Annotated in this window: 59 protein-coding genes, 1 pseudogene and 1 other annotated feature (2 of these 61 running past the window's edge); of the genes and pseudogenes, 13 read left to right on the top strand and 47 right to left on the bottom strand. The window is 27.6% G+C overall.

Features of this window, described 5'->3' with window-relative positions; translation table 11 throughout:
• From CNEONATNEC86_RS05610 to CNEONATNEC86_RS05595, 4 genes are all read right to left on the bottom strand, one after another.
• Positions 1 to 62, bottom strand: the 5' end (the start) of a protein-coding gene (locus tag CNEONATNEC86_RS05610) for an ABC transporter ATP-binding protein (RefSeq protein ID WP_125148355.1). It extends 706 nt beyond the left edge of the window; 62 of the gene's 768 nt are visible here — the first part of the coding sequence; it begins with the start codon at positions 60 to 62; its stop codon lies beyond the left edge, outside the window.
• Between the two features lie 679 nt (positions 63 to 741).
• On the bottom strand, positions 742 to 2,451 hold the full coding sequence (locus CNEONATNEC86_RS05605) for a methyl-accepting chemotaxis protein (protein WP_159135657.1): 1,710 nt from the start codon (positions 2,449 to 2,451) through the stop codon (positions 742 to 744).
• A gap of 359 nt (positions 2,452 to 2,810) precedes the next feature.
• Positions 2,811 to 3,800 carry a sensor histidine kinase gene (locus tag CNEONATNEC86_RS05600; RefSeq protein WP_058294268.1) on the bottom strand — a complete coding sequence of 330 codons (990 nt, stop codon included), beginning with the start codon at positions 3,798 to 3,800 and terminating at the stop codon, positions 2,811 to 2,813.
• Entirely contained in the window at positions 3,797 to 4,468 is a 672-nt protein-coding gene (locus CNEONATNEC86_RS05595; RefSeq protein ID WP_058294267.1) for a response regulator transcription factor, read from the bottom strand. The genes CNEONATNEC86_RS05600 and CNEONATNEC86_RS05595 overlap by 4 nt, the downstream gene beginning before the upstream one ends.
• Positions 4,469 to 4,668: 200 nt before the next feature.
• On the opposite strand from CNEONATNEC86_RS05595, the gene CNEONATNEC86_RS05590 reads away from it, so the two are divergent.
• A complete protein-coding gene (locus tag CNEONATNEC86_RS05590) occupies positions 4,669 to 4,962 on the top strand; it encodes a hypothetical protein (protein ID WP_159135656.1) in 294 nt (97 codons plus the stop codon).
• Positions 4,963 to 5,015: 53 nt separating this feature from the next.
• Here the strand turns inward: CNEONATNEC86_RS05590 and CNEONATNEC86_RS05585 are convergent, their stop codons facing one another.
• Positions 5,016 to 5,666: a LysR family transcriptional regulator substrate-binding protein gene (locus tag CNEONATNEC86_RS05585; RefSeq protein WP_316373478.1), complete on the bottom strand. Its 651-nt coding sequence runs from the start codon at positions 5,664 to 5,666 to the stop codon at positions 5,016 to 5,018.
• 48 nt (positions 5,667 to 5,714) lie between these two features.
• A pseudogene (locus CNEONATNEC86_RS21910) lies at positions 5,715 to 5,813 on the bottom strand (LysR family transcriptional regulator); the annotation flags it as partial.
• Positions 5,814 to 6,116: 303 nt separating this feature from the next.
• Between CNEONATNEC86_RS21910 and CNEONATNEC86_RS22005 the strand changes: the two are divergent.
• Positions 6,117 to 6,434, top strand: a complete 318-nt coding sequence (locus CNEONATNEC86_RS22005) for an amino acid permease (RefSeq protein ID WP_159136062.1) — start codon at positions 6,117 to 6,119, stop codon at positions 6,432 to 6,434.
• Between the two features lie 509 nt (positions 6,435 to 6,943).
• Here CNEONATNEC86_RS22005 and CNEONATNEC86_RS05575 read toward each other — a convergent pair.
• From CNEONATNEC86_RS05575 to CNEONATNEC86_RS05540, 8 genes are all read right to left on the bottom strand, one after another.
• The gene (locus CNEONATNEC86_RS05575) at positions 6,944 to 8,284 is read right to left on the bottom strand and encodes an MATE family efflux transporter (RefSeq protein WP_125148360.1); all 1,341 of its coding nucleotides are present in this window, start codon (positions 8,282 to 8,284) and stop codon (positions 6,944 to 6,946) included.
• A 109-nt stretch (positions 8,285 to 8,393) separates the two neighbouring features.
• Positions 8,394 to 9,176 carry an ABC transporter ATP-binding protein gene (locus CNEONATNEC86_RS05570; protein ID WP_159135655.1) on the bottom strand — a complete coding sequence of 261 codons (783 nt, stop codon included), beginning with the start codon at positions 9,174 to 9,176 and terminating at the stop codon, positions 8,394 to 8,396.
• Between the two features lie 27 nt (positions 9,177 to 9,203).
• Complete coding sequence (locus tag CNEONATNEC86_RS05565; protein ID WP_125148362.1) at positions 9,204 to 10,211, bottom strand: FecCD family ABC transporter permease; 1,008 nt, start codon at positions 10,209 to 10,211, stop codon at positions 9,204 to 9,206.
• Positions 10,211 to 11,227 (bottom strand): FecCD family ABC transporter permease, encoded by a 1,017-nt coding sequence (locus CNEONATNEC86_RS05560; RefSeq protein ID WP_159115802.1) that lies wholly within the window; start codon positions 11,225 to 11,227, stop codon positions 10,211 to 10,213. Before CNEONATNEC86_RS05560 ends, CNEONATNEC86_RS05565 begins: the two co-directional genes overlap by 1 nt.
• Before the next feature lie 121 nt (positions 11,228 to 11,348).
• Positions 11,349 to 12,290, bottom strand: a complete 942-nt coding sequence (locus CNEONATNEC86_RS05555) for an iron-hydroxamate ABC transporter substrate-binding protein (protein ID WP_125148364.1) — start codon at positions 12,288 to 12,290, stop codon at positions 11,349 to 11,351.
• Positions 12,291 to 12,504: 214 nt separating this feature from the next.
• Positions 12,505 to 13,218, bottom strand: coding sequence for a hypothetical protein (locus CNEONATNEC86_RS05550; RefSeq protein ID WP_159115800.1), 714 nt, complete (start codon positions 13,216 to 13,218; stop codon positions 12,505 to 12,507).
• Positions 13,219 to 13,358: 140 nt separating this feature from the next.
• Complete coding sequence (locus CNEONATNEC86_RS05545) at positions 13,359 to 14,189, bottom strand: alpha/beta fold hydrolase (protein WP_159115799.1); 831 nt, start codon at positions 14,187 to 14,189, stop codon at positions 13,359 to 13,361.
• Between the two features lie 159 nt (positions 14,190 to 14,348).
• Positions 14,349 to 15,041 (bottom strand): DUF5680 domain-containing protein, encoded by a 693-nt coding sequence (locus CNEONATNEC86_RS05540; protein WP_159135654.1) that lies wholly within the window; start codon positions 15,039 to 15,041, stop codon positions 14,349 to 14,351.
• Positions 15,042 to 15,412: 371 nt separating this feature from the next.
• Here CNEONATNEC86_RS05540 and CNEONATNEC86_RS05535 point away from each other — a divergent pair, with 371 nt between their 5' ends.
• Positions 15,413 to 16,069, top strand: coding sequence for an alpha/beta fold hydrolase (locus tag CNEONATNEC86_RS05535; RefSeq protein WP_058294256.1), 657 nt, complete (start codon positions 15,413 to 15,415; stop codon positions 16,067 to 16,069).
• Positions 16,070 to 16,089: 20 nt separating this feature from the next.
• Positions 16,090 to 16,596 (top strand): hypothetical protein, encoded by a 507-nt coding sequence (locus CNEONATNEC86_RS05530; RefSeq protein ID WP_058294255.1) that lies wholly within the window; start codon positions 16,090 to 16,092, stop codon positions 16,594 to 16,596.
• Positions 16,597 to 16,651: 55 nt separating this feature from the next.
• Here CNEONATNEC86_RS05530 and CNEONATNEC86_RS05525 read toward each other — a convergent pair whose 3' ends face one another.
• From CNEONATNEC86_RS05525 to CNEONATNEC86_RS05515, 3 genes are all read right to left on the bottom strand, one after another.
• Entirely contained in the window at positions 16,652 to 17,077 is a 426-nt protein-coding gene (locus tag CNEONATNEC86_RS05525) for a hypothetical protein (RefSeq protein WP_125149218.1), read from the bottom strand.
• Between the two features lie 454 nt (positions 17,078 to 17,531).
• Complete coding sequence (locus CNEONATNEC86_RS05520) at positions 17,532 to 18,032, bottom strand: phosphatase PAP2 family protein (RefSeq protein ID WP_159135653.1); 501 nt, start codon at positions 18,030 to 18,032, stop codon at positions 17,532 to 17,534.
• Positions 18,033 to 18,158: 126 nt separating this feature from the next.
• A complete protein-coding gene (locus CNEONATNEC86_RS05515) occupies positions 18,159 to 20,348 on the bottom strand; it encodes a YhgE/Pip domain-containing protein (protein WP_159135652.1) in 2,190 nt (729 codons plus the stop codon).
• A gap of 221 nt (positions 20,349 to 20,569) precedes the next feature.
• On the opposite strand from CNEONATNEC86_RS05515, the gene CNEONATNEC86_RS05510 reads away from it, so the two are divergent.
• Positions 20,570 to 21,058 (top strand): GNAT family N-acetyltransferase, encoded by a 489-nt coding sequence (locus CNEONATNEC86_RS05510; RefSeq protein WP_125149221.1) that lies wholly within the window; start codon positions 20,570 to 20,572, stop codon positions 21,056 to 21,058.
• 95 nt (positions 21,059 to 21,153) lie between these two features.
• On the opposite strand, the gene CNEONATNEC86_RS05505 is transcribed toward CNEONATNEC86_RS05510, so the two are convergent.
• From CNEONATNEC86_RS05505 to CNEONATNEC86_RS05485, 5 genes are all read right to left on the bottom strand, one after another.
• Entirely contained in the window at positions 21,154 to 21,888 is a 735-nt protein-coding gene (locus tag CNEONATNEC86_RS05505) for a heparan-alpha-glucosaminide N-acetyltransferase (RefSeq protein ID WP_230132091.1), read from the bottom strand.
• Between the two features lie 1,207 nt (positions 21,889 to 23,095).
• A complete protein-coding gene (locus CNEONATNEC86_RS05500; protein ID WP_159135651.1) occupies positions 23,096 to 23,416 on the bottom strand; it encodes an AzlD domain-containing protein in 321 nt (106 codons plus the stop codon).
• 18 nt (positions 23,417 to 23,434) lie between these two features.
• The gene (locus CNEONATNEC86_RS05495) at positions 23,435 to 24,154 is read right to left on the bottom strand and encodes an AzlC family ABC transporter permease (RefSeq protein WP_230131966.1); all 720 of its coding nucleotides are present in this window, start codon (positions 24,152 to 24,154) and stop codon (positions 23,435 to 23,437) included.
• Between the two features lie 36 nt (positions 24,155 to 24,190).
• The gene (locus tag CNEONATNEC86_RS05490) at positions 24,191 to 24,775 is read right to left on the bottom strand and encodes a hydrolase (RefSeq protein ID WP_125149223.1); all 585 of its coding nucleotides are present in this window, start codon (positions 24,773 to 24,775) and stop codon (positions 24,191 to 24,193) included.
• A gap of 167 nt (positions 24,776 to 24,942) precedes the next feature.
• Positions 24,943 to 26,379, bottom strand: coding sequence for a M20 family metallopeptidase (locus tag CNEONATNEC86_RS05485; protein ID WP_200848506.1), 1,437 nt, complete (start codon positions 26,377 to 26,379; stop codon positions 24,943 to 24,945).
• A 234-nt stretch (positions 26,380 to 26,613) separates the two neighbouring features.
• Between CNEONATNEC86_RS05485 and CNEONATNEC86_RS05480 the strand changes: the two genes are divergently transcribed.
• The 4 genes from CNEONATNEC86_RS05480 to CNEONATNEC86_RS05465 all read left to right on the top strand — a co-directional run bounded on the left by CNEONATNEC86_RS05480 (position 26,614) and on the right by CNEONATNEC86_RS05465 (position 29,792).
• On the top strand, positions 26,614 to 27,423 hold the full coding sequence (locus CNEONATNEC86_RS05480; RefSeq protein WP_159135650.1) for an MBL fold metallo-hydrolase: 810 nt from the start codon (positions 26,614 to 26,616) through the stop codon (positions 27,421 to 27,423).
• Between the two features lie 147 nt (positions 27,424 to 27,570).
• Complete coding sequence (locus CNEONATNEC86_RS05475; RefSeq protein ID WP_159135649.1) at positions 27,571 to 27,888, top strand: ArsR/SmtB family transcription factor; 318 nt, start codon at positions 27,571 to 27,573, stop codon at positions 27,886 to 27,888.
• A 142-nt stretch (positions 27,889 to 28,030) separates the two neighbouring features.
• Positions 28,031 to 28,435, top strand: a complete 405-nt coding sequence (locus tag CNEONATNEC86_RS05470) for an arsenate reductase ArsC (RefSeq protein ID WP_159135648.1) — start codon at positions 28,031 to 28,033, stop codon at positions 28,433 to 28,435.
• A gap of 31 nt (positions 28,436 to 28,466) precedes the next feature.
• Entirely contained in the window at positions 28,467 to 29,792 is a 1,326-nt protein-coding gene (locus tag CNEONATNEC86_RS05465; RefSeq protein ID WP_159135647.1) for an MATE family efflux transporter, read from the top strand.
• A 393-nt stretch (positions 29,793 to 30,185) separates the two neighbouring features.
• Here the strand turns inward: CNEONATNEC86_RS05465 and CNEONATNEC86_RS05460 are convergent, their stop codons facing one another.
• From CNEONATNEC86_RS05460 to CNEONATNEC86_RS05420, 10 genes are all read right to left on the bottom strand, one after another.
• Positions 30,186 to 30,773 (bottom strand): hypothetical protein, encoded by a 588-nt coding sequence (locus tag CNEONATNEC86_RS05460; RefSeq protein WP_159135646.1) that lies wholly within the window; start codon positions 30,771 to 30,773, stop codon positions 30,186 to 30,188.
• Between the two features lie 334 nt (positions 30,774 to 31,107).
• Positions 31,108 to 31,275: a hypothetical protein gene (locus tag CNEONATNEC86_RS21190; protein WP_172437842.1), complete on the bottom strand. Its 168-nt coding sequence runs from the start codon at positions 31,273 to 31,275 to the stop codon at positions 31,108 to 31,110.
• 89 nt (positions 31,276 to 31,364) lie between these two features.
• Positions 31,365 to 31,520 (bottom strand): zinc-ribbon domain-containing protein, encoded by a 156-nt coding sequence (locus tag CNEONATNEC86_RS05455; protein ID WP_058294240.1) that lies wholly within the window; start codon positions 31,518 to 31,520, stop codon positions 31,365 to 31,367.
• Between the two features lie 152 nt (positions 31,521 to 31,672).
• The gene (gene gpmA / locus CNEONATNEC86_RS05450; protein ID WP_159135645.1) at positions 31,673 to 32,437 is read right to left on the bottom strand and encodes a 2,3-diphosphoglycerate-dependent phosphoglycerate mutase; all 765 of its coding nucleotides are present in this window, start codon (positions 32,435 to 32,437) and stop codon (positions 31,673 to 31,675) included.
• 97 nt (positions 32,438 to 32,534) lie between these two features.
• Positions 32,535 to 32,891 carry a heavy-metal-associated domain-containing protein gene (locus tag CNEONATNEC86_RS05445; protein ID WP_058294238.1) on the bottom strand — a complete coding sequence of 119 codons (357 nt, stop codon included), beginning with the start codon at positions 32,889 to 32,891 and terminating at the stop codon, positions 32,535 to 32,537.
• Between the two features lie 174 nt (positions 32,892 to 33,065).
• Positions 33,066 to 33,227: a FeoB-associated Cys-rich membrane protein gene (locus tag CNEONATNEC86_RS05440; RefSeq protein ID WP_083498726.1), complete on the bottom strand. Its 162-nt coding sequence runs from the start codon at positions 33,225 to 33,227 to the stop codon at positions 33,066 to 33,068.
• Positions 33,228 to 33,428: 201 nt separating this feature from the next.
• Positions 33,429 to 35,579 carry a ferrous iron transport protein B gene (feoB, locus tag CNEONATNEC86_RS05435; protein ID WP_159135644.1) on the bottom strand — a complete coding sequence of 717 codons (2,151 nt, stop codon included), beginning with the start codon at positions 35,577 to 35,579 and terminating at the stop codon, positions 33,429 to 33,431.
• A gap of 134 nt (positions 35,580 to 35,713) precedes the next feature.
• Positions 35,714 to 35,935, bottom strand: coding sequence for a FeoA family protein (locus CNEONATNEC86_RS05430; protein ID WP_058294236.1), 222 nt, complete (start codon positions 35,933 to 35,935; stop codon positions 35,714 to 35,716).
• Between the two features lie 114 nt (positions 35,936 to 36,049).
• Positions 36,050 to 36,259, bottom strand: a complete 210-nt coding sequence (locus tag CNEONATNEC86_RS05425) for a FeoA family protein (RefSeq protein WP_058294235.1) — start codon at positions 36,257 to 36,259, stop codon at positions 36,050 to 36,052.
• Positions 36,260 to 36,517: 258 nt separating this feature from the next.
• Entirely contained in the window at positions 36,518 to 37,801 is a 1,284-nt protein-coding gene (locus CNEONATNEC86_RS05420; protein WP_159115792.1) for a chloride channel protein, read from the bottom strand.
• Between the two features lie 175 nt (positions 37,802 to 37,976).
• Here CNEONATNEC86_RS05420 and CNEONATNEC86_RS05415 point away from each other — a divergent pair, with 175 nt between their 5' ends.
• Positions 37,977 to 38,348, top strand: a complete 372-nt coding sequence (locus tag CNEONATNEC86_RS05415; protein ID WP_058294233.1) for a hypothetical protein — start codon at positions 37,977 to 37,979, stop codon at positions 38,346 to 38,348.
• Positions 38,341 to 38,958 carry a sensor histidine kinase gene (locus CNEONATNEC86_RS05410; protein ID WP_159135643.1) on the top strand — a complete coding sequence of 206 codons (618 nt, stop codon included), beginning with the start codon at positions 38,341 to 38,343 and terminating at the stop codon, positions 38,956 to 38,958. The genes CNEONATNEC86_RS05415 and CNEONATNEC86_RS05410 overlap by 8 nt, the downstream gene beginning before the upstream one ends.
• A 170-nt stretch (positions 38,959 to 39,128) precedes the next feature.
• Here the strand turns inward: CNEONATNEC86_RS05410 and CNEONATNEC86_RS05405 are convergent, their stop codons facing one another.
• The 9 genes from CNEONATNEC86_RS05405 to CNEONATNEC86_RS05365 form a co-directional block, all read right to left on the bottom strand.
• Positions 39,129 to 39,773, bottom strand: a complete 645-nt coding sequence (locus tag CNEONATNEC86_RS05405) for a Crp/Fnr family transcriptional regulator (protein WP_159135642.1) — start codon at positions 39,771 to 39,773, stop codon at positions 39,129 to 39,131.
• A gap of 617 nt (positions 39,774 to 40,390) precedes the next feature.
• Entirely contained in the window at positions 40,391 to 42,091 is a 1,701-nt protein-coding gene (locus CNEONATNEC86_RS05400) for an FAD-dependent oxidoreductase (RefSeq protein WP_159115788.1), read from the bottom strand.
• A gap of 88 nt (positions 42,092 to 42,179) precedes the next feature.
• Positions 42,180 to 42,500, bottom strand: coding sequence for a rhodanese-like domain-containing protein (locus CNEONATNEC86_RS05395; protein WP_159135641.1), 321 nt, complete (start codon positions 42,498 to 42,500; stop codon positions 42,180 to 42,182).
• Positions 42,501 to 42,753: 253 nt separating this feature from the next.
• The gene (gene trpS, locus CNEONATNEC86_RS05390) at positions 42,754 to 43,767 is read right to left on the bottom strand and encodes a tryptophan--tRNA ligase (protein WP_058294228.1); all 1,014 of its coding nucleotides are present in this window, start codon (positions 43,765 to 43,767) and stop codon (positions 42,754 to 42,756) included.
• Positions 43,768 to 43,832: 65 nt separating this feature from the next.
• Positions 43,833 to 44,063 (bottom strand) — a binding site (T-box leader).
• A gap of 66 nt (positions 44,064 to 44,129) precedes the next feature.
• Entirely contained in the window at positions 44,130 to 44,372 is a 243-nt protein-coding gene (locus tag CNEONATNEC86_RS05385) for a TIGR04540 family protein (RefSeq protein ID WP_058294227.1), read from the bottom strand.
• 211 nt (positions 44,373 to 44,583) lie between these two features.
• Positions 44,584 to 45,018, bottom strand: a complete 435-nt coding sequence (locus tag CNEONATNEC86_RS05380; protein WP_058294226.1) for a universal stress protein — start codon at positions 45,016 to 45,018, stop codon at positions 44,584 to 44,586.
• Positions 45,019 to 45,185: 167 nt separating this feature from the next.
• Positions 45,186 to 46,022, bottom strand: coding sequence for a deoxyribonuclease IV (locus CNEONATNEC86_RS05375; RefSeq protein WP_058294225.1), 837 nt, complete (start codon positions 46,020 to 46,022; stop codon positions 45,186 to 45,188).
• Positions 46,023 to 46,160: 138 nt separating this feature from the next.
• Positions 46,161 to 47,063 carry a 3'-5' exoribonuclease YhaM family protein gene (locus tag CNEONATNEC86_RS05370; protein WP_058294224.1) on the bottom strand — a complete coding sequence of 301 codons (903 nt, stop codon included), beginning with the start codon at positions 47,061 to 47,063 and terminating at the stop codon, positions 46,161 to 46,163.
• Positions 47,064 to 47,420: 357 nt separating this feature from the next.
• Entirely contained in the window at positions 47,421 to 47,987 is a 567-nt protein-coding gene (locus CNEONATNEC86_RS05365; RefSeq protein ID WP_058294223.1) for a P-loop nucleotide/nucleoside kinase family protein, read from the bottom strand.
• A 772-nt stretch (positions 47,988 to 48,759) separates the two neighbouring features.
• Between CNEONATNEC86_RS05365 and CNEONATNEC86_RS05360 the strand changes: the two genes are divergently transcribed.
• A complete protein-coding gene (locus CNEONATNEC86_RS05360) occupies positions 48,760 to 49,716 on the top strand; it encodes a methyl-accepting chemotaxis protein (RefSeq protein ID WP_058294222.1) in 957 nt (318 codons plus the stop codon).
• Between the two features lie 150 nt (positions 49,717 to 49,866).
• On the opposite strand, the gene CNEONATNEC86_RS05355 is transcribed toward CNEONATNEC86_RS05360, so the two are convergent.
• Entirely contained in the window at positions 49,867 to 50,421 is a 555-nt protein-coding gene (locus CNEONATNEC86_RS05355; RefSeq protein ID WP_058294221.1) for a helix-turn-helix domain-containing protein, read from the bottom strand.
• Positions 50,422 to 50,589: 168 nt separating this feature from the next.
• Here CNEONATNEC86_RS05355 and CNEONATNEC86_RS05350 point away from each other — a divergent pair, with 168 nt between their 5' ends.
• Entirely contained in the window at positions 50,590 to 51,531 is a 942-nt protein-coding gene (locus tag CNEONATNEC86_RS05350) for a DMT family transporter (protein ID WP_125149241.1), read from the top strand.
• Between the two features lie 163 nt (positions 51,532 to 51,694).
• On the opposite strand, the gene CNEONATNEC86_RS05345 is transcribed toward CNEONATNEC86_RS05350, so the two are convergent.
• The 5 genes from CNEONATNEC86_RS05345 to CNEONATNEC86_RS05325 all read right to left on the bottom strand — a co-directional run.
• Positions 51,695 to 53,623 (bottom strand): ABC transporter ATP-binding protein, encoded by a 1,929-nt coding sequence (locus tag CNEONATNEC86_RS05345; protein ID WP_159115781.1) that lies wholly within the window; start codon positions 53,621 to 53,623, stop codon positions 51,695 to 51,697.
• Positions 53,610 to 55,346 carry an ABC transporter ATP-binding protein gene (locus tag CNEONATNEC86_RS05340; RefSeq protein WP_159115780.1) on the bottom strand — a complete coding sequence of 579 codons (1,737 nt, stop codon included), beginning with the start codon at positions 55,344 to 55,346 and terminating at the stop codon, positions 53,610 to 53,612. The genes CNEONATNEC86_RS05345 and CNEONATNEC86_RS05340 overlap by 14 nt, the downstream gene beginning before the upstream one ends.
• A 119-nt stretch (positions 55,347 to 55,465) precedes the next feature.
• Entirely contained in the window at positions 55,466 to 55,897 is a 432-nt protein-coding gene (locus tag CNEONATNEC86_RS05335; RefSeq protein WP_058294217.1) for a MarR family winged helix-turn-helix transcriptional regulator, read from the bottom strand.
• Between the two features lie 283 nt (positions 55,898 to 56,180).
• Positions 56,181 to 57,170, bottom strand: a complete 990-nt coding sequence (locus tag CNEONATNEC86_RS05330; protein ID WP_159135640.1) for a Gfo/Idh/MocA family protein — start codon at positions 57,168 to 57,170, stop codon at positions 56,181 to 56,183.
• A 172-nt stretch (positions 57,171 to 57,342) separates the two neighbouring features.
• Positions 57,343 to 57,671, bottom strand: partial view of a pentapeptide repeat-containing protein gene (locus CNEONATNEC86_RS05325; protein WP_159135639.1) — the 3' portion only. Its footprint extends 316 nt past the window's final position; the window shows 329 of its 645 coding nt (coding positions 317-645); its start codon lies off the right edge, out of view; the stop codon is at positions 57,343 to 57,345.

Genomic DNA, 57,671 nt, shown 5'->3' with positions numbered 1-57,671 from the left:
GTTACATTATCTTTATTTCCATAATACTTTTCTATATTAACTACATTTAAAATACTTTCCATTTTTTAATTCCTCCTAATTTTGAAAATTACTTTTGTAAAAGCATTCTTAATAAGGAATAACTAATTTTTTTCTTTCTCATAACAATCATCCCTCATATTTATTTCTAACTTATAAGTTTATTTTAAACAATTTAATAGATTTTTCATATTGAAGTATCTTTCATTAACCTTACATTTTTGAAAGATAAAAAAAATATCTGTATTATAGAAGATAAATATATTGTGTGGAATCAGAATTTAGTGGATAACAACCGAAATCCAATACCTAAAAATATAGTTTTCTATCAATTATAGTAATTTATGAAGATGCTTATAAAAGTTATGTAATTCCCAATAAATAAGCAAATTCTTAAGAACCTATATTCTGATATCTATAAATTGATATCCTTTAAAAAATGGTAAAATATTAACTTTTTGAATCTTTAACATCTATAAATAACTATTCCTTAAATTAAAAATGTATTTATGTATAGCAATAATAATACCGATACTATGAATTTAGATGAGACAAAGAAATAAAGCTCTTATGTTGGCGGTGTCTTGCATTCAAAAATGAAGCTAAGAATTCAAACATGCAAGGTCTGCATGTTTGAATTCTTAGCTTCATTTTTGTAGCAAGCGAGCCATACATAAGAGCTTTATTTCGGTTGTTTCATTCTAAACTTTGTGCGTCCCTTATTTAAATTGTGAAAATATTAATCTCATTTGATAATTTGTCACTAATTTCATTTACTTTATTTGCTGATTCATATGCATCATTCATTATTTTGTTAAGCTCTGCTGATATTCCAGCAGTTTCCTCTGTACTAGCTGCATTCTCTTCTGCTATAGAAGTAAGAATTTGTATATCTTCAACAATTTCTTTTCTAGAATTATCTAAAGTTCCTACATTATCGCTTATCTCTTTAACACTTTGATTTGTTATGTTAATTCCTTCATTAAACACATTGAAAGTATCTTTAGTCTTATGTACATTATTATTCTGAACTTCTATAATGTCTTCAACTTTTTTCATAGTCTCTACAGTATCATTAGAATTTATTATAAGATCTTTTATTATCATTTCTATTTTCTTAGCTGATTCAGTTGACTGATTAGCTAATTCTTGAATTTGACTAGCTACAACTGCAAATCCCTTACCATGTTCTCCAGCTCTAGCTGCTTCTATATTCGCATTTAAAGCTAACAATGTAGTTTCTGATGCTATTTCTGTAATTAATTCTGTTGCTTTCTTTATATGTTCAACTGAATTATTAGTATTTTGTGTTTTTGCAGAAATTGTATTAATTGCATTTTTAGTTCTTTCATTTGCATCACTTAAATTATCTAGAATATCTAAAACTTCATTTCTTAGTCTACTCATATTTTCACAATTCTTATATAGTTCCTTAACATTTATAACACTCTTTTCTACCATTTCACCAATCACCATAACACTCTCTGCTGCTGATTGGGTATTTTCAGCTTGATTAGTAGAACTCTGTGCAACTTCTTCTACAGTCTTTTCAACTTCTTTTGTCATGTTGCTTGACTTATTAGATTTTTCCCTCAAATCTGATGCAAAATCTATTAATGTACTAGTTGTGTCTGTTATGTTCTGCACTATACCTTTTATGGAATTCCTAACATCTTCTGTTGCTCGTGCAATATCACCAATCTCATCTTTTCTCTTTAAATCTTTACTATCTAATTTCGAATTTAGTATTCCTTTTGAAACTAATTCCAGATTGACTACGCTTCTTCTAAGACTTTTTATAATCATACTCATAGAAATTAAAATTAGAAGTATTGCAATTATAATAACGATAGAAGTGCTTGTAACATTTCCTATTATTACTGTTAATATAGAAGAATCCATATCAGCTTTTGGTATTCCTGCAAAAAACATCCCCACTACCGCTTGAGTACTTGGTTGTTTTATAGGTATATAATATCCATAATATTCTTTATCTCCAATAAGAGTATGTGTACTAAAATATTCCTCATTATTAGTCAAAACAGCTATAATTGCTTCATCCTCAGCTTCAAAGCCTAGTAATCTGTTGCCTCTATCATCTTTCATTGTGGTTGATACTATATCTTTTCCATAAAAAAATGTATATTCTATATTAGTATTTTGCTTTAAATAGTCTATTTCTTCACTATAATTAGAAACTACAAATTTATACCCTTTACCTAATTTACCATTTGATAATACTGTATAATCTTCTTTATTAATCATATCATATGTTTTTAATGCTGAATGTGCTGCTACTTTTAATTGCTGCTTGGACATATCTTGTATCGTATTTCTAACATTTAATGAAGTGAAGCCCCCTAAAGATATGCCTAATACTGCTAATGGTATCAATGCTAGTAATAAAATTTTTCCTTTTAATTTAAGTTTCATATTGCCCCCTCCTGTACTGCTCAATAAAATTCTGTTCATAAATATAACAAAATTTTACTTCTAATTAATAAAAATATAGTGCTTTAAGGTCAATTTTTATCTAAACCTTAAAACACCCTTGTTTTGTAATAAATACCTAATTTATTATATCTTTCTATTTACTATTTTTCAAGTTTTTTATAATTTTTTTTGTAAAATATTAAAATTTTTGCTATAAACTTAATAATAACAGAGTTCCTTCTTCTATATTATAAAAAATATCATATGTTCATTATTTTCTAAATTACAAAATAAATTGTAATCCTTTTTTCTTCATTCTGCATATTTTTTTACTGCTCCTCTACCTTAATATTCAAGCATCAAAAGTTAATTATCGCTCTTGTCCCATTATTAACTTCTGACTTTAAGTTAATCTCTATATTTAATTTAGTGCAGAGTTTTTTACAAAGATATAATCCTATTCCAGTAGATTTTCCATGCACACGCCCATTTTCTCCAGTGAAGCCCTTATCAAAGACTCTGTTAATATCACTTTTAGGTATTCCAATACCATTATCTTCTATTATCAAAGAAATTTTATTATTTTCATTTTCTAATGAATATATATTTATATAACCTCTTTCTTTTTTACTATATTTAATGGAATTTATAATTATCTGATTTATGATAAACTTAATCCATTTTTGATCACTAGTTACTTTTATATCTATGTTTTCAATATTTACTGCTATTTTTTTATTGATAAAATCCCTTCTATTATCCCTAATACATTCATTAATTATATTTTCAAGATTAAATTCTCTTACAATATAATCATTGCTTACATCTGTGCTTCTTGAATAATATAACGCCTGTGTTATATACTGATCTACTTTACTTATTTCATCAATTAAAGCTATTTTTTCTTTTATATAGCTATTTTCTAATATAAGCTTAGCCGATGCTATAGGTGTTTTAATTTCATGAACCCATGTTTCTATATAATCCCTATATTCACTTTGAAGATGTTTATAGAAATTAACTTCTTCATGCATATTTCGATTTGCTTCTTTTAACGCATTATAAAAGATTTCACCTTCATAATAATTAGGCTTCTTTATTACTTCAGCCAACAAATATTTTTTATCCAATTTTTCAGTTATGCTGATTATTTCTCCATAAAATCTTCTTTCTTTTATGTATTCTAATACCATATAAACTATTAGAGGTACAAACCAAATCATAAATATTAAAAATAATATAATTTCTGGCGTACTAGCTACTTTTAAAAGAGCTACTAATAAAAAATAAATAACTAAATTTATTATTAAATATGGAATTTTTGATACAATATAATTTTTTATTTTCATAGCAAAATATATCCTAGCCCTCTCTTAGTCTCTATTGCATTTTTAAAGCCTATATCATCTAGCTTTTTTCTAAGCCTTGTTATATTAACAGATAAAGTGTTATCATCAATAAAAAGATCTGAACTCCATAAATAATCCATTAACTCTTCCCTACTCATTATTTTCCCTTTATTCTTCATTAAGCATGCTAAAATTTTAAGTTCGTTTTTGCTTAAATCTGTAGTATTATTATTAAAAGTTATTTCTCCTTTGCTAATATTTAACTTCAATCCATTATGCTCAATGAAATCCTGTTCTAAAACTTGCGCTTTCGTTCTTCTAAGAACAGCACCTATTCTTGCAAGTAATACCTGAGTGTTATATGGTTTTGTTATAAAATCATCTGCTCCAAAATTAATACTCATAATTTCATCCATATCACTATCTCTACTTGTTACAATAATTATCGGTATATCTTTAATTCTTCTTATTTCTCTACACACATAGTATCCATCATAATATGGAAGATTTATATCTAATAAAATCAAATCAGGGTTACTCTCTACTGATAAATTAATAATATTTTTAAAGTCATCTATTCCATAAGCCTCATACCCATACTTTGATAAAAAATCTATTAATTCTTTTTTTATATTTTCATTATCTTCTATAATTAACATTTTCAGCATTATAATCCTCCTAGTTTTATATATGGGTAATTATATAATATTTTTTATTTATTGTATATTTATCACCACATAATTCTTAATATAATTATAAAATTTCTTTTTCTAAATATTTAAAATAAATACTTTTAATATTTAGCACCTTTGAAAAAAATCTGAATACATATTTAATGAGAGATAAAAGTTATTCTAAATAAAGGACGGTGTTAATTATTAATACTAATAATATTGTGGAATTTATTAATTCAGAAGCAAAAAATTATCTAAAATTTCTTAATAATTTCGAAAACGTATTAGATGAAATCAATCCGCAATTAGAATATAAATTTAGAATTTCTACTGATAAGCCATATATAATATGTTCAATTAAACAGCTTGGATTATCAAAAAAAATTACTTTTTATGATATGAAAATAATTATGGATCAAAAAAATTGTAATGAAAAAGAAGCTATACTTCAATTATTACAAAGTATTTTGGATAAAAATAATGCTTAGCACCTTAGGAATGTTAGCAGATATAATTTCTACTAACATTCTACATAATCAACTTATTCAATCATGCCTAAAAAAGCATTCATTGCAGATGTTATATATTTTTTCTTATTATAAAGAACCTGAGTATACATTTTGAATTCACACCCTTCAACGGTTAATTCTACTAACTCTTTATTTTTTAATTCTTCTTCTACTGTCATTTTAGGAAGCAATGTAATTCCTATATTACTTTTAACAAATCTCTTAATTGCCTCTATGCTACCTGATTCTAAAACTAAATTTGTATTTATAGATTTCTTTTGGAAGATTTCTTCAAAGTCCTTTCTATAACTACATCCCTTCTCTGTTAGAATTAAAGACTCATTTTGTATATCCTCTAAAGTAACCTTACTCTTTTTCATTAATTTATTTGATGGTGAACATAATATTACCATATGTTCATATTTATCCATACACGAAATAAATTGTTCATCATCAATTTTCCTATCTAAAATAAAAATAATATCAACAATATTCTTCTTTAGCATTTTTCTAAGTTCTGAGCATATTCCCACTTTCAGTTCAATATTAACATCCGGATATCTTTCATGATACGCTTCAAGTATCTTAGGTAACCTAATTGTACAAAGTGACTCAACAACCCCAATCTTTAATGTTCCTTTTGGAATGCTTTCATTTCTTATAACTTCCTTACCTTCATTCACCAAATCAATTATCTCATTTGCATATTTAAGAAAAGTTTCACCACTATTTGTCAGCTTTATTTTTCTCCCAGTTCTTTCAATTAGCTTTACTCCTAGTTCTTGTTCTAAAAGCTGCATTTGTGTTGCAATTGTTGATTGTGCATATCCTAAGTTTTCTGCTTCTTTTGATTAGCTGTTAAGTGCTGCAATCTTAGAAAATGTTATTAAATTTCTAATTTCCATATTGTTTTACTCCAAATTCCTCACTATTTATTTTTATATCAATAAAATCGAACTATTTATTCAAATAATTCAATTTTGTCAAACTATAAATTCATATCACATTTTGTAAGCATCGTGTATATATCTTTATCCTTTGTAACCATTGGAACAAATACTTATAATGATACACATTCATTTACTTTTTTAAGTTCACTTATTTCATTGTCATTTTGAAAAACTTCTGGATATATAATTGCTTTTTTAACTATTCTTATAACATTTTGCTCTATTCACTCGTGTATTTCTGGCTTTTCTAGAGTTATATATAATGCTGCACGTTCAGGAATATTTCCAAGGGCACTATCTAAAATACATGAAAAGTATAATACTCCTATAAATGCTCTTTTATTTTTAGGCTGCGGCTTTACCATTGTCCTATTATTCTTTTCATTTATATCACCAGATTTAAATTTAATACTAAAATTTCCTGGCTCAGTATTTTCATTTTCTTATATAATTGCAATTGCATGTGGATTAAAATTATTTGATAAATACAGTCTTACTTAGATACTTTCTTCATCAAGTCTTATTGTCTGCTGTATACTTTTTGTTCTTGGAGGACTATTTTCTTTATTTCCAATTATTCTAAGTGGAGTTGGATATATTTATATAAGTACTAAAAAATAAGCTAAGAAGTAAAAACTAAAAGTGAATAGTTAGAAATAACTACAATAAATGAAACACACTACTCATATAAAGTCGCAGATGTGAGCTTTAATTTATAACATCTGAAAAAATGACTGACGCAATTTAATGCGTCAGTCATTTTTTATTATGGTACACTCATACTAAGATAAAATAAATATGAAAAGTTTCCAATTACAAATATCATCTTTTGGGCATATAATGCTTGGTGAGGTATCAGCCTATCAGTATAGCCCATCACCCTCTACTGATGAAGATGTTTCCTTAAGGAGAGAGCCCAAATCTTGTATTTGGTGCGAATCGCTTACTCAACGAACGTATGTGAGTCGAGTTTCCTTTAGTACCTTAACTACCATAAAATAAGCAAATTCTTAAGTTCTAAAATTCTTAAATTCTCCAGCCAAAAATACAACTATAATAATTGCACTAATTATATCTGCAATTGGCTGAACAAACCATACTCCTGTTAAATTAAATGCTTTTGGCAATACAAGTATTAATGGAATTAGCAAAATGCATTGTCTTAAAAGACTTAAAACCATTGAATGCTTAGCCTTTCCTATTGCTTGAAAGTAACTTGGTCCAATAATTACAATTCCTAAAATAGGCAGTGTCATAAGATATATTCTTATTCCATAAACGGCTATGTTCATAAGACTTTCATCTCTATTAAATATAGAAATCATAATTCTCGGAGTCAGTTCTACTAATAAAAATCCTATTATAAGAATCACTGTAGCTGCAAATACTGATAGAAGTAAAGCCTTCCTACATCTATCTAGCTTTTTTGCTCCATAATTATAACCTATTATTGTCTGAACACCTTGTGTTATACCAAACACTGGCATCATAAACATAAGTCCAATTGTACTTATAGCAGTCATAGCTCCTATTGCTAAATCTCCACCATATATTTTAAACATATTATTGAAAAGAACATTTACAACACCAGCAGAAATTTCAACTGCAAAAGGTGCTGCACCTACAATAAATATTCTTTTTATTATTTTTAAATTTAATTTCATATTAACTTTTCTAAGCTTTAAATTAGATTTCTTTTTAAAAAAGTAATATAATATCCAGCTGAAGATTATATAATTGCAAAGCACAGTTGCAATTGCTGCACCTTTTATTCCTAAATCAAATACAAAAATAAAGATTGGGTCTAAAATTAAATTTAGGACACATCCTACAATCATTGTCTTAGCTGCCATTTTAGGATTTCCATCTGCCCTGATTGCAGTATTTAAAACAAATCCAGTTACACTGCATATTGTTCCTAAGAATATTATTCCTATATATTCTTTAGCATAAATCAATGTATTTTCGCTTGCACCAAATGCATATAATATTTCATCTAAAAATATCAGGCCAAATATCATAATTATAATAGAAAAGATTATAGATACAGTAAATGCATTTCCTAAGAACAATTCACCTTCTTCTCTATTTCCTTCTCCAAGCTTAATTGACATATTTGTTGCTGCGCCCATTCCAATAAATACACCAAAAGCAACTATTAATGTAAATACAGGCATAGTTATTCCAAGACCTGCTATTGCTAATGGTCCAACGTTTGGAATAGCTCCAATAAAAGCTCTGTCTGCAATATTATAAAGAGATGTAATCATCATACTCATTATTGCCGGAACAGAATATTTTATAAGGAGCTTTCCTATACTTTCTTTTCCTAATTCATTTTCCTTTTCCATTATCTCTCCCACTTTATCTTTTGTTTCTCTATTACAATTTATTTTTCAATCATTACATATGGACTCACTTACAAATTTTATTTAATGCTACAGCCACATTCTTTCATTTTTAAATCTTATCGTATGTTATTAAAACTGGTCTGTTATGTCTTGGATCAGTTACAATCTCTCCATCAATATTGAAAAGCTCTTTAAGATTTTCTTTTGTCATAACTTCCTCTGGGGTACCTTCACATACTATTCTGCCTTTTTTTATTCCAACCATATGATCTGCAAATCTCGCTGCATTATTAAGTTCGTGAATTACCATAACTATTGTTCTCTTCTGAGTCTTATTTAACTTTTGTAGTAATTTCAAAATATCTAATTGATGTGCTAAATCTAAATATGTAGTCGGCTCATCTAATACAACAATATCAGTCTTTTGCGCTAATGCCATAGCAATCCATGCTCTTTGCCTTTGTCCTCCTGATAATGCTTCTATTGGTCTTTCTTTAAATTCTAATATGCCAGTTTCTTTTAATGCCCATTCAATTATTTCTTTATCTTCTTTTTTTAAGCTTCCAAACTTATTTTGATGAGGAAATCTCCCATAAGCAACCAACTCTTCAACACTAAGTCCCTTAGGTGCTACTGGGCTTTGCGGAAGTACTGCCATAGCTTTAGCAAGTTCATTTGAGCTTTGCTTTGAAACTTCTAAATCATTTATGTAAATTTCTCCACTTTTTGCTTTAAGTATTCTTGCTATTGTCTTTAATATTGTTGATTTTCCACATCCATTTGCACCAATTATAGTCGTAATTTTCCCTTTTGGAATATTTAAATTTAAGTCTTTAACAATATCTATATTTCCGTATGATATATTTAAATCTTTTGTTTTTATACAATACATAAAATCATCCTCTTTAAAATCTAAAAATTATTCATTCATCATAAGATAAATAAAATATGGCACACCAATAATTGCTACAACTATACCAACAGGAACTTCTATTGGTGCAAGTAAATTTCTTGATATTGTATCACCAATTAATAAAATAAGTGTACCAATCAAAGCCGCTGTTGGTATAAGTCTATTATGTTTAGGTCCAACTAGCCTTCTAGCTATGTGTGGTGAAATAAGACCTAAAAATCCTATACTTCCTGCAACAGAAGTTGCTACTCCTGCAAGACCAACTGCATATATTATTAATTTTCTTCTTTCTTTTTCAACATTCACACCAAGACCAATTGATAGTTCATCACCTAAATTTAATACATCTAAATATCTGCTTTTATATATTGTGAGTATCATGAATATTATTATAAAAGGCGCTATAGCTATTACATACTTCCAGCTTACTCCCCATATGCTTCCTTGTATCCACGCCATTACCCTGTTAAATTCCTGAGTAGTGAATCTTAATTGAAATATGGTAAGAAGCGAAGTAAATGCTATGTTTATACCTATTCCTGTTAGTATTAATCTTGATGATGATATTCCATTTTTCCACGCTAAAATATATACAATAAATGCTCCAAACCCTGCTCCTAAAAGTGCTACAATAGGCATTGTGAATATTGTTAAATTGGTTATTCCTTCATATACATTACCATTTGTTAAATATATATATACTACTACAAATAATGCTGCACCTGAATTAATACCTATTATTCCCGAATCAGCTAAATCATTCTTTGTAACTCCTTGAAGTATTGTTCCTGATACTGCAAGTGCACTTCCTACAAATAAAGCTATTATTATTCTTGGAAGTCTTAAATTGAAAATAACTATATTTTGGCTCTTACTGCCCTGACCAATTAGTGTTTTTATAACATCACCAAGGCTGATTGAATAAGAACCTAAATTTAAGCTTATTACAAACACTGTAAATATAAGAATTGCTAAAATACCACATATGAAGAATACTTTTTTGTTCTTATTCATTAATCATTCCCTCCTTTTCTAACAAGATAAATAAATATTGGAACTCCTATAAGTGCTGTCAATGAACCGATTGGAGTTTCATATGGAGGATTAATTATTCTTGCTATAATATCACTGTAAACTAAAAGTACCGCACCTAAAATAAGTGATGATGGAATAATGTATTTATAATCAGAACCTACTATTCCTCTTGCTATTTGTGGAACAATAAGACCTACAAAAACTATATTTCCTGCAGCAGCTACACTTGCTCCAGTTAAAATAATCACTATTATTATGCATATAAATCTTATTAAATTAGTTCTCTGGCCAAGACCTATTGCAACTTCTTCACCTAAGCTTAAAATTGTTATCTTTGGAGCCATAATAAATGCACCTATCATACCTATGCCTCCAAATACAAATAACATTATCGCACCTTGCCATTTTGTGCTGGCTAATCCTCCTGCTATCCAAAAGCTTAATTCCTGTGATAAGTTAAAATACATTGCACTTCCCATAGCAAGTGAAATAAATAATGTACCCAGTGCTGTACCTGCAAGTGCAAGCTTTACAGGATCTGATTTTCTTCCCCTTTTAGAACTAAAAAAATAAACTAAAAGCCCGCTGATACTTGCGCCTATAAAAGCAAAGAACATAATAGCAGTGCTTCTTATTGATATTTCAGGTACTATCTTTTGAATTATGAATGCTATAGCAATAGAAAATGTAGCCCCTTGAGTTATACCCATAACTGATGGCTCTGCTATAGGATTTCTAGTTATGCCCTGCATTATTGCCCCTGATACTGATAAAAATCCTCCAACCATTACAGCAGCCAATGCTCTAGGTATTCTTACATCTCTTATTATGTTACTCTCAAGAGTATTATCATTTACAAATATGCTTCTTATTATTGTGTTGAAGTCTATAGATTTTGTTCCTATATATAGAGATATTCCCATACCAATAGCAAGTAAAATCAAACTTATTAAAATTAATAGAAAAGTTTTCACTTTTTTACTTTTTAAGGCCATATTTTACCTCCTTAATTTTCACAATATATTTATTTATTAATAATCTCATTTACGCAAAAAAGGGCTGTCTCAAAATCTAACATAAAATGTCTCAATTTTGATACATCCTTTTTATAATTTATTACTTCATTAATTCATTTTTTAAAGATTCTAATAAAAGTAATCTTCCAATTGGATTATAAGATTGACTAAAGTATGGGCTTGCATTTAATATTGTTACATTTCCTTCTTTAACAGCTCTTATATTTTGCCATACTGAATTTTCTTCAAGTTCAGCTTTGTCTGCATCTGTCGCTATAAGTACAATATGATCTGCATCTATCTCAGCTAATCCTTCAATGCTTAACATTGGAAGAGTTATTCCATCTTGTACCGGTAAGTTCTCAGGTCTTGCAAGGCCCATGTCTTCATTTATTATAGTTCCTATTCCTGCATCACTAAATACCATAAATTGTCCTGAGCTTGAAAGTACTGGTAAGTAGCTTTCTTCTCCATTATTAGCCGCAACTTCTTCTCCAAGCTTTTTAGCAGTTTCATCGTAATTTGAAAGCCATTCTGTAGCTTTATCTTCTTTGTTAAACATTTTTGCTATATCAGTTAATCTATCTCTCCAGTCATTACCATAATCTTTTATCATAACAGTTGGAGCTATTTCTTTTAATTGATCGTAAATTTGTGATTGTCTTTCACTCATTATTATTAAATCAGGATTACATGCAAGTATTGCTTCCATATCCATTGTTTCCATCATTGAGTGTCCAACTACTTTAGCACTTCCTAATTGATCTTTAACATAACTTGCAACCTCTGTTGTACTATATGAATCAATATTAGCTGTTCCAACTGGCGTATACCCTAATATTAATAATTCTTCACTGCTTCCTGAGATATCAACTATTCTTTCAGGGTTTGCTGGAATTTCAACATTTCCTTTTAATGATTCTACAACCATTGTTTTATTTCCCGAATTATTTGCTTCCCCATCATTAGATGAACATCCAGTGATTATCCCAATCATAGCTACAGTAAGTATTCCTGCAACTATCTTCTTTATTTTCTTCATTTGTATCCTCCTATGTATAGCAATATATGTTTCAATCAATCATATATTGATAAAAATTCTCATTTATGCTTTTTCATTATATCAATTTGAGAATAATAGTCAATAACTTTATTCAATTTTATCTTTATGTAAATTATACAGTTACTGTACATATATATTACACAAAGAAAAAACAGGAATATATTCAAATTAATACATTCCTGTTTTTATTTTATTATTTTGCTAAATATAATCCTTTTCCTTGCTCAGTATCCTTAACCATATCATTAGATATGATTGCAACTCCCGAAACATTATCAATACTATTTAGAGTATCTGATTCATTAACATCTGAATAATCATAACCATCATATTTTAAAACCACATATTCTTTTTCTGCTCCTCCGCCACTTCTTTCTACAATAATATCTCTATATCCATTTGTTTTTTCATTACTGATAATTATAGGATTGTGTATCAATGTAAATTCATCAAACTCTTCTAATCTTCCATTTACTTCTGTAAAGATTATTGCAGTGTCTCCACCAGTTCCACTTGTATATGTTCCTACTAGTTCAACAAATATTTCATTTACACCGTCATCATTTAAATCAACGTAATTGTAATAATATCTTGTTTGTTTAGCAGCTTCTTCATCTAAATCTAATTCATTAATTATAGCCTTTACTAGATTTGGATTATCTACATTTTCTGAAAGCTTACCTGTTATATTATCGTTATCAATTAGTATAATATTACTTTGACTATCTTTATTTTCACTATTGTTTGTAGTTGAATTATTTTCTATATTTTCTTCATCTTTAACATTTGTATTTTCTGTATTTGGATTAACATTAGAATCTGAGTTTGAACTACAACCATATATAGCTATTATTGAGCATATTAATAATGATATTGCAATTATTCCTTTTATAAATTTACTCTTCATTTGTTACTAGCTCCTTTAAAATTTATTCTATGATATTAAGTATTTACAAAAGTCTTTAATAATATTAATTACAATTGACTGTATCCATTTTTCGGTATTAATTGCAATTAGCAAAACTGCTTAAAATTAATATATTATCTTTATTTAATATTTTCAATAAAATCTTTCAACTTTTTGTTCCATTTTTCTGGATACTCATAAAACATTAAATGTCCCCCCATAATATAAGTCTCCGTTCCAGGGAAGTTCTCATTCATAAAAGTTTCTGCAATATCTGACCAGTGCTCAGCAATAAACATAATTGATGGTAAAGTCTCTGATATTTCCTTAGCAACTTCAAAATAATTTGATAAGACAGCATTACAGAACAAACTACTGCAGATATAATATGGTGTCTTTGCAGATATATCTAATAAATATTCTAATTCTTCTTCCTCAACATTCCTTTGTATCATTACAGCAGTTATATATTCACTAAAAAAATCTCTAACTCCTTTTGGTGAAATTAAAATTTCAGATGCCGCAGTTCTAAGCTCATCTAAGCTTCCTTCAACCCAGCAACTAGGATCTATCGACAATGGAACTGGAGACATATCAATAGTTACAACTGCTTTAACTCTTTTCTTTCCAAACTGTGAAATATATGACCAAACCTCTAAATTCCCAGTAGACCATCCAACTAAAATCAAATCTTTTAAATCCAATATTTCTATTAATTTAGCTAAATCCTTCCCATGTGTTGCATAATCATTACCATGAACTGTTTTGGTAGATGTCCCTTGCCCCCTAGGATCTATAGCAATTACTCTATTAGTTTTCGAAAAGTAATCAATTTGAGACTCAAAAATTTCACTACTAAAAGTTAATCCTGGAATAAATAATATCGGCTGACCGGCCCCTTTCTCAACATAATGTAACTCTACTAAAGGCGCAACTTGAACATAATTACTTTCTAATCTTTCTACAGACATAATTTCTACCTCCCATAATAATACAATTGATTAAAAAAGAAGTTTCAATTCAATCTAAATATCTATGAACTAAAACCTCTTTATCTTTTCTCTATAATATACTATTATACCATAATTTAGTCTTTAAATTACTAATAAAATATTAAAATACTAATAATCTTATTCAATGATTACCCCGCCATGAAACTTGCATTCATAAATTTTGACATCATTTTTATAAATAACTTCTTCACCATCAAACCATTCAAAATTCCCAGCAAAACTGCATTCATATTTAAACTCACCATTTTCATATGACAACGGTCCACGATATGGATATTCTTCATTAACAATTCTTAATGCTTCTTTTAAAAACCACCCTTCAAATCCTTCTTCCACAATTCTTCCTGCATAGTTCATTGACCATAGTGTTATATTATCATTCCATATAGCTTCTTCCCCAACAAATTTTTCTCCACCCAAATAAGTATCAATGTATATTAAATTGCCTTCACAATATTTCAAGTCATGTGAATTAGGCCTGCATGGAATGCATTCTTTTGCATTTCCTGATGCATAAGTCTCTCTTTTAGCTCTACATAAAGACTCTACTATTTTTTTATCCATTTTATATTCTCCAATCTTAGTTATATTCTTTTTAAGATTGCAATCATTATTTTTTTCTTTTAAAAGACTATCAATTGAAATATTAAAGTAATTACTTATTTCTATTAATTTATCAATATCAGGATAAGATTTTCCAAGCTCCCATTTTGCAATAGCTTGTCTTGAAACATTCATGATTTCTGCTAGCTTTTCTTGTGATAATTTATTTAATTTTCTTAAAGTTCTTATCTTTTCCGGAAAACTCATGATATTTACCTTCTAATAATACTATATCCCTAATTAATCGCTCTTTCTATAAACTATTTGTACTTATTTTTGTAAACTATAGGTTGCAAATTTTAATATGAACTATCTTTTATTTTGTATATTTCTATAAATTTTATAAAGTTTCTTTTAAACTGCCACTCTATAAAATTATAATTTAAAATATAATAAGATTTCTTTGCTATGGATTGATATAATAAAAAAGAATATATAGATCCTTTTGAATAAAAAGAAAATGATTGAGATATAAAAACATTACTAAAAAATTGTATTATTATTATAGAGAAAAGAAATTAAATACTTAAAAAGAAAGAGATTATACATTATAAAAACAAAAAGAAGGGAGCATAGTTATGATACTTAAAATTAATAATATAGATTTATTCTATGAAAAATTCGGATCTGGAACTCCAATTATTCTTGTTCATGGTAATGGTGAAAATCATAATATATTTGATAAAATCATACCTCTGCTTAGTGAATTATTTACTGTCTATGCAATTGATTTACGTGGTCATGGAAAAAGCAGCATAATTAATGAATATAACTATCAAGATATGGCAGATGATATAGTATGCTTTGTAAAAGAATTGCAGTTAAAAAATCCTATTTATTATGGATTTAGCGATGGTGGTATTATTGGTCTGCTTATTGCTTCTCAGCATCAAGAGCTTTTATCTCATCTTATTGTAAGTGGTGCAAATACATGTCCACATGGATTAAAGAATAAATGGTATTACTTATTTAAATTAATGTATTTTTTTAAACGAGATAAAAAAATGAAAATGATGCTTACACAGCCTAATATATCAAAAGAGGAATTAGAAAAAATAACCATTCCAACTCTTGTCCTTGCTGGAAGTAATGATATGATTAGTGAAAATAATACTAGAGAAATTGCACACTGTATAAAAAATAGTACTTTAAATATTTTAGACGGTGAAACTCATAGCAGCTATGTAGTTCACTCTCCAAAATTGTTTGATTTAATAACATCTTTTTACAGTTAATAAATTATAGGAGAAGAAACATGAAAAATTCATTGATTCCAATTAGCACTATAGACTTTAATAATACAATCAATATAAAATTTAATAATATTTTAGATGGTTTTGATTTTTTCAAAAATTTCACTATTGATGGTAACGTTACTTGCGGTGAAGAAAAAATCATAACATTCATCGAGAAGATTTTTGAAGAAAACATTGATGATACTTATATTGATTTTTATATAAATAGAATATCATCTGAAGATAAAAGTAATCTAATGAATCTTATATCAGACAATGATAAAAATACTTTAAGAGAATTCATGAATATTACACATGATGGAGTATATTTTAAACTTATTGACAAAAATCTAATTCCTTTTTTTGTCCGTTTAAATACCAAAGAAGTATTTTTTGTTACCTTCTATTTTAATAATAGACCAATAACAGTATGGGGAAATTACAATATGAAATTTCCTTGTTTTGTTAATAATGATGAAGACCTAGAATACTATTTACAATTAGCATCTAAATTAAATTTAGCTTAATTAAATTCAAATATTACAGATAAATTAAGAGCATTTATACCAAGCATAAATGCTCTTACACCTTATATTTTTTTAACTCTACTATAGGAATATCTTGTCCATCTTTATTCTTAAGTTCAATATCATACTTCTCAATAAGATTTTTTACTATTTTTGTACCAACAAGTGCACATAACATGAGATATTCTGCTACAACTGCTATGTTTATTCCCTCTGCTGCTGCAAATACTGTTACTGTTGTGGCTGAAAATGCTAAAGAAATTCCTGAACTTTCTGCTGATGTAACAAGACTGGCTATAATTGTAGCACCAGCTCCTGATGCAAAAGCAATTAATGATGCCAACTTTGGCTGAGACAATTTTTGTATCTTTTCAGCTTTTTCAAATTTCTCAGCTAATTTTCCTTCTAATATTATTTCATCATATCCTTTTTCAACTGCTTCTTTCAAATCATTTCTATTTCTTACTATTAAGGTGTTCATATATATCACTTCCTTAAAATATATCATTTTCTAAAAAATATTTTTATATTATACATTATACATTATATTATACCAATAAAATATAATTTAATTTTTACTTAAATACTTTTGCTTACTTACCTTATTATAATACTCCTCAATTTTAGGAGGCATTGTTTTCCATCCATATAAGTATACATCCGGTATTTTAGGAACCCAATCCTCATTCGTATCTATTGTATTTTTAGATCTGTTTTTAATATCAAACTTTATATCTTTAATTATAATATCTGACTTTTCATTATATAATCTTCATATAATCTTCTTGAAACAACTTTTCCACTTCTATCAATTATTTGAGTTGCTCCTATTATTTCTCTAACATCTTCTTTATCACCATTAGGAAAAGTTCCCCCTTGAAATTTTGCATTATAACTAGCATGAATTACTGGAACAATTTATTTATTTTTTTAATTTAAACTGAAATGAAGAATCCTACAACTCCAAATAAAATACTAATAACAGCACCACCTATTACATCTGTGGGATAGTGAACTCCTGCTAGTACTCTAGTCGCCCCAACTATTATTGCTATAAACATCACAATAAATCCATATGTATGATTTAAATATAAACATGCCATAGCAATTATAAAAGCACTTGCTGTATGCCTGCTTGGAAAAGATTGTCCTTTTCCTTTTTCATAATCTACTAATGGTTCATAATCATATGTATCATACGGTCTAGGTTTATTTAATATTTTTCTAAATATAGAAACAAAAATTAAATTTAATGCTGGTATAATCAAAAACAATATTAATCTTTTATCATTTTTTAAATATAAAAAAATACTTGTACACATATATAACATTATAATGAGTATTTGTGAATACTTGCACAATATTTTTATGCCTTCACTTCTAAATTTACTTTTTCTAAAAAAATGTGTTATTTCTCTATATTGATTTTCTGTCATCTTTTCAATTCCTTTACTATATAACAAATTCATTTATAACTAATTAATTATTATATCATAAAAAGATATTCATAAGAACTTTCTTAATTTACCTCAAGAATACTTCTTATAAATATCTTATAAATATTATTCCCCTAAATGACTTTCTTCAAATTTTTCAGTAAAGTTACTTATAATTTTACTTAGCGGCTTTTTTAGAAATATTCCTATTAGTGCTGATCCAATTATAATAGAAATTATTACAACTATATCCTTTATAAGTACTTCTCTTACAATTCCTCCAATACTCTCCCTCATTAAAGAAATGGTATATGTAAATGGTAAAAATGGATGTATTCTTTGAAAGAATTTTGGTGTAAGCTCTATAGGGAAAGTTCCTCCTGATCCTCCTATTTGGAATACTAATAAAACTATTCCAACTACTTTTCCTGCATTTCCAAGCACTGAACATGCAGTATATATAATAAAAGCAAATGTTATACTTGTTAATATTGAAACTAAAACAAATAAGAATTGATTTAAACAATATACTTTTAGTATATATAAGTCACCTATTGAAACTATAAGCGCCTGAATTATACCTATACTTACAAATAATAATAACTTCCCAAAATAACTCTCTATTACCGTATATTTAGTAATCATCTCTTTTTTAGAACTATCAGCTTCTTCGGTATTTATTTCATGTGGATTAACTGCCAATATAGAAACTAATAAAAGTTCTCCTACCCATAATGATAAAATTGTATAAAATGGCGTCATAGCACTTCCATAGTTTCCCATAGGAAATAGCTGTTTTTCTACTAAATTTACCGGATTAGCCAAAAAGTCACTTCTAGCCTGAACATCACTTTTTAATAAATCCAAAAGTTCACTTATTCCTTTGTCATTATTGGCTTTTTCCATTTTATCAATTAATTCATTTAACATTTCTTCTGCCTTTGGTAAATTCTTCCTAACATTATCTATTACTGAAACAGCTTTTTCTGAACCTTCTCCGGCTGTATTTAATAAATTACTTATTTGTGGAAGTTTACTTTCTGCTTCATCTAATGCATTTATAATATTATCTGTTGTACTATATGTAGAATCAAATATATCATTTATTTTAGTTAAAATATCACTGTCATATTTAAAATATAAATCTGATAGTAAAGAATTCATATTATCAGAAAAGTCCTTAATATTATTTAATAATGTTAAATCTGGCTTACCACCTGCTAATATATCATCTTTTATGTTTTGAAGTGTATTTTGAAAATTATTTATTGTAGTGTTAATATTTTTTAGATTAGTTATTACGTCATTTAATTTAGGATTTATCTTATTTAGCGCTTCTAGAATTTTTAAAATAGATTTTATTAGACTATCTAAATTATTAGTTTTGCTTATAAGATTATCAATCATTTCTGGCGCTTTATCACTTCCATTATTTATTGCATCTATAACTACACTTGTATAGTTTGAAATATCTTTACTTATATCACTTGCTATTCTTATATTTTCTTTAATTGTTGGTGATATTTCATTTAAACTATTTCTTGATGTAGATACAAATTCTTTAACACTATTTCCAAGCTCACTACTGCTATTTATAGTATCTTGCAACAATGGTATATCACTTTGAAATTTTTCTGATAAATCATTAATATTAGTAGCACCATCATAAGCTAAATCTACAATATCATTTATATCTGAAAATCTTTCCTGAACATCTTTTAGTATATTATATACATTTGTAATCTTTGGCTTAACATTTTCAATTTCAATTGATGCATTTTTAGTTGCTGTAAACAGTGCATTTGATACAGTTTCAACTAAGGCTTTACTTATATTTTCCTGAACTCCAGTTGCACCTTTACTAGTCAATTTAGGCGCTATTGCATTAATTTTTTCATTGACAGTATAAATTATTTCTCCTTTTTTAATATCACTTGTTATTAAGGAAGTCATATCACTTGAAAATTCACTTGGTATAACAATAGTTGCATAAAGATTTCCATTTCTTAGCTTATCATTTGCTTCTTCTTCACTTATAAAATTCCATCCTAATAAATCATTATTCTTAAGCTCATCTATTATTGTATTTCCTAAATTTATCGATGTACCATTAAGCTCTGCTCCTGCATCATTATTTACAACTCCAATTTGAATCTGACTAGTAGCCTCTTTTGAATAAGGATCCCATGAAGCTGCTATATTGAACCAGGCATACATTGAAGGAAGTATACATAATGCTATTATTGTAATAAATGCTGCATAGTTTGTTACAATATTTTTTATATCTTGTTTATAAATCTTAATTATATTATTCAAAATTCTTCCTCCTACACATAAATTCTTTCCCTCTTATGTTTCCTTGATTTTATATGTAATATTCTTCATATGAATTTTTATAAAATTTTATTTTTTTCATAATTATTTTCAATTTGTTTTTTTTAATATATATATTTTATTAATTATGCTATAATTGATGTAAAATAATAAAAACATTTCAATTCCACTATATTTAATATTTATATCTTTTGGAGGATTTTATGAACAACTATACAATTAAAATAGCATCACTTAATGATTTTGAAAATTGTGCAAAAATTATAAGGCAAGGATTTTCTTCTATTGCAAGAAAATTTGATTTGACAACAGCAAATTGTCCAAGCAATGATGCTTTTATTACAACTGATGAATTAATAAAAAATAAAGATATGGGAAACTTAATGTATGCCCTATATGATAATCACAAAATGGTTGGCTTTATGGAATTAGAAAAGAAAAATGAATTTAATTATGAACTTGGAAAGTTCACAGTTCTTTATGAAGCAAGACACTTAGGATATGGAAAAGCCTTATTAAACTTTGCAAAAAATAAAGTTAAAGAACTTGGAGGGGAAAAACTTATTATTAGCGTTATTGAAAATAACGATATTCTTAAAGATTGGTATAGAGCTAATGGATTTATACATACTGATACAAAAAAAGTTAAACATCTTCCTTTTTCTGTTGATCTTATGGAGAGTAATTTATAATTTACATATTATTTAGTATCCTATAAAAATTCTTTTAAATAATGAAAATAGCATAATATGATAAAATTAAACTATCATATCATGCTATTTCTATTTTAAAAATAAGAATAAGCTAATAATCCCAAATAAATCACAGGCTGATGTAATAAATAAATTCGTAATGAATTTTTCCCAGCAAACTCAATCCATCCTATTCCTTTTTTATATAAAATCTTATATTTATGATCCCTATTTTTTATAATCTTGTATAAGAAATATCCTAATATAAATAAAAATATCCATGGAAATAAAGAAAAGTAATCTGTAGAATAAAAATTAGGTTCTTTAAATCCTAAATAAGTCATAAATCTACTGCTATACAATGAGCTTGGTATTTTCATAATATTCCATGATTCAAATCCTAAATATCCATTATTAATATTTCTAAATACACCAAAAAGCAATGAACAAGAAAATATTCCTATAACAGGTGATACATTTTTCAATATTTTATCTAATATGATCATAAGAAGCATACATGAACCAATCATTGTAAGTACTCCAAATATAATTTTCTGTTCTGGCATAAAAATTGTAGTTATCAAAGAAATAGCCATCCCCATACCAAATACCTGAAGTCCTCGTTTTAATTTATTTTTTCCCATTGACCAACAAAATCCTGATAGCAATATGAAAGTCCAACATATGCTTTGCTGCCATATATATACAAATATAGATTCATGCCATGTCCAATTATTATCTAATATATATACAGCATCCCAAATTAGATGATAGATTATCATGCTGATTAAATTTATACCACGAATATTATCCAAAATATGATATCTCACTTAAAGCCCCCTTGTTTTTTAATTATAACATTTCAAATTTTATATACTTTTCATTTCTATTATTAAGTTAATTATAAGACTTTAAACTACGTCCAGGTCAAGAACTTTTTTAATTCAAAAGCAGAAATATTATGATTATACACCACACCATAAATAAGGGACGTAGAATCAGAGTTTAGTGGATAACAACCGAAATTCAATATATGATAGGCTCGATTGTAGGGAAATTTAAGCTAAAACTTCTAAAGAGATAGGCTGTGCCCAAAACAATTTGCTCCAACAGCAAGTGTTGGACAAATTATTTTGGAACAGCCTATCTCTAAGAAGTTAAAAGCTTAAATTTCTTAATACAATACTACGCCTAAGCAGAGAACCCAAATCTGTGATTTGGTGTGAATCGCTTACCCAGCGAATGAATATGAGTCGGGTATTCATATATTGAATTTCTTTGTTTTACTCTAAAATCATAGATACAATGCCCATTTTAATTATAATTTATGTTTTCAGGAATATTCCATGCCTAAAATGTAGTTCCATAAATTGTATTAATTTATGGAACTACTTAGAAAAGCCCCATATATTCCAATAAATAAGAAAATATTCGAATTGCAGCATAGCTACTCTTTGGCATATAATGCTTGGCGAGGTATGAGCCTAGCAGTATAGCCCATCTTCATCTACTGATGAAGATGCTTCTTTAAAATGCCTATGAGTAGATATTTCCTTAAACAGAGAAAATATATGAATAAGTATATCTTTATCTCCATAAAACCCTCATAAAATAAGCAAATTTTTAAGAATTTATATTCATATATTTATAAAATTATACCTTTTAAAAAATGATAAAATATTAACTTTTTAAATCTTTAACATGTATAAATAACTATTCCATAGTTTAAAAATGCATTTATTCACAAAAATAATAACGCGGTGCTTAGAATTTAGATGAAACAAAGAAATAAAACCTTTATGTTGGGCGGTGTCTTGCATTCAAAAATGAAATTTTAGAATTCTTCATGTAGACTTGTTCCACAATTGTTTTTCCAATTTTACATTGGAGCAAACATTTGTGGATGCAAGTCTGCATGTTTGAATTCTTAACTTCATTTTTGTATCAAGCGAGCACAACATAAGGGTTTTATTTCGGGTGTTATTCACTAAATTCTGATTCTACACAATATATTTATTTCATGTTCAAAAGAATTTATTATTTAATTAACCTTAATAATGCTACACTTATAATTCCAACTACAACAGTTAAAAGCAAATCTTTCTTTTTAACACCTATAATAATTGTAGGTATTAGTGCTAAAATTTCCAGTTCATTTCCCATAATCGAAAACTTATCATCTATAGTGAAAATTTCTACTGCTATTAATGCTGATAATATTGATATAGGAATGTATTTCAAGAACTCTTCTAATTTAGGATGTAATTTCATTTTTGACATTACTGTTATAGGAAGTACTCTTGGCAGTAACGTTACAATACATCCTCCAAGTATTACAGTCCATATATACATATTCATGTTATATCTCCTCCATGTCTAATCCTTAATAAATATTCCAACTAAGGCACCAAATATTGCTGCTATTATTACACCTAAACTTGTAGATACAAATTTAGTTGATAGTATTAATATAACTACAGATGTAAGAATTATTATTATAGATTTTTTTAATTTTATGTTTTCTATTGATGAAATTAATAGCCCTACAAACATAGCTGTAAGTGCAAAATCTAAGCCAAATATTTTATAATCTGGTATTAAATTTCCTATAACTACACCTATCCCTGTTGCTATAATCCAGTTTAAATATGCTGCAATATTGAGTCCCATCATCCACCAATAATCAATTTTCTTATTTTTTATTCCCTCTGCACTTGCAACTAAAAATGTTTCATCTGTTAATAATATTCCTATTAATAGGTTTTTAATTAGAGAGTTTCTTTTGAAATATGGTGCCATAGATGCACTCATAAATACATGCCTAAGATTAACAAAAAATATTGTGAATATTATGCTTATTGCAGGTATTCCTGAAAACATCATACCGGCTGAAATAAATTGTGCTGAACCAGCATAAATAAAAGTACTCATCCCTATTGCCTGCCAAAATGTAATGTTACATGACTTGCATAGTATTCCACATGCTATTCCTATGCTTAAATATCCAAATATAGTTGGTACACAGTCCTTTATGCCTTTTATAAATAAATCTTTTTCATTCATTTGGCACTTGAAGTCTTGATGCTCTAGTTCCAAATCAGCTTCCCCCTTAAAATTTCTTGCTTATTCCGCTTAAATAGTTTTCATTTCATTATTAACTGTCTCTTCACAAGAGCGCATTGCCATTATTGTCGTTTCTAATAATTTATCTAATTCCCACCCAAGGAATTCTGCACCTTTTCTTATTACGTCTCTTGAACATCCAGCTGCAAACTTTTTATCTTTAAATTTTTTCTTTAAGCTTGAAAGCTCCATATCCATTACACTTTTTGATGGACGCATACGTGCTGCTGCACCAATAAGTCCTGTTAATTCATCCACTGCATATAATACTTTTTCCATTTCATGTTCTGGTTTAACATCCACAGTTAATTCATATCCATGACTACATACTGCATGAATTAATTCTTCTCCTGCATTAGACTTTCCTAATAATTCTGGAGCTTTTATGCAGTGTTCTTCTGGATACATTTCATAATCGATGTCATGTAAGAGTCCTACAAGTCCCCAGAATTCTTTATCTTCTGAATAACCTAATTCATCTGAATACCACTTCATGACACCTTCCACTGTTAATCCATGTAAAATATGAAATTCTTCTTTATTGTATTCCTTTAATAAATTGATTCCATCTTCTCTGCTTAATTCTGTTTTCATGATAAATAACCCCCAATTCATATTTCTTGTTACTTTATTTAATATAACAACTTTATTATTTATATAATTGTATTTCTACTATTATCTTCCACCGATTGTTAAATGTCAACATGTAAAAAGCCATAAGCTTATACAGCAAACGGCTTTTTATATAGTAATTTAATATATTATTCAAAAATATGTGGTTTAACTTCCTTAGGAATTAAACATTCATATTTTTGTCCATCTAATTTTTCATAAAATTCAGCTTTTGCTTTTTCTATAAGCTCAGGATTTTCTATTAACTTTATTGCACCTAGTGCAAGTACATTAGAAGCAAGTAATGTCCCCTTTAATGCAGTTTTAGATTTACCTTGAGCAACATATTGCCATGAGTGCCCATCCACACCATAAGCAAAACAAGCTGTTCTTATTTGTGCTGTTGGAACTACCCAACTTACATCACCAACGTCTGTAGAACCAGATGATGCCGATACTTCATCTTTGTGAATATGTTCAACTATATAATCACAAATAGGATTTTCTTTCATATGCTTTTTAAATTCCTGCTTATTTTTTATTTCTTCTGAAATAAATATATCATCTAAGTTTTCTTTAGAAACTGTATCTTTAAACTTTTGCGCGTAATCCAGTTCTTCTTTTGTATATTTAGGTGCTCCTATTTCCAAGAAGCTTTCATATAATACATCTTCAAGTGCACAGTTAGAAATTGTATCTGAACATCCTTCATCAAATAATATTTCAATTTCTGTTTCAGTCATCATAGCTGCTCCTTTAGCTATTTTGCATACTCTTTCATATAGCTTTTTAGCTTTTGGAGCACTTGAAGACCTAACCATATATGCTACTTCTGCTTCTCTTTGGACAACATTGGGAGATATTCCTCCAGTATTAGTTATTGCATAATGAACTCTTTCTTGTGGCTCAATATGTTCTCTTAAATAATTAACTCCTACATTCATAAGTTCAACAGCATCTAATGCACTTCTTCCAAGGTGTGGTGCGGCTGCTGCATGTGATGATATTCCATGGAACCTAAAGAAAACCTGCATACATGCAAGACTTGAGCCTGTTGTAACTATGTTTAATGTATCAGGATGCCAAGAAAGTGCTATATCGCAATCATCAAAGAAACCATCTCGTGCCAAATAAGCTTTGCCTGATCCGCTTTCTTCTGCTGGACATCCAACAATCTTTACTGTACCTTGAATATTATTTTCTTTTAAATAATCTCTTACCAATAAAGCTGCTCCAACAGCTCCTGTCCCAAGTAATTGATGTCCACATCCATGACCTGTTTCTTTTCCTTCAATTGGCTTATATTCTGCTATATCACATTCCTGACTTAATCCTGATAGAGAATCATATTCAGCTAAAATGCATATTACAGGGCTTCCACTTCCATATACTCCAACAAACGCAGTATCCATATCTGCAATATTTTCTTCCACCTCAAAGCCTTCACTTCTTAAATATGATACCATAGCCTTGCATGATTTATTTTCTCTAAATGCTAACTCTGAATAATCCCATATATTATCTATTAAATTTTTAAGCCCATCTTTATATTTTTCTATTGGATTGTTCTCCATAAATTTATGCATAAAATCGCCCCCATTAATTTATTCCTATATATAAATTAAGTTCTTTACTTTAGTAGTATTTTCTTAATTTTTAAAATAGTTTTCTTATAATTATATATTATTTTCAAGTTTACTTACAGTTATATTATACCAATAATTTAATGTAATCTATAAATTTAATGATATAATATGGATATTACAGTTAATATTTAATGCCAATTGAATTAATTAATATACCTTTAGGAGATTTTAAATATGAAATTAAAAGTTTTAGTTGATAATAACACATATATAGATGAATACTATCTTAGAGAACCAGCTGTTTCTTATTACATTGAGGATGAAGATGTTAAGCTACTATTAGATGTTGGGTATTCAGATATATTCTTAAAAAATGCATCTAAAATGAATATAGATCTATCCGAACTAGATTCAATTATAATATCTCATGGTCATGATGATCATACATTAGGATTAAAATACTATTTTAATCAAAACTATAACGATGATATTTCACTTATAGCTCATCCTGATGCATTTTATTATAAAATGTATGATGATTTAAAAATATGTTCACCATATTCAAAAGATGAAATTTCAGAAAAGTGTGCCCTTATCCTTTCAAGAACTCCAATTAAAATAAGCAAAAATATAACTTTTTTAGGCGAAATACCATCTTCAAATACTTTTGAAAAAAGAAAAATTATTGGCAAAACTTTAATAAATAATAAATTTGTTGATGATTATGTTCTTGATGATTCTGCACTTGTATATAAAAATGATAAAGGAATATATATAATTACCGGCTGTTCTCATAGTGGAATCTGCAATATATGTGAATATGCAAAAAATATATGTAATGATGATAGAATTATTGGGATTATAGGTGGATTTCATCTATTTGATTTATGTGAACAAGCTTATAAAACTATTGAATATTTTAAGATCAATAATATAAAAGAACTGTATCCCTGCCATTGTACTTCGTTTAGTGTAAAAGCTGAAATTAATAAATATATTCCTGTAAAGGAAGTTGGAGTAAGACTTGAACTTAATTGGATATAATCTAATTTAAATCACTAAAAAAAGTAACAATTTATAAACTACACAATACTATATAAATAAACAAATCAAAATTTCGAATGTCATATTGATAAACTTCGATGTGAGCAATATAATATACATATGTAAAAATAGATATGAGGTGATAACATGGAAAACAAATATACACTTAATTCTCGTGTATTTAAAGCTTTCTGTGATGAAAATCGTTTAATGATTCTTGAAATGCTACAAACTGGTGAAAAATGTGCCTGTCATTTATTAGATCAAATGAATATAAGTCAATCAACATTATCACATCATATGAAAATACTATGCGAATCTGGAATCGTAGTTAGTCGTAAAGAAGGAAAATGGACTTATTATTCAATTAGTTCTGAAGGTAGTGAGTATGCAGTTGAATTATTAAAACAACTAACAGAAGTAAACATTAAAATTAACCTTGATAACACAAAATGCTGTACATAAAATAATACGACATACTTAATAAAACCATCTTTGTTGATGGTTTAAAAAATATTATACATATCGAAAATTTTAGATATGTATTTAAAAATTAAATTATTCAAAATAGACATATAAAATTTAAAAATTGAAAGGAATAAAAAATATGAAGAAAAAAGTAGCATTTATTTGTGTTCATAACTCATGTAGATCACAAATGGCGGAAGCACTAGGGAAGATTTATGGGGCTGGAGTTTTTGAAAGCTATTCAGCAGGAACTGAAACAAAGCCCCAAATAAATCAGGATGCAGTTAGAATAATAAAAGATTTATATGATTTTAATATGAATGAAACTCAAAAATCTAAACTACTAAGTGATATCCCTGAAGTTGATATAGTTATAAAAATGGGATGTAATGTGGTATGTCCCTTTTTACCTGCAAAGCATATAGAAGATTGGGGCTTAGATGATCCTACTGGTAAAAATGATGATGAATTTATAAAAACTGCTAAATTAATAGAAGAAAAAGTTAAAAATTTAGTTTTAAGAATACAAAATAATGAACTCTAAGCTTACATTTATTATATGAATGGAGAAAGAAATGAAAGAAACAGATTTGACAAAAGGAAAAGTTATATCCGTTATAACATCATTAGCGTTACCTATAATGGGAAGCTCTTTTTTACAGTTTACTTATAATTTGATTGATATGATGTGGGTAGGCAGACTTGGAAGTGGTGCGGTTGCAAGCATTGGTTCATCAAGCCTGTATATAAATATAGGAAATGCTATAAATTCATTAGTTGTTATTGGTACTGGAATAAAAGTAGCTCATGCAATTGGTAGAAATGATAGTAATGAAGTAAAAGAATATATTAATTCAGGCATAATTATTAATACAATTATAGGTATTATCTTTGGTCTTGTATTAATATTAGCCGGAAAAGGCTTCATAGGATTTTTAAATCTTAATAATTATGAAGTTGAAAGAAATGCATATCACTATTTGGCATTAAATGCACCTATTTTATTCTTTGCATTTTTTAATATGATGTATACAAGGATATTAGGTAGTTTTGGAAATAATAAGCTAGCATTTAAAATCAATGCAGTTGGAGTAATTCTTAATATAATTCTTGATCCTATACTAATTTATGTTTTTAAATTTGGAGTTATAGGAGCTGGGCTTAGTACTTTGAGTGCCAACATAATCATGTTCTTCTTATTTAGAATAAATTCTAATGGGATTCTTAACTATACCTTTGGGATATGCGTAGATTATGTAAAGATAAAAGAAATTGCTAGACTCGGATTTCCAATGGCTTTTCAAAGAATTCTATTTACAATTATAAATATTCTATTAGCAAAAATAATTGCAGTTTTTGGATCAGATGCAATAGCAGCACAAAAAGTAGGTGTTCAGATAGAATCTATTGCCTATATGATAATTGGAGGACTTAATGGAGCAGTTGCAAGCTTTACCGGACAGAATTTTGGAGCCAGTAAGTTTAAGAGAATAAAAGAAGGATATAAAAGTGCATTGCTTATTGGAATAATTTACTCAATGGTTATGGCATGTGCATTTTTACTGTTTAATAAGCCTATGATTAGATTATTTATAAGAGATGAAGCAACCATTGTAATTGCAGCAGCATATTTAAAAGCAGTAGCTTTTTCACAAATATTTAGTGCTATTGAAATGATATCAAATGGTCTATTTACTGGAATAGGTAAGCCTAATATTCCAGCAAGCATAAGCATTATATTTACATCACTTAGAATTCCATTTGCATTATTATTAATTAAACCTTTTGGTATAAATGGAATATGGATAAGTATCTCATTATCAAGCATTCTTAAAGGCATATTCTCATATTTACTATATGAAATTAAAGTAAGAAGAAAGTTTGTAAATATTCCAGAATAAATATAGTCAAATTTATGAAGATAAAAATGTTAACAAAAATCAAACTAAGTGCTTCACTTCACTTGACAATTCATTATAACAAAAAATGCAATAAGGCTAACTAAGATTTGCCTTATTGCATTTTCTTCTTAAATATATTCTATACTACTTCTTTTTATGATTTTCTTCAATATATTAATAAATTATATTATGCATTCTCTATTCCCTTATGATTAACACTCCCCTGATTAGAAGCTCTGTTAATCCTTTTTTCTCTATCATAACAACTACTATATTTTTTATACAATTTTTATTGAAAAAATAGCAATAATTAAATTAATATTTGTTATTGTAGGCTGCTTTGCAAATTTTATTTCTTAAATCACTACCGCATTTATCAACTAATATTTTATACTAATTAAATATACTATCTAGAAAAAATTCTGTGCTGTCAATTTCTTTATCATTTTTGTTTTGCATTACTTCATCTTTTAATTTATTATTTTCTGTAAGACTATCATTATGTTGTTTCTTCATAATATCTACGATGCCATCATTATCGATGGCATATACTTTATCTTGTTGTAGTATTGGATTATTATATGATGATATCACATATTTAGGATATATATATGATTTTACAAACCAGCTTGTGATTGCATGTATATTCCTATTTATACTTAATGCTGCTTCAATTTGTCCTCTAATGTCAGAAAAAGCAGCTTTGGTTTCCAATACCCGTACCATATGAAATGACTTTTGTATATTATGATTCAAAACTCCTTCACACTCTAATTTTCTTAATCGTTCAAATTGCGTCATGCTATTCAACAATCCATATCCTTCTAATTTAGCTATTTCTTGAGTTAAATTTTCAACATAATTTCTTTCCTGCTCAATCGCTCTCTTTGGGTCCGTAAATAAATATTTATTTATGGTCCTTATATAATTATTTAAATATCTATATTTTTTATCCAAATATGAAAATACGCTTTTATCCATTATATCATCTTCCTTCCTTAGATAAAGGATTATTTGCCTAGGTCAAATCATAATATTAATTTTACGAAGATAATTATTTTGTTGAAATATAAGTACTTTATTATATTTAATATTTTTTGTTTGAGAAATAACAGACTTCTATTAAAGATTAAAGTAAGACATATACATACTATTTAGTTAATATATAGTTTGTAAAAATTAGATTATATAAATTAAAAATATTTGTTAAGTTTAAAATATTATATTAAGAATAAGTATTGTAATATTAATTACTGAGCTCTAAAATTAATAACATTACTTATCTGTAATAAATTATTAAAGTATAGAATTAAATTTATCTATTTAGAAATGTTGTATAATGCTCAATATTATCTAACTTATTATTTTTTTCTAGCCATTTATTGTAGCTTTTAAAGTTATTTTCTACCGCTTCTATATCAGTATAGTCTTTATTCATTCTGTTCTTTTCAGCGTACATGTTTATTTTTATTATTTTCCCCATCTATTAATATCCCTCTTTTTTAGTTCTTTTATTATGATAATTGTAAAAAAGAGTTGTAAGAAAACCTTACAACTCTTATCTTGCTAAAATTATCTTCTATTATTTTGTTGCTTTCTTGCTCTTCTACAATCAGCACATCTTACTGGTTCATTCTCAAAACCTTTTTCTTTGTAAAATTCTTGTTCTCCAACTGTGAATATAAATTCTTGTGAACAATCTTTACATACTAAAACCTTATCTTCCATATGTTAATTCCTCCTTATTATTAAAAAGATCATTATTGATTAATATGATTCTCTATTTTAAGGAGAAAATATATACCACTTAATAACTTTTTATCTTTATACTTATTATATCACTATTATTATATAATAGCAACTTTTATTTATAATTTTTATTACACAGTCTCTATTTCCTTATGATTAATACTTCCTTGATTAGACACACTGTTAATTTTCTTTTCAATTTCTTCTTGATCACCTAAGTAATATTTATCTACTACCTTAAAATTATCATCAAATTCATATACTAATGGAACACCAGTTGGTATATTAACATTTAAAATTTCATCTTCAGAAAGATTCTCAAAATATTTTACTAATGATCTTATAGAATTACCATGTGCTGCAATCAATACTCTTTTACCAGCTAGCATGTCCTTCTTTATAACATCATTAAAATATGGAACAACTCTCTTGATTGTATCTTCTAAGCTTTCGCCAAGAGGTAGCTCATCTTTATTTATACCTCTATATTGCTCTTGATTCTTTGGGTTTTGGATGCTTGTCTCATCTAAAACTGGTGGTCTTACAGCAAATGATCTTCTCCATATTTTAACTTGTTCTTCTCCGTATTTTTCTGCTGTCTCTGCTTTATTTAATCCTTGTAATGCTCCATAGTGTCTTTCATTTAGTTTATATGTCTTAATTACTGGAAGCCACTCTCTATCCATTTGTTCTAACGCTAAATTCAAAGTATGAATTGCCCTTTTTAAATAAGATGTATAACAAATATCAAAATCTAATCCTTTATCTTTTAAATTCTTTCCTGCTGATTTAGCTTCTTCTATGCCTTTAGGAGATAAATCGACATCGCTCCATCCAGTAAATAGATTTAGTTTATTCCATTCACTTTCTCCATGTCTTATAATAACTAATTTCATTAACTTTCACCATCCTTCTATAATTATCCAGTCCTAGTTATAATTATATTATAACTCTTTATTTAAAAATTTCAATGATTATCATTATCATAAAACATTAATTTTTCGTAATTGATAGAACTGAGTATCCCGCTTTTTTTATTGTTCTTTCAAGAACATCATTATTAATATCTTCTTTCATATTTACAACTGCACATTTTTTCTTTAAATTAGCTTTTGCATAAACACCGTCTAAATCATTAAGTTCATTTTCAACATGCGCAACACAATTTTTACATGTCATGCCTTCTATATTCATAATTTTTGAGTACTTATAATCATTTAAGTCTACTTTAATCTTCTTTCTAATTTCTCTTTCTCCGCCACAGCATCCGACTGTTAATTTCTTAATATAACCTTTTATCGAAAAAATAGCGATGACTAAAATAATAAATACTATTATGTAATTTGCCATTTTAATTCCTCCTAAAATCCAGATCTTCTTTATGTAATTTTCATTCTTTAATTTAAATATTCTTTACTTAGAACTCAAGTTAGAGTATAAAAATTACCATAACTCATGTAAAATCACATCAGTTATGGCATATAACATTATCCTATTCAATACTCAATATAACTTTTACATGTGCTATTTATTTACTATATTGATTCCATGACATGATTTAGCTGAAGAGCATCCTGAACAACCACAACCACAGCCACTTCCTCCACTTTTAGATTTCTTAAATTGTTTTATAGCAACAAATACCATAGCGCCAATTACAATAGTTCCTATAATTGCTGTTGACATATATATCACTCCCTTTATTGTAATATAACAATAGATACCCAAAGAGTATTAACTCTGCTTTAATGTAACATATACTCTTTGGAGGTTACATGCATAAGTATGAATCTCTTTAGGTATCTATATTTTATATTGGTTAATCTACTACTTCTAAGTATTCATAAATATATTTTTATAATCTAACTTTTTATCTTTTAACTTAAATTATTTGCTATAACTTAATTGTCCTTTTGACTTAACTCTTTCTGAGCTTCTACCAGACATTACTACTAGTGCAATTACTACAATAAGTATTACTACTGAAATTGCAGCTCCAACAAAGCTTCCATAGCCACCAATAAAACTTCCAACTTGATTAATAACAAGGGCTACTAAATATGCTGTACCTGTTTGGAAACCTATTGTAATCCACATCCATTTCCACGAACCCATTTCTCTTCGTATTGCTCCTATAGCTGCAAAACATGGTGCATTAAGCATATTAAATGCAATAAATGCATACGCACTAGCTATAGTAAACATTCCTGAAACATGCTGAAGAAGTGTCGGATCATCTTCGGCTGCCTCTGCTACACCAAATAACACTCCAAATGTTCCAACTACATTTTCCTTTGCAACAAGACCACTAATTGAAGCTACTGAGCTTTGCCAGTTACCAAATCCAAGTGGTGCAAAGATCGGTGCAAATACATTACCTATAGCTGCCAATATACTTTCACCGGCATCTACCATTTCAAGCCTGAAGTTAAATGAACTTAAGAACCAAATTGCTCCACAAGCAACAAATATTATTGTACCTGCTTTAACTATAAATGCTCTACCTCTTTCCCACATATGAAGTAATACATTTTTAGCACTTGGAATGTGATATTGAGGTAATTCCATAACAAATGGTGCTGGTTCACCTTTAAATAGCTTTGTTTGTTTTAAAATAATACCACAAATAATTATCATTACAATTCCTAAGAAATAAACAGAAGGTGCTACCCATGAAGCTCCTCCAAATAGTGCTCCAGCAAATAAAGCAATAATAGGAAGTTTAGCTCCACATGGAATAAATGTAGTAAGCATAATTGTCATTTTTCTATCTCTATCATTTTCCATTGTACGAGTTGCCATAATTCCTGGAACTCCACAGCCAGAACTTATAAGCATTGGTATAAATGATTTTCCTGATAATCCAAACTTTTTGAAAACTCTATCCATAATAAATGCAACTCTTGCCATATATCCACAGTCTTCTAGTATAGATAAGAATAAGAATAATAGCATTATTTGAGGAACAAATCCTAGAACTGCTCCAACTCCACCAATCAAACCATCTATGATTAAGCTATATAACCAATCTGCAACTCCTAAAGCTTGAAGCCAATTGCCAACATTTCCCGCTACGATTTCCCCAAATAAAGTATCATTAGTCCAATCAGTAACTATAGTTCCAATTGAGCTTACAGATATGTAATATACTGCCCACATAATTGCCGCAAAGATTGGTAATGCTAAAAATCTATTAGTAATAATCTTATCTATTTTATCTGATGTTGATTCATTAGAATTGTTTGCTTTTTTAATTGCTTTTGATACAATTGTTCCAATAAAAGCATATCTATCAGATGTAATTATACTTTCGCTATCATCATCTAATTCATCTTCACATTTTTTTACTATATTCTCTATCTCTTTTAAACTACTTTCATTTAATTGTAACTTTTCAACTATTTTTTCATCTCTTTCAAAAAGCTTTATTGCTAAATATTTGCTTTCAATATTAGATGAAGATAAATTTTCTTTAGCAAACTTTTCAATTTCCGAAAGTGCATTCTTACACTCTTCTGAATATGGCACTTCAAAATTAAATTTTTTCTTTTCATTTGCAAGTTCAACTGCTTTTTCAGCTACTTCTTTAATGCCTTTTCCCTTTAATGCTGAAGTTTCAATAACAGGGCATCCAAGAATGTCTGATAATTTATTTAAGTCTATTTTGTCTCCGTTTTTTTCAACTATGTCCATCATATTTAATGCTATAACGGTTGGAATGCCAAGTTCTAATATTTGCGTAGTCAAGTACAAATTTCTTTCAATATTAGACGCATCAACTATATTAATAATAGCATCTGGCTTGTCCTCAATCATAAAATTACGTGTAACTACTTCTTCAAGAGTATATGGTGATAAAGAATAAACTCCTGGTAAATCTACTATTTCCACATCTTTATGGCCCTTAAGCTTTCCGCCTTTTTTTTCAACTGTTACTCCAGGCCAGTTACCAACATATTGTGTTGAACCTGTTAAGTCATTAAACATTGTTGTCTTACCACAGTTTGGATTACCTGCAAGACCTATTTTAATTGACATTTTATTTCCCCCTTAATTTTTACAATTCACTTAAAAACTCATATATTATTTCATATAAATAAAAAAATTCTTTCTAATTAAAAAATCTCTCGCATAAATTATTGACTCTCATTATCATTAAAAATCTAAACAAATTATCCAACAACTATCATTTCTGCATCAGCTTTACGAAGTGACAATTCATATCCACGAACAGTTACTTCAATCGGATCACCAAGTGGTGCTACTTTGCGAACAAAAACTTCACACCCTTTTGTAATTCCCATATCCATAATACGTCTACGTATAGGGCCTTCTCCTTGAATTTTAGTTACCTTAACAGTCTCACCACATTTAATTTCTTTTAATGTCATCATAGTTTATCCTCCCTAAAACTTTATATCAACAATTTTCGAATATAAATTATATATTATAAAAGCAATTCAATATTAATTCTAAAATTGTATTCTAATAACTTAACCTAAACATATTTATACTATGATACGGCTTGCCATACCTTTGTCCAAAGCTACTCTTGACCCTTTAACATTTATAATCATATTTCCGCCTAATTCTGAAACAACTGTAACATTTTCTCCGGTTACAAAACCTAAACTGTTTAAAAATCTTTTTGTCTCATCATTCCCAGTAATTTTTTTTATACATAATTCATGTCCTTTATTTGCTAACATTAATGGCATATGACTACCTCCTATCATACTAATTAAAATTGCATATTAATTGAAAATGATTTTTAATTTTCCTCTGGATTTATATTAGCATATTTTTTCACTAATTGCAAATAATTTTCAATTACAAAATTTATATTTAAATTATTTCTTCAAGATAATTTAAAAGAGGCAAATCACAAGTGAAAAGCCTCTAAAATAAAAAATTAATTATAACATAGTTACATATTGCATCCATAATAAAAGGTTCTGATAAAGTTTCAAATCCTTTTAATCTTCATTTTCATTTTTATCATCATATGTTCTCATAAATAACGTACTTTTTCCTTTAGTTAATTTTCTTTTAGTGAAAATATCATAAAAACCTGAAATACTATAGCTTATTACCATTATTATTATTATAGCCATTACTTCATTTGATCCAAAATATTCAATAGCAATGGCTATTGAGGTTATAGGCAAAGCCTGTGCACTGCAAAACACTCCTATCATTCCAAGTGCAGCTACATTTTCTAATGGTAAATTAAATAATCCAGCAATGCTGCTTCCAAATGTTGCTCCTGTAAAAAATACTGGATTACCACGCCCACCTTGAAACACTGATCCTAATGCAACTGCTGTAAATACTATTTTCCAAAAGAAAGCTAATGGTGATGCTGGCGTTTCAAAAGAGGAGCTTATAAATTTTTGACCCAGACCATTATAGTTTTCACCTAACATCAAAAATAAAATTATTGTTAATATTCCTCCTACAAAACCTTTTATTAATGGATTTTTTATAAAATAGCTATATACTTTTGAACTATTATCTAACATGAAATTAAATAGCAAGCCTACAAGACCAAATAATATTCCAAGAACTATTAATTTTAATATTAATATAAAATCTAAAGTACCTAAATCTAAAGCCTTATACTCTATTGCTTTATTTCCTATTCTTTGTGCGACTTCATTGGCTGTGACGCTGGTCAAAAATGCTGGGATTAATGATTCATAATTAAAATTTCCTTTTAATACAAGTTCCATCCCAAGAATAGCACCTGCAAAAGGAACATTGTATAAAACGCCAAAAGCACCACCTACTCCACTTATAACAAGTGTACGATGTTCTTTATCATTTAGTTTAAATTTACGAGATAAAAAATCTCCAAAGGTTCCTCCCATTGCTACTCCTGAACCTTCTTTACCGGCAGAACCACCAAAGAATGTTGTAAGTAGTGATCCTATAAATACAACAAGCATCATATATACAGGAATATTCTTTGCTGCTTTTTGAACTTCTGATTTCAAAAGATTTTCTCCGCTATATGCATTTCTCTCAGTTTTTACATACATATAGGCAATGATAACACCTGCTATGGGTAAAAAATATATTAAATAATTATAATCACTTCTATAATCATTTGCAGCCTTTAAGATTATATTAAAATAGCCTACTACTATTCCTATTGTTATTCCCATAGTTAAACTAAGTGCTACCCATTTGCATATTGTATATAGTAATTGTAAACAAAGAATTTTTACATTATTCTTTTTATTTATTTTATATTCCATAATAATCTTTCTTTTACTCCAACTTATATTTCAAATTATTTTTACCTAATACTAATATAAATATTCATAAAAACTATCTGTTACATTTTATTGACCTTTCATTACATATTTGTAATTATATATTCCTTTTTTATCGATATGAATAATATATCAAATTTAGGAAGGATGAGAAATTATGAAAATAAATTCACCATTAAAATTTAATATTTCTACTAATAATGAAAAAGCTAAAAAAACAAATGATATTGCTCCTAAAGAAAGTGCTTCTAAATTACAGGAATATGATTCACAGATTCAAAACATTGACAAACAAATTTCACAAATCCAAATGGAAGAAAGAAAAGAAACCACTAATCTTAAAAATAGCAATGCCAATAAAGATTCTGCTAAATCAAACAAAGATAATGCAGATAAAACTACTGACAACTTAGATAAAACTGATGAACTCATGAATAATCTTTTTGATTTATCAAGCAGCTATAAAACATTAAAATCAGCCAAGAATTTCTCTCCTTATAATTGCATATGTTTTAAAAAGAATGATTGACTCTGAAGAAGAAAAACATAAAATTATTCTTATGGAACATCAATTTGAATGCCAGGTCAATCATATAAAAAATTTAGAAAAGTTTTACAATGATACAAGCAAAATTCAACATGATATGAAAAATCATATTATATGCTTGAAATCATTAGCTTTTAACAATAATTTATCAGAATTAAAATCGTATTTATTGAAGTTAGATGATACACTAAAAAAATCAGCTTTAAAAATAAAAACTGGTAACCCAATCAGTGATTGCATTATAACTGAAAAGCTGGATATATCCTCAGCTCATAATATAGATTTTAATTGTAATTTTATTATCCCTAAAAACTCTTCTATAGATTCATTTGACCTATGCATACTCTTAGGAAATTCATTAGATAATGCAATAGAAGCCTGTAATAAAATCACTTCCTCAACTATAAAAAAAGAAATAAATTTAAAATCATATATAAGAGATTTATTTATGATAATTGAAATTATAAATTCAAAACAAGAACCCATTAAATATATAAATAGCAAAATAGAAAGTACTAAACCTAATAAGCTCATTCATGGAATAGGTCTTGATAACATTAGAGAAATTGCAAAAAATATGATGGAATTGTAGACATCATTGAAGAAAAAAACCTTTTTAATTTATATATTATGTTAAAAATAAAAAATAGAGATTGAATTAATGAATAATATATTTCAAATAACTATAGCTGTTCTGCAGTTTATATAGGTAAAAATAGTGATAAAGCTTACATTTACCACTATTTCTGCTAATTATTTTTTTTACATCTCATTTAAATCTTTTAGTACTATTATTTTACCTCGCTCTATTTTTATATATCCTTCTTTTTCAATTAATTTTAAATGCCTGCTTACAACTTCCCTTGTTGAATCTATTTCTAGTGCCAAATCTCTATGGGTTCCATAAATGATTTTACTATTCTTACTTATAAGCAATTTTATAAGTCTTGTTTGTAATGAATTGTGATTTTTATCTTCGCGTTTTTGTATTATTATATTGAATTTTTCATATAAATCTTCATACATGTACTTTAAGAATTGTAAATCTTTAATTAAATAATTTCTCACAATTTCTATCGGAATTATGCATATAGTTGAATTCATTATTGCTCTTCCAATAATGTTTAGAGGATTAAAATTTAACAAGCAACTTAATGCTTCATGGCATAATTCGCCTTCTTTAATCTCATAAAGACTTGTTTCATCTCCATTTTCACTAAGCCTCTGAATTTTAAGCATTCCATCTACTATAAATAAGATTCCTTGGCAAGTCCCATTTGAAGAAGATATATATTCATTGAACTGTAATGTCTTAAAATAAGCATTTTTATCTATTATATTTTCATTTTGATCATTAATCGTTTTTAATACTGGATATCTATCATATAAAAGTTCTAAATTTTTCATAACTACCTCCTATATTTATATTATAAACCTTATTAGCGTTCCGTATGTGATTTAGTCACAAACTTCTCTGGATTTTTATAAGTTAACTAATATTAACCCTTGGATGGCTCAATTTGCATTTGTTTTTTATAGTATTCTGATTATATCAATACTTCTTAGATTTATATCAATTATTCTCTTTAAGCAAATATCATGTTTTGTATACTGTCCTCTTGGAACAATGACTCAAAAAATATGTATTGTAAAGAATAAAAGTAATAAAAAATAAAAAAATCGCCAAGGCGACTATGGTATAATCCCCTATAAAATATAAATCCAATAGAATACAATAACTTAAATTTAAGAAAATCCTTTAGCCGTCGATTTTTTTCAGCGCATTCTGGATTTTCTGAGCTTGCCGAAGAAAAGGCCAGGCGCATATATTTTATTTTTTTATTCTTTAGGTTCAATGACATTAGTTTATTACAATATTTTTCAAGTCAGTTTATCCACAGATTATCCATGAATATAATTTCCTAAAGAATAAAAAAGCTACCTAATAAATTTATCAGATAACTTTTTTATTACTTACTATATTAAAAGGGCAGCAATAAATCAAATTCCTGCCCTTTATAATACTATTTAAAATTATATTCTGTAACTATACTGTCTCGTCCTAATGTCTTATCATTAAAATATTCAAAGAAAGATAAGCCTAAAAAACTTCCTGTAATATTATAAATATTACTAAATCCTAAATTTTCAAGTGCCATAGCGGCATTATAACTTCTTTGTCCTGTTCTACAATGAAGATATACTGGAATATCTCTTGGTATTTCTTCTATTCTATCTCTTAACTCACTTAATGGAATATTCTTTGCATTTATAATATGTCCATTTTCATATTCATTTCTTTCGCGTACATCTATTATATATGCATTTTCTTCCACAAGTTCACGAACTTTATCCACATTTATTTGCTTAAAATCACCATTCAAAAGATTTGATGAAACATATCCAGCATAGTTAACAATATCTTTTGCTGTTGAAAATGGTGGTGCATAGCAAAACTCTAGATCCTTTAAATCTTCAATTGTTCCATTAAATTTAATAGCTGTTGCAATCACATCAATTCTTTTAGTGACATCGCCTTTTCCTATTGCTTGTGCTCCAAGTATTTTTCCTGTTGGAACCTCATAAATCATTTTAAAATGTATAGGTGATGAATCTGGCATTATAGAAACTTTATCTGTAAGTATAAGTCTCACTATATCATAGTTTATATTCATATTTAGAGATTTAATTAAATTTTCATTTAATCCTGTTGATGCTCCATTATAATCAAATACTTTTATAGCAGATGAACCTATATATCCTTTATTTACAGTACTCTTATTATTAATATTATCAGCCACACTTCTTGCCTGCTTTTGTGCTGGACCTGCTAGTGATAACTTTGTATAAGAATGTGTTAATGCATTATATACTTCAATAGCATCACCAACAGCATATATATTTTCGTCATTTGTTTTATAATTCTTATCTACTTTAATAGCTTTTGTACTTCCAAGTTCTATATCTGCAAGCTCTGCAAGCTTTATTTCCGGTGTTATCCCAATTACCATTATTACTGCTTTAGCTGTAATTTTTCTTCCTGATGATAACATAACAGTATCTTTTTCAAACTTTTCTACTTTATCATTTACTATTAAATTAATTCCTTTATCATAAATCTCTTTATGTAATATCTGAACCATATCATAATCAAATGGTCTTAGTATTTGTTTATCAGATTCAATAAGCGTTACATTATATCCTCCATTACACAAGTTCTCTGCAGTCTCAACTCCTATAAATCCGCCACCAATAACCGCTACATCCTTTATATCATTGTTCTTTAAATATTTATTTATTCCATCTATATCTACAACATTTCTTATAGTAAATAAATTCACTTCATCAATACCTTCTATTTTAGGCACTATAGGATGTGCCCCTGGAGATAAAATCAGCTTGTCATAACTTTCTTTATATATCTCATTACTATCTATTTTTCTTATTTCTATATTTTTATTTTTTCTGTCTATGGAAATAACTTCACTGTTTGTTCTTACTTCAATATTATATTGCTTTTTAAATTTTTCTGGGCTCATAAGTACTAATCTATCAGCAGATTTTATAACCCCACTTAAATGATATGGAAGTGCACAATTTGAAAATGAAACGTGAGGACCTTTCTCAAACATTATTATTTCATCTTCTTCACTATTTCTTCTAAGTCTTGTGGCTGCTGATGCTCCCCCAGCAACTCCGCCTACAATCAGTATTTTCTTCTTCATAACATTTCCTCCATTTTCAATAAAAATATTATTTTAAAATTTTATTATATCTATTTGATACATTTTAAATTTTATTTTATATGAATTTCTATCTTCTTTTTGTTCCTACATATGAGCCCACTCCACCACTTACATTAATAACATCATATCCATTCTTTCTAAGTAGTGAACATGTTCTTGAACTTCTACCTCCAGATTGACATACTATATAATATTTTTTCTCTTTACTTAGATACTTTCCTGCATCATTTAATAATGTATTCATAGGTATATTTTTAGCTGTTTTTATACTCCCCTCATTATATTCATAAGGCTCTCTTATATCTATTAATTGAATTTTACCTAGTAAATTATCTATTTCATTAACATTAATAACTTGACCTTCATTTTTTTTAAATATTTCAAACATAAATGTTCCTCCTCAAAAACTCTCTTTCTAACATCATCTTTATTTATGAATTAAGTATAAAACATATTTTTGTAAATTTTTGTGACTAAGTTACTTAAAGCACACAATATCTCTTGTAAAAAACTTTTCAATAAATATTTTTTCTAGTGTGCTTTTTATATCTTATGTAAATAAAAATTATAAAAAAGGAATTGAGCCCTAATAAAATTTTATCATCACTCAATTCCAACATTAATCTTATAATATTTTATTCTTATTTAAAATACTCAATTCCAATAGCTTCGCGAACTTCTTTTAATGTCTGTGCTGCTACTTCTCTAGCTTTATCGCTTCCTTCTTTAAGCATTTTATAAACATAATCCATATTGTTTTCATATTCTTGTCTTCTTTTTCTTATTGGCTCAAGTTCTGCCTGCATTACTTCATTTAGATATTTTTTAACTTTCATATCTCCAAGTCCACCACGTTTATAATGGGCTTTCATTTCCTCTACTTCTTCTTTATTTGGAGCAAAAACATCTAAATAAGTAAATACTGTATTTCCTTCAATTTGACCTGGATCTTCCACTCTTATATGATTTGGATCTGTATACATTGATTTAACCTTTTTAGTAATTGTATCTGCATCATCAGCTAGATATATACAATTACCAATAGACTTACTCATCTTAGCCTTTCCATCTGTTCCTGGTAGTCTTCCCATTGTATCTTTTGGTATCACAGCTTCTGGTTCAACAAGAACCTCACCATATATAGAATTAAAACTTCTAACAATTTCTCTAGTTTGTTCTATCATAGGCAATTGATCTTCTCCTACTGGAACTGTAGTTGCTTTAAAAGCAGTAATATCAGCCGCTTGGCTTACTGGATATATTAAGAATCCAGCTGGAATGCTGTTTTCATAATTTTTTTGTTGAATCTCAGCCTTAACTGTTGGATTTCTTTCAAGTCTTGATAATGTAACAAGATTTAAATAATGCATTGTAAGCTCATGTAATTCTGGTAATTGTGATTGAACAAATATTGTTGATTTACTTGGATCAATTCCTACCGCTAAATAATCTAATGCTACTTCTGTTAAGCTTCTTCTTATTTTTTCTGGATCTCTAGCATTATCAGTTAAGGCTTGTTGATCAGCAATCATTATAAATGTTTCATATTCGCCTGTATTTTGCAATTTCACTCTATTTTTCAGTGATCCAATATAATGACCTATATGAAGTTGTCCTGTCGGTCTATCACCTGTAAGTATTATTTTTTTTGACATATCTTTTATACACTCCTTGTATTGAATTTACTATTTACAAATAAAAAAGCCGTCCTATAAACAATATATAGGACGGACATATATCCGCGGTACCACCTAAATTGTATCACACTTCAAATATGATACCTCTTTAAATACTGCTGTAAGGTGCAGACACCATAAATGGATACTCACAAAAGCTTTCCCCATATTCCTCAAAGGTCCATTCATAAAATCATTCGTGCTAAGATTCCACCATTTCTTAACTCTCTTTATCGATACTAGATTTAACTACTACTCCTTATCATAGGATTTAATATATTATAATTATATATGTATAACATATCTTAATTCTTTAAATAAAAATTGTCAATAGTCACATCTTAAGCTTCTTGTAAATTATCTTTAACTATCTCATCAATTAACTCTACTCTATTTTCTCCTAAAACATTAGCTATTTTAACAGACATATTTTTTTCTTTATATATACTATCTTTATTAGCTTCAACGATCTTTAATATTTTATCTTTCATTTTTTCATAAGTTATTAAATCATCATAGTATGTATCTACTATATCCTTTAAACATGTTGCTAATTCTCTTGGATTTTTGTAAACAGCTCTCATTTTAATCTCCTCATCATTTACAAATTAATTCTATTGTAGCTTAATTTATGTTACAACAAAATTATTATATCATCTTATTTATTAAAATTCTATATTAGTATTCTTGCCTAAATTTAAATTATATTACAAGGAAATTTATATAAAATTTTGAAATTTGAAATAAGATATATAAATACATTAAAACATATACTCACATATCTTATTATAATAACTATTTTAAGCTAATAGTAAAATCGTTTGGAACTACCATTACTATACACTTTGCTTTCTTTACAACACTTGTCGTTACTGATCCTATCATTCTGCTTAATCCTCTCTTGGTTGACTGTGTCATTACTATGATTCCAACATCTTCATCTCTAGCCTTATTTATAATTTCGTCTGCCGGATACCCAAAAGTAAAATAAGTTTCTACATTATAACCTTGCATTTTTTTCTTAGCAGCTTCTAATATCTCCTTGCCAAGTTCTTTGGCAATTTTAACTTCTTCAGAAACTATCATTTCATTAATTAAAACCAATTCTTTTACATTCATTAAAATTATTTCCATTCCTGAATCCTTGGAAAATATTTCTTTAATAAAATCCAAGGCATACATACTTCTCTCTGTTCCATCAATTGGTACTAATATTCTTTTTTTATTCATAAATATTCCCCCTTTTACCCTTTGTATACTATATATTATTCTTCGAAAACGTTTAAATTCCTCTTTCTCATCAAAAATTTAATAGTGACTAAAAAACTAGCTATATAAGACAAATAGTTATATCTTATATAGCTAAGCTTTATTATTTATAATCAATTATTTATTAATTATACTTCTGTATATCTTTCTCGAAGTAACTGTATTTCTTTTTTATATCCATCCAACTCATTTGGTGTTTCAAGATAGAATGGCAGATTTCTTAATTTAGGATGATTAATTATTCTTGTTATAGCGTCAAGACCTATATACCCATTTCCTATTGTTTCATGTCTATCCTTATGGCTCTCAAATGGATTCTTACTATCATTTAAATGAATTGCTTTTAATCTCTCTAATCCAATAATTTTATCAAACTCATCTAAAACATTATCTAAATCATTCACAATATCATAGCCTGCATCATGAATATGGCATGTATCTAAACATACTCCCATCTTTTCTTTTAAGTTTACTTTGCTTATTATCTCTGCTATTTCTTGAAAATTTCTTCCTACTTCTGTCCCTTTTCCAGACATAGTTTCTAAAAGAACTGTTGTAGTCTGATCTTCTGTTAATATTTCATTTAAAGCATCAGCTATATACTGTATTCCAACTTCTGCACCTTGTTTTACATGACTGCCTGGGTGAAAGTTATATAAATTTCCTGGTATGTATTCCATTCTTTTTAAGTCATCTTTCATTATTTCAATAGCAAACTCCCTATTCTTAGGATCTGCTGAACATGCATTCAAAGTATATGGTGCATGAGCTAAAATTTTTCCAAAATTATTTTCTGCAATAATATCTAAAAACTCTTTAACATCTTCTTCGTCTATATCTTTTGCCTTGCTCCCTCTTGGGTTTCTTGTGAAAAATTGAAATGTATTAGCGCCAATACTTATTGCATCTTCACCCATTTTCTTAAAACCTTTAGAAGAAGATAAATGGCATCCTATAGTTAACATAATATTTTCCTCCATCTAATAATTTGTTGAAATTAATTGTATTCTATATTTAGCTTAATTTCAACTAGTGACTTTATTAAATGCAAAGATACAATACCAAATTATAATATGAGCCTCGTACATTTTAATTTCTATAATTTATAAGTAAAGTTTAGTTTCAAGTCTTCTATCATACTCTGACCATGTATTGCTTTCTGTTTTTTCCTTCATTTGAGTAATCTTATTCATGGTTGCGTCTATAGAATCAGCATAATTTAGAATAAATGCTTCTTCCATATTCATTTCTCTAGGTGAACCATATTCCAGTTTCCCATGATGTTGTACAATGCAACCTTTTATTCTATCGACAAAATCATCATTATAAAAATCAGGTTTATTTTTTACAGCTTCATCAATCATCTGAACTCCAATTACAATATGTCCCTCAAGTTCACCTCTTAATGTATATTTAAATGGTCCCTCATAATAAAGTTCATAGATCTTTCCTATATCATGAAGCTTTGCAGATAATACAGTTATTTCTTTTCTTCTGCAATCATACTTTTCAGAAAGCATTGCTGTTAAATCCATTACATTCAACGTATGTTCTGCAAGACCTCCTATATAATTATGATGCATTGAAACACCACCGATGCCCTTTTTAAATTTATCTAAAAATTCTTTATCACAGAAAAAATAATTATTTAACTCCTTGCCTTCTCTTGAAATCACATACTTAGTTGTAAGTTTATCAATATCATCCATAATCTCATCTATATTACGCTTTACAACTGGTAGATAATCTTCAATTTTATATTCTGTCACAAATTCATATTTTTTAACATCTAAATTTATATTTTTTATTCCAATAATCTTTAATACAACTCCTGGATTTATTTTATCGTCTTTGCAAGTAATATTTGCTTTTATTTCTGAAGTCTTATCTGCTAATATACATACAACTTTATTATTATCTTTAAAAATTACTCTCATTACCATCAATGATAATTCTAACTCTTCTTTATCTTTTATTTCTGATAAAAATCTTTCTTTAGTAGTCATTCATTATAGTCCTCCTAAAATAAAATTATTTTTTATTTTAGTATGTGTAATAACCTCATATTATATATAAAAAATGCTTTTTAATTATTATAGGTAGTGAGTAATATTTTTAAAATATCAATAAATACGGAAGCTCTTAATAATATTCATTCCTATTTCAAATTATTCAAATAAATTTCACTTAATTAGTTATATAAAAAGATTCTCATCAAAAATTATTAATTTGCAGATTATATTATATTCTTTAAATATATAATTTAATAAAAAACAGGAAGAGTCAAAAATTTGCCAATTCCTGTTTTTTGTATATGTATTGCTATTCTCTTTTATAATATCTATAAAACATTATAAATATAATTATTTTTTAAAGTATTCTACTAATTCAGCCATTGATTGTTCAAATTCTTCTTTTGATGAATTTTTGAACACTCTTAATTCTGGAATTCCTTCTGGTTTCTCAAAATTACATCTTGAAATATATTCATCCCAATTAGCTAATTTCCAAGTATCACGTTCTGAATTACGATCTATCATTCTTTGGTGACAAACTTCTATATCAGTTTCAACCCAGATAACAACTAATTCTGTATCATGTTCTTGTAATTTTTTTCTGAAGCCATTCATATAATCTAAGTCTCTTATTTCCCTTGTAAATGGTGCATTTATAAGTACTGTATCACAATACTCTAACGCTTCCAATGCTAGATCAATAACAACTTCATATTCAGTATTTCTTATGTTTTCTTCAAAGAAATCTGAACTTCTATTATTTTCTTCTCCTGCAACCTTAAATACTTGATTTGATAAACCAATTAATGTATCTTTATCTAAATATACCATTGGCTTAAGTGCCTTAGATATTTCTTTTGATACATGTGTCTTTCCGCATGCTGGTGGTGATGTCACTAATATTAATCTTCTCATCTTAAGTCGCCTCTCCTATAAACAATTAATTTATTAATGGTATTATTTAAAGCAACATATTAATTTGCTTTTTTACAAAATAATTCGCGTAAATATTATACTATAAATTCATGAATAACTCAAAAAAATAGTAGACCACTTAGAGCTATGGCTACTACTTTTTTGTTGATAAAATTATAGTCACATTCAGTTATAATAACTGGAAATATATACTAAGTTTTATAAAATAACTTTATATAAACTAACTACTTGTTTATTATATCAGCTTTTTTCAAAAAATAAAGAGTATTTTCACTTTTTCTAAGTTAAAAATGTTATCGCAAACATTTTCATTACTTTAATAATTTAGTATGGATTACTAATAGATAAATCTAATTTTTCCAGTATTAACGATAATAAATATATTTATTCAAAAATAATTTGTCATATTCCAACTACTATAAAAAACATAACTGTTATCTATTGTTCATATTTTATATATCGTATACAAAGTAATTTATGGTATAATTACTATAATAAATTATTTTTTACTAAATGATAAAACTTTTAAGGGGATTTATTTTTATAAAAGAATTTAATATTTAAAGATGTATATAAAAGAACTTTCAAAAATAATAAATAATTTAAATACAGTGTTTTTAGTACAAGCATTATATTTAAAATTTATTGTAATGCTTTTAAATATCTATTTCACTTTGAATTTCTTTTGTATTATTATCACAAAATACGCAAATTCTTTAAATCCTATATTTTATATTTGGAGGTAATTAAAATGTTTTTTAAGAAAAAGAAAACAGAAAATACTATCGAAACCAACTCTGAAACTGTTCAAAATCTAACTACTTCTACTACAAAACCAGACAATTCTGATTTATTACTTACTGCGCTAAATGAAGTCAAAGGAAATGTAGAAAAATTAGCCGAAAATGATTCTACTATATCAGAAAATATTTTTAAAATTAAAGATTCTTCTGATAAATCAAACGATGCAACGAAAATGCTTGAAAATGAAACTCAAATAATTAATGAAAACATAACAAAATCTGTTGATGAACTTAATTCTGTAATGGGCAATATCAGTGAGAATATGAATCATTTATCAGATTGTGAATCTAGTTTTGATACATTGCGTTCAACAATACATATTACAAGTGATAGCATAAATGGATTTAAAGATAGCTTTGCAATGCTAGAAGGTAATGTTGCTTCTGTAAATTCTAATTTATCTCATATAAATGAAATAAGTGATCAAACAAATCTTTTAGCTCTTAATGCAAGTATAGAAGCTGCTCGTGCTGGTGAAGCTGGAAAAGGTTTCTCAGTTGTTGCTGAAGAAGTAAGAAAGCTTGCTGAAATAACAAAAGAAACTTCAAGTAAAATAGATACTCAGCTAGCTGATATTAATAAGGCTATTACCCTAATAAAAAATTCAGTATCAGAGCTAAACTCTAATGTTGACAATACTAATTCATCAATAAACACTGCTGTTAATAAATTCAATTTATTACAACAAAGTAATGAAGTGATTTCAAATAAAATAGTTGAGAATATTGAACAAATAATCCTCTTAATTGGAAATGTTTCCAAGATCCAGGAGTCTATTTCTGAAAATAATAAAAATTCAAATGACATCACAGAGCTAATTGAACAATTATCTGATTTAGAAAATGAAAGGCCTGAAATTTTAAAAAACATTCAAAATTGTTTTAATAGTGTAGAAAAATTATAATAATAAACTTAATCATAAAAATTTATATATAAAATGACTAGAATATATTTTTATACTGATTCTAGCCATTTTATTTGCACTTCTTTTAATAAAACCAATCACTATTTTAAATGGGATACAATCTTTTTATTTACTGTATTTTCTAATATTCTAATTCAAATAAAATATTATATTTTGAAAAACTGCTTTTTCTTTATTTATATTTTCATATACATGTGCCTTATTAGCTGCAAATTTAATTGAGCTCCCCTTTTTCAGTATGAATTTTTGATTACCTATATCTAATTTAATTTCACCTTCAGTAACTATAATATATTCCTCCACCCCATCATCATGTGGTGATGATACATGCTTACATCCACAATCTAATTCTATTGTAAATATCTCAACACCCCTTTTTGCATCAAAAGCAAATATAGGAAATAATCTCATCTTATTGTTTTCTTCTATTACTGGAATAATTTCATTTTGATTTATTACTTTTACTTCATCTTGATCTTCATCAATAAAAAATGAAAATGATACCTTTAATCCAGTAGCAATTTTCCATAAAGTTGAAATAGTTGGATTTGACTGGCCACGCTCTATCTGTCCAAGCATTGCTTTACTTACCCCTGTCAATTCTGAGACATCATATAAACTTAAATTTCTCTTATTCCTTATTTCTTTCAATTTATTACCTATAATTGAATTCAAGGTTTCCATAAACAAACTCTTACTCCTTCTATTACTTTGGTTTTAAAAATAATTCATATATTTATTATCCTATAACAAATTCTTGTATTTGTAAATTATATCCTGTATAATATAGCATATATTTAGATGTTATAACATACGTTTATATAATTAAACTTTAATTATTAGGAGATTATAATGAATAAAGCATTTCTATTAGGTATAATATCATCATTCTTTTTTGCATTCACTTTTATATTAAATCAACAAATGAATATTTCCAGTAGTAGCTGGCTTTGGAGCTCTTCCTTAAGATACATTTTTATGCTTCCAATTTTATTTGTCATGCTTATTATAAAAAATAAATTGCTTGAAGTATTAATTGAGATAAAAAAGAAACCTCTAAAATGGTTTATATGGAGCATAATAGGATTTGGATTATTTTATGCACCTTTAAGCTTTGCTTCTTCATATGGTCCATCATGGCTTATAGCTGGTACTTGGCAGATAACTATAGTTGCTGGTGCTCTTTTATCTCCATTATTTTTTCAAACAATAGAAACTAAAAATGGCACATATAAGGTGAGAAATAAAATCCCCCAAAAATCACTCCTAATGTCTTCAGTTATTTTATTAGGAATATTTTTAATGCAACTTGATAAAGCAAAGAGTTTCTCATTCTTAGATGTAATTTTAGGATTTATTCCAGTTATTATAGCTGCATTTTCCTATCCACTTGGTAATCGTAAAATGATGGAGGTTTGTGGCAATAAATTAAATACAATTCAAAGAGTCTTTGGTATGACATTATGCAGTATGCCATTTTGGATAATAATATCACTATTGGGCTATATCTATTCTGGTCCTCCAAGTAAAGGACAACTATCTCAATCTTTAATAGTAGCTATTTTTTCAGGTGTTATTGCTACAATTCTATTTTTCAAAGCAACAGATTTAGTAAAGAATAATTCTACTAATTTAGCTATAATTGAATCCACCCAATCTGGCGAAGTAATATTTACTCTTCTTTTAGGAATACTTATATTCCATGATACAGTTCCAAACATTGTTGCTTTAATTGGATTAATTCTTGTAATTATAGGAATGGTTCTTAATAGTCTATTAAATAGTAAAACTTGATAATTTCTAAATACAAAAACAGATAAGACCATATTATTAAAGTATTTTTATCAAATATGTAAAAATACTTTAAGCCATTTTTACATATTTGATATTTTTAATAATTGTCTTATCTGTTTTATAATTAAAATTTTAAATAATTTTTTTCATTTAAATATTAATATTATGATAATTCAAAAGCTCCTGTATATAATTGATAATACTCACCTTTTTCTTTTATTAATTCTTCATGATTTCCACGCTCTATTATTCTTCCTTGTTCAAGAACCATAATAACATCTGAATTCTTAATTGTTGAAAGTCTATGAGCAATTACAAATACAGTTCTTCCCTTCATAAGCTTATCCATACCATCTTGAACTATAGCTTCTGTTCTTGTATCTATACTTGAAGTGGCTTCATCAAGTATAAGTACTGGTGGATCTGCTATAGCAGCTCTTGCAATTGCAATCAATTGTCTTTGACCTTGTGATAGGTTTGTTCCATCTCCTGTAAGCATTGTATTATAACCCTTTGGAAGATGTTTTATAAATGTATCTGCATTAGCAAGCTTTGCTGCTGCATATACTTCTTCATCAGTAGCATCTAGTTTACCATATCTTATGTTGTCTGCAACTGTACCTGTAAATAAATGAGTATCTTGAAGAACTATACCAAGTGACCTTCTTAAATCATCTTTTTTAATCTTATTGATATTTATACCATCATATCTAATCTTACCATCTTGAATATCATAGAAACGATTGATTAAATTTGTAATAGTTGTTTTTCCTGCACCTGTTGCTCCTACAAAAGCAATCTTCTGACCTGGTTTTGCATATAATTTCACATCATGTAAAACTATTTTTTCTGGATTATACCCAAAATCTACACCATCAAAAACAACATCACCAAGAACATTAGTATAAGTAATCGTACCATCTTCATGTGGATGCTTCCAAGCCCATGTTCCTGTACGTCCTTTAACTTCTTCTATATTTCCATCCTCATTAACTTTAGTATTAACTAATGTTACATAACCATCATCAACTTCTTGTTTTTCATCTAACATTTCAAAGATACGTTCAGCACCTGCAAGTGCCATGATGATAGAATTAAACTGTTGTGCTACTTGAGATATTGGCATTGTAAATTGTCTTGTTAATTGTAAAAATGACGCAAGCGCTCCAAGTGTAAAGCCATTAAATCCATTTATAGCAAGTGCAGCACCAACTGCTACTATAATAACATAGTTTAAATTTCCTATATTCCCCATGATAGGCATTAAAATATTAGCAAATGTATTTGCATTTTCAGCACTATCAAAAAGCTGCTCATTAAGTTCATCAAACTTCTTCTTTGTTTCTTCTTCATGACAGAATACTTTTACTACTTTTTGTCCTTCCATCATTTCTTCAATATATCCATTGATCTTACCTAAATCTTTTTGCTGCTTTCCAAAATACTTTGCACTATTTCCACCAATTTTCTTTGTAACCTTAGTCATAACTATTACAGATACTATTACTATACATGTTAATGGAATACTTAAATATAACATTGAGCAAAATACACTTACAATTGTTATAACAGCTGATAAAAGCTGTGGTATACTTTGACTTATCATTTGTCTTAAAGTATCTGTATCGTTTGTATACAGACTCATTAAATCTCCATGTGGATGTGTATCAAAAAATGGGATTGATAGTTTTTCCATATGTGCAAACATATCATCTCTTATTTTCTTTAATGCACCTTGAGATACAAAAATCATTATACGATTATATGCATAAGTTGAAATAGCTCCAAAATAAAAGATAACTGCCATTTTTAGTATCATACTTAAAAGTGGTGCAAAATCAGGATTTTGAGTTTTAGTAAGAGGAATTATATATTCATCAATTAAAGTTCCTAAAAATAGATTTCCAGCTACACTTACAAGAGCACTAATAATGATACATGCAATTACAATTATAAACTGCATTTTATATCCATTTAATACATAAGACATTAGTCTTTTTAATGTTTTACCAGGATTTTTGCTCTTAGGTCCTACCATCGGTCCTTTATTTCCTGGCCCTTTTGGCATTCTTTGTCCTTTACTTGCCATCATTATCAGCTCCTTTCACTTGTGATTCATATACTTCTCTATATATTGAATTATCTTTTAATAATTCTTCATGATTTCCAATTCCATCAATCTTACCATCATTTAATACAATAATCTTATCTGCATCTTGAACTGAAGATATACGTTGAGCAATTATTATTTTTGTTGTATCCGGAATATCTTCTTTAAATGCTTTTCTAATTAACGCATCTGTTTTTGTATCAACTGCACTTGTTGAATCATCTAAAATTAATATTTTAGGCTTTTTAAGAAGTGCTCTTGCAATACAAAGTCTTTGCTTTTGTCCACCTGATACATTCGTACCACCTTGCTCAATATAAGTTTCATATTTTTTAGGGAAGGTTTGTACAAATTCATCACCTTGAGCTTGTTTACAAGCTGTTATTATTTCTTCTTCAGTAGCTTCTTTATCTCCCCACCTTAAATTTTCATTTATTGTACCCGAAAATAATACATTCTTTTGAAGTACCATAGACACAGCATCTCTTAATGTTTCTATATCATACTTTCTTACATCTATGCCTCCAACTTTAACGCTTCCTTCAGTTACATCATATAATCTTGGAATTAGTTGTACAAATGTTGATTTTGCACTTCCTGTTCCTCCAATTATACCTACAGTCTCACCTGAGTTTATTTTAATATTGATATTTTCTAGATTAAAATTATCTACATTATTTCCGTAACTAAAGTTAACATTATCAAATTCTATACTTCCATCACTAACTTCAAATACAGGATTTTCCGGATTAGAAAGACTACTTTTTTCATCTATAACTTCTGAAATTCTTTCTGCTGAAGATTTAGCCATTGTAATCATAACAAACACCATAGCAATCATCATTAAACTCATCAATATACTCATTGAATAAGTAAATAAGCTCATTAATTCACCTGTTGTCATTGTGCTTGACACAATCATTTTTGCTCCAAGCCATGATAAAAGTAACATACATGTGTACATTGAAAATTGCATTACAGGCATATTAAGAACTATTACTTTTTCTGCTCTTATAAAGAAATCATATAATACCTTTGATGATTTATTAAATTTTTCTATTTCATGTTCTTCCCTTACATATGCCTTAACAACACGCATTCCTGTTAAATTTTCTTGAACACTGGCATTTAAGTCATCATATTTTTCAAACACTGCTTTAAAATATGGATGAGCTTTTGTCATTATAAAGTATAATATTATTCCTAAAAATAACATTGCGCCTACAAAAATTAACGCTAATTTAACATTAATGCTAAATGACATTATCATAGCAATTATAAGCATAATTGGTGCTCTTACAAGCATTCTTAAAACCATTTGATATGCATTTTGTACATTAGTTACATCTGTAGTTAATCTTGTTATAAGACCTGCAGTTGAGTATTTATCAATATTTGAGAATGAAAAGTCTTGAATATTATAGAACATAGCTTTTCTCAAATTTTTTGCAAATCCTGCTGATGCCTTTGCTGCATACTTACCTGCTAATGCTCCAAAAGTAAGTGACACTATAGACACAACTACCATAATTATTCCGACTTTAGTTACATACCCCATATCGCTTTTACCAATTCCATTATCAACTATCATAGCCATTAATAACGGAATAATCTGCTCCATAATAGCTTCACCAATGATATATAAAGGTGTCACAATTGAAGCATTTTTATATTCTCCGATATACTGTGATAACTTTTTTATCATTCTATCATCCTCCCTTGTATTAAACTACTTAATTTTAAAGATTTATTACTAAATAATTAAACTAAAACTTATTAAAGACTGTTTTAGTTAGGCTTCTAACTAATTTATTGACAGCATATCTAATCAGAAATTGTTTTTGATAACTTATCGAGTATATAGAATAAAAATTCACGTTCTCCTTCTGTTATTGATTTACTCACTTCATTTTCCATTTCATCAATAAGATTTTGTACCATCAATCTAATTTCATCACCTTTTTCTGTCAATACTATCTTTTTCAATCTAGCATCTGTACAAACACTTTCTCTTTTTATATATCCGTTCTTTTCCATCAACTGAAGTACACTTGTTACTGATGAACTTCTTATTTTTAAATCTTCTTCTATATCCTTTTGAAAAACATCTCTCTTTTTAGATTCCCAATATACAAATCCTATTATTTTTCCTTGAACACCTGTTATTCCATACTTAGCAACTTCATTATCTATTCTTCTGCGTATTTTATTACTGATAATATTTAATTCCTTCCCGATATGTTTTTTTCCATTCATGCTATTACCCCTACAGATTAGTTAGATTTCTAAGTAATTTTAATACTAATTTCGAATTTTGTCAACACACTCCTTTATATAGAGTTTTTTTGAAACCGTACACATACTTATATTAATATATTGTTCATAGTTTAATTTTTTATTTAATTAAATTAAAAACATTCTCCATTATCTTTTTTGATTTTTCTAACTGTTCTCTTTGATTAAAATGTTCGATTAGATAACACATATAAATAAAAATAAGCCACTACATAAACTGCATTGACTTATTTTATATTAAAAATTATTTATCTGCTGAAAATATAATACCTGCATCTTTTCTAGCTTGAACTGTTTCTTTTATTACATCCAATGAATGCTCTAATAATTTGTAGCATTCTTTATAATTCTTACTATTATAAATATCCCTAAAATCACAAATTTCATATACCATATGATTAGAAAATTGTTGTTCATTAAAAATTTCTTTTTCCTGCTTATTTAAACATACTTCAAAAGAAGAACATATTCCTGGTGACCCACTTACTTTAATATATCCTTTTGTTCCTTCTATATAAACACTGCTTTCACATCCACAATCTTTTGCACCAATACATACAGCATTAAATTTATCAAATCTCAAAGTCACTATTCCAGAAGTATCTATTCCATTATGTGCAACATTTGCCATATATCTCACTTCATTAGCCTTACCAAATAGTCCAGTTACAAAATGTAAGTTATATATATTAATATCTACTAGTGCTCCCCCTGATAATTCTGGATTAAACACTGGATGTATTTTTCCCTCTAAAAATGCATCATATCTGCTGGAATATTGAGAGTAGTTTCCTGATACTATTTTTATCTCTCCTATTTCAGGAAGTTTTTCTTTAATTAATTTATAATTAGGCGTATGTAAGGTTGTAATTGCTTCAAATAAAAATAAATTGTTTTTTTTCGCTAATTGGGCTAAAGTTTCAGCTTCTTCAATAGTTGAAGTAAATGGTTTTTCATTTATAACATTCTTATTAAATTCTAATGCTTTTTTTGAATATTCATAATGTAGATTATTAGGTAATCCTATATACACAAAATCAATTTCATCATCTTTTAACATAAGTTCATAATTTGTATAAACCTTTTCAAAACCATTGTTCTTTGCTATCTTCTTTGCTTTTTCAATACTTTTTTCTCTACACCATATGGAAACAGCCTCTACATCTTCCACGTATTTTAATGCATCTAAAAAGCTTAATACAATTCCACCAGATCCTACAATTCCTATTTTCATGATATCCCTTCTTTCATTTAACAATAAAATAAATATATTATGTATATATTATATTAGTTATAAATTTTTCTTTCATTATAATTCTCTAACTTAAAAAATAAATTTCATCTATTATATCAATAATATGAATTACCTTAAAACTTTTTTTCATAAATTACGAAAAAATATAAACTTATTGTATTACTAGTCCTATTAATCTTGTTAGATCTAAACCCTGAATTGGTGTAACTATTGTGCCTCTTATATCACTTATCTCAACACTTATTCCTTCAATTTCGCAGGTTGTAAAATCTATTTTATTAAGAATAGTTTTATTGAAAAATGTATTTATCAAATTTGTATCATTAAATGTTGTTTTATCTAACTTTACTTGTTGAAATACAGCTTCTTCAAAATTACAGTTAATAATATTTACAGAATTGAATTTTGAAAATGAAAAATTAGAATACTTAGACAATGAATCCTTAAATAAAACATGTTTAAGATTGCTTTCATCAAACT

The sequence above is a fragment of the Clostridium neonatale genome (assembly GCF_900465025.1).
GTDB classification, from domain to species: domain Bacteria; phylum Bacillota; class Clostridia; order Clostridiales; family Clostridiaceae; genus Clostridium; species Clostridium neonatale.
Note: the sequence above shows the minus strand (reverse complement) of the source record. Positions and strands in the feature narration are given on the sequence as shown.

Bases quoted from the DNA above. Each gene is read 5' to 3' on its own strand.
- CNEONATNEC86_RS05380 (WP_058294226.1), bottom strand. From the start codon at position 45,018: ATGAATAAAAAAAGAATATTAGTACCAATTGATGGAACAGAGAGAAGT.
- CNEONATNEC86_RS05350 (WP_125149241.1), top strand. From the start codon at position 50,590: ATGAATAAAGCATTTCTATTAGGTATAATATCATCATTCTTTTTTGCA.
- CNEONATNEC86_RS21190 (WP_172437842.1), bottom strand. From the start codon at position 31,275: ATGGGGAAAATAATAAAAATAAACATGTACGCTGAAAAGAACAGAATG.
- CNEONATNEC86_RS05365 (WP_058294223.1), bottom strand. From the start codon at position 47,987: ATGAGAAGATTAATATTAGTGACATCACCACCAGCATGCGGAAAGACA.
- feoB (WP_159135644.1), bottom strand. From the start codon at position 35,579: ATGTCAATTAAAATAGGTCTTGCAGGTAATCCAAACTGTGGTAAGACA.
- CNEONATNEC86_RS05480 (WP_159135650.1), top strand. From the start codon at position 26,614: ATGAAATTAAAAGTTTTAGTTGATAATAACACATATATAGATGAATAC.
- CNEONATNEC86_RS05520 (WP_159135653.1), bottom strand. From the start codon at position 18,032: ATGACAGAAAATCAATATAGAGAAATAACACATTTTTTTAGAAAAAGT.
- CNEONATNEC86_RS05600 (WP_058294268.1), bottom strand. From the start codon at position 3,800: ATGAAAATAAAAAATTATATTGTATCAAAAATTCCATATTTAATAATA.
- CNEONATNEC86_RS05545 (WP_159115799.1), bottom strand. From the start codon at position 14,189: ATGTCTGTAGAAAGATTAGAAAGTAATTATGTTCAAGTTGCGCCTTTA.
- CNEONATNEC86_RS05470 (WP_159135648.1), top strand. From the start codon at position 28,031: ATGAAGAAAAAAGTAGCATTTATTTGTGTTCATAACTCATGTAGATCA.
- CNEONATNEC86_RS05550 (WP_159115800.1), bottom strand. From the start codon at position 13,218: ATGAAGAGTAAATTTATAAAAGGAATAATTGCAATATCATTATTAATA.
- CNEONATNEC86_RS05375 (WP_058294225.1), bottom strand. From the start codon at position 46,022: ATGTTAACTATAGGATGCCATTTATCTTCTTCTAAAGGTTTTAAGAAA.
- CNEONATNEC86_RS05385 (WP_058294227.1), bottom strand. From the start codon at position 44,372: ATGAGAGCTGTTTACAAAAATCCAAGAGAATTAGCAACATGTTTAAAG.
- CNEONATNEC86_RS05340 (WP_159115780.1), bottom strand. From the start codon at position 55,346: ATGATAAAAAAGTTATCACAGTATATCGGAGAATATAAAAATGCTTCA.
- CNEONATNEC86_RS05445 (WP_058294238.1), bottom strand. From the start codon at position 32,891: ATGGCAAATTACATAATAGTATTTATTATTTTAGTCATCGCTATTTTT.
- CNEONATNEC86_RS05420 (WP_159115792.1), bottom strand. From the start codon at position 37,801: ATGGAATATAAAATAAATAAAAAGAATAATGTAAAAATTCTTTGTTTA.
- CNEONATNEC86_RS05355 (WP_058294221.1), bottom strand. From the start codon at position 50,421: ATGGAAACCTTGAATTCAATTATAGGTAATAAATTGAAAGAAATAAGG.
- CNEONATNEC86_RS05500 (WP_159135651.1), bottom strand. From the start codon at position 23,416: ATGAATATGTATATATGGACTGTAATACTTGGAGGATGTATTGTAACG.
- CNEONATNEC86_RS05535 (WP_058294256.1), top strand. From the start codon at position 15,413: ATGATACTTAAAATTAATAATATAGATTTATTCTATGAAAAATTCGGA.
- gpmA (WP_159135645.1), bottom strand. From the start codon at position 32,437: ATGAAATTAGTTATTATAAGACATGGAGAAAGTGAATGGAATAAACTA.
- CNEONATNEC86_RS05405 (WP_159135642.1), bottom strand. From the start codon at position 39,773: ATGAAAAATTTAGAACTTTTATATGATAGATATCCAGTATTAAAAACG.
- CNEONATNEC86_RS05525 (WP_125149218.1), bottom strand. From the start codon at position 17,077: ATGAACACCTTAATAGTAAGAAATAGAAATGATTTGAAAGAAGCAGTT.
- CNEONATNEC86_RS05605 (WP_159135657.1), bottom strand. From the start codon at position 2,451: ATGAAACTTAAATTAAAAGGAAAAATTTTATTACTAGCATTGATACCA.
- CNEONATNEC86_RS05555 (WP_125148364.1), bottom strand. From the start codon at position 12,290: ATGAAGAAAATAAAGAAGATAGTTGCAGGAATACTTACTGTAGCTATG.
- trpS (WP_058294228.1), bottom strand. From the start codon at position 43,767: ATGTCAAAAAAAATAATACTTACAGGTGATAGACCGACAGGACAACTT.
- CNEONATNEC86_RS05570 (WP_159135655.1), bottom strand. From the start codon at position 9,176: ATGTATTGTATAAAAACAAAAGATTTAAATATATCATACGGAAATATA.
- CNEONATNEC86_RS05540 (WP_159135654.1), bottom strand. From the start codon at position 15,041: ATGAGTTTTCCGGAAAAGATAAGAACTTTAAGAAAATTAAATAAATTA.
- CNEONATNEC86_RS05330 (WP_159135640.1), bottom strand. From the start codon at position 57,170: ATGAAAATAGGAATTGTAGGATCTGGTGGAATTGTATTAAGCTTTTTA.
- CNEONATNEC86_RS05595 (WP_058294267.1), bottom strand. From the start codon at position 4,468: ATGCTGAAAATGTTAATTATAGAAGATAATGAAAATATAAAAAAAGAA.
- CNEONATNEC86_RS05370 (WP_058294224.1), bottom strand. From the start codon at position 47,063: ATGACTACTAAAGAAAGATTTTTATCAGAAATAAAAGATAAAGAAGAG.
- CNEONATNEC86_RS05400 (WP_159115788.1), bottom strand. From the start codon at position 42,091: ATGAAGAAGAAAATACTGATTGTAGGCGGAGTTGCTGGGGGAGCATCA.
- CNEONATNEC86_RS05560 (WP_159115802.1), bottom strand. From the start codon at position 11,227: ATGGCCTTAAAAAGTAAAAAAGTGAAAACTTTTCTATTAATTTTAATA.
- CNEONATNEC86_RS05415 (WP_058294233.1), top strand. From the start codon at position 37,977: ATGAAAATAAATTCACCATTAAAATTTAATATTTCTACTAATAATGAA.
- CNEONATNEC86_RS05565 (WP_125148362.1), bottom strand. From the start codon at position 10,211: ATGAATAAGAACAAAAAAGTATTCTTCATATGTGGTATTTTAGCAATT.
- CNEONATNEC86_RS05360 (WP_058294222.1), top strand. From the start codon at position 48,760: ATGTTTTTTAAGAAAAAGAAAACAGAAAATACTATCGAAACCAACTCT.
- CNEONATNEC86_RS05430 (WP_058294236.1), bottom strand. From the start codon at position 35,935: ATGATGACATTAAAAGAAATTAAATGTGGTGAGACTGTTAAGGTAACT.
- CNEONATNEC86_RS05490 (WP_125149223.1), bottom strand. From the start codon at position 24,775: ATGAAAACAGAATTAAGCAGAGAAGATGGAATCAATTTATTAAAGGAA.
- CNEONATNEC86_RS05345 (WP_159115781.1), bottom strand. From the start codon at position 53,623: ATGATGGCAAGTAAAGGACAAAGAATGCCAAAAGGGCCAGGAAATAAA.
- CNEONATNEC86_RS05510 (WP_125149221.1), top strand. From the start codon at position 20,570: ATGAACAACTATACAATTAAAATAGCATCACTTAATGATTTTGAAAAT.
- CNEONATNEC86_RS05530 (WP_058294255.1), top strand. From the start codon at position 16,090: ATGAAAAATTCATTGATTCCAATTAGCACTATAGACTTTAATAATACA.
- CNEONATNEC86_RS05460 (WP_159135646.1), bottom strand. From the start codon at position 30,773: ATGGATAAAAGCGTATTTTCATATTTGGATAAAAAATATAGATATTTA.
- CNEONATNEC86_RS05455 (WP_058294240.1), bottom strand. From the start codon at position 31,520: ATGGAAGATAAGGTTTTAGTATGTAAAGATTGTTCACAAGAATTTATA.
- CNEONATNEC86_RS05335 (WP_058294217.1), bottom strand. From the start codon at position 55,897: ATGAATGGAAAAAAACATATCGGGAAGGAATTAAATATTATCAGTAAT.
- CNEONATNEC86_RS05395 (WP_159135641.1), bottom strand. From the start codon at position 42,500: ATGTTTGAAATATTTAAAAAAAATGAAGGTCAAGTTATTAATGTTAAT.
- CNEONATNEC86_RS05465 (WP_159135647.1), top strand. From the start codon at position 28,467: ATGAAAGAAACAGATTTGACAAAAGGAAAAGTTATATCCGTTATAACA.
- CNEONATNEC86_RS05485 (WP_200848506.1), bottom strand. From the start codon at position 26,379: ATGCATAAATTTATGGAGAACAATCCAATAGAAAAATATAAAGATGGG.
- CNEONATNEC86_RS05425 (WP_058294235.1), bottom strand. From the start codon at position 36,259: ATGCCATTAATGTTAGCAAATAAAGGACATGAATTATGTATAAAAAAA.
- CNEONATNEC86_RS05575 (WP_125148360.1), bottom strand. From the start codon at position 8,284: ATGGAAAAGGAAAATGAATTAGGAAAAGAAAGTATAGGAAAGCTCCTT.
- CNEONATNEC86_RS05440 (WP_083498726.1), bottom strand. From the start codon at position 33,227: ATGTCAACAGCAATTATAGGAACTATTGTAATTGGCGCTATGGTATTT.
- CNEONATNEC86_RS05475 (WP_159135649.1), top strand. From the start codon at position 27,571: ATGGAAAACAAATATACACTTAATTCTCGTGTATTTAAAGCTTTCTGT.
- CNEONATNEC86_RS05410 (WP_159135643.1), top strand. From the start codon at position 38,341: ATGATTGACTCTGAAGAAGAAAAACATAAAATTATTCTTATGGAACAT.